Origin of the sequence: Cupriavidus campinensis (assembly GCF_905397395.1) — a bacterium.
Classification (GTDB): domain Bacteria; phylum Pseudomonadota; class Gammaproteobacteria; order Burkholderiales; family Burkholderiaceae; genus Cupriavidus; species Cupriavidus campinensis.
This window is the reverse complement of the sequence record NZ_CAJPVH010000038.1, coordinates 1-55,460: the sequence shown is the minus strand read 5'-3', so window position 1 is coordinate 55,460 and position 55,460 is coordinate 1. Positions and strand designations below refer to the sequence as shown.

The 55,460-nt window shown below is 68.7% G+C and carries 54 protein-coding genes (1 of these 54 running past the window's edge); 27 read left to right on the top strand and 27 right to left on the bottom strand.

Annotation, left to right across the window (positions count from 1 at the left end; genetic code table 11):
- From KHO18_RS19455 to KHO18_RS19420, 8 genes are all read left to right on the top strand, one after another.
- A protein-coding gene (locus KHO18_RS19455) for an NAD(P)/FAD-dependent oxidoreductase (RefSeq protein ID WP_211943711.1) crosses the window boundary here: on the top strand, positions 1–950 show its 3' portion. The gene continues 280 nt to the left of window position 1, outside the view; only the last 950 of its 1,230 coding nucleotides appear in the window; its start codon lies beyond the left edge, outside the window; its stop codon occupies positions 948–950.
- The gene (locus KHO18_RS19450; RefSeq protein WP_244844913.1) at positions 938–1,549 is read left to right on the top strand and encodes a DUF3261 domain-containing protein; all 612 of its coding nucleotides are present in this window, start codon (positions 938–940) and stop codon (positions 1,547–1,549) included. Before KHO18_RS19455 ends, KHO18_RS19450 begins: the two co-directional genes overlap by 13 nt.
- Positions 1,546–2,736 (top strand): beta-ketoacyl-ACP synthase, encoded by a 1,191-nt coding sequence (locus KHO18_RS19445; RefSeq protein WP_144197105.1) that lies wholly within the window; start codon positions 1,546–1,548, stop codon positions 2,734–2,736. The genes KHO18_RS19450 and KHO18_RS19445 overlap by 4 nt, the downstream gene beginning before the upstream one ends.
- A 1-nt stretch (position 2,737) precedes the next feature.
- Positions 2,738–3,235, top strand: coding sequence for an ApeP family dehydratase (locus KHO18_RS19440; RefSeq protein WP_211943710.1), 498 nt, complete (start codon positions 2,738–2,740; stop codon positions 3,233–3,235).
- Positions 3,232–3,963: a 3-oxoacyl-ACP reductase FabG gene (fabG, locus tag KHO18_RS19435; RefSeq protein ID WP_144197106.1), complete on the top strand. Its 732-nt coding sequence runs from the start codon at positions 3,232–3,234 to the stop codon at positions 3,961–3,963. The genes KHO18_RS19440 and fabG overlap by 4 nt, the downstream gene beginning before the upstream one ends.
- The gene (locus KHO18_RS19430; protein ID WP_211943709.1) at positions 3,960–5,189 is read left to right on the top strand and encodes a beta-ketoacyl-ACP synthase; all 1,230 of its coding nucleotides are present in this window, start codon (positions 3,960–3,962) and stop codon (positions 5,187–5,189) included. The genes fabG and KHO18_RS19430 overlap by 4 nt, the downstream gene beginning before the upstream one ends.
- 82 nt (positions 5,190–5,271) lie before the next feature.
- Positions 5,272–5,727, top strand: a complete 456-nt coding sequence (locus KHO18_RS19425) for an excinuclease ATPase subunit (protein ID WP_144197108.1) — start codon at positions 5,272–5,274, stop codon at positions 5,725–5,727.
- A 78-nt stretch (positions 5,728–5,805) separates the two neighbouring features.
- A complete protein-coding gene (locus KHO18_RS19420) occupies positions 5,806–6,468 on the top strand; it encodes a 4'-phosphopantetheinyl transferase family protein (protein WP_244844912.1) in 663 nt (220 codons plus the stop codon).
- A 23-nt stretch (positions 6,469–6,491) separates the two neighbouring features.
- Here KHO18_RS19420 and KHO18_RS19415 read toward each other — a convergent pair whose 3' ends face one another.
- On the bottom strand, positions 6,492–7,226 hold the full coding sequence (locus KHO18_RS19415) for an IclR family transcriptional regulator (RefSeq protein ID WP_211943708.1): 735 nt from the start codon (positions 7,224–7,226) through the stop codon (positions 6,492–6,494).
- A 226-nt stretch (positions 7,227–7,452) separates the two neighbouring features.
- Here KHO18_RS19415 and KHO18_RS19410 point away from each other — a divergent pair, with 226 nt between their 5' ends.
- The 5 genes from KHO18_RS19410 to KHO18_RS19390 all read left to right on the top strand — a co-directional run bounded on the left by KHO18_RS19410 (position 7,453) and on the right by KHO18_RS19390 (position 10,196).
- Positions 7,453–7,728: a helix-turn-helix domain-containing protein gene (locus KHO18_RS19410; protein WP_211943707.1), complete on the top strand. Its 276-nt coding sequence runs from the start codon at positions 7,453–7,455 to the stop codon at positions 7,726–7,728.
- Entirely contained in the window at positions 7,728–9,053 is a 1,326-nt protein-coding gene (locus KHO18_RS19405) for a type II toxin-antitoxin system HipA family toxin (RefSeq protein ID WP_186296808.1), read from the top strand. The genes KHO18_RS19410 and KHO18_RS19405 overlap by 1 nt, the downstream gene beginning before the upstream one ends.
- A 345-nt stretch (positions 9,054–9,398) precedes the next feature.
- Complete coding sequence (locus tag KHO18_RS19400) at positions 9,399–9,680, top strand: isochorismatase (RefSeq protein ID WP_377731516.1); 282 nt, start codon at positions 9,399–9,401, stop codon at positions 9,678–9,680.
- Complete coding sequence (gene infA, locus KHO18_RS19395) at positions 9,673–9,894, top strand: translation initiation factor IF-1 (RefSeq protein ID WP_092299836.1); 222 nt, start codon at positions 9,673–9,675, stop codon at positions 9,892–9,894. Before KHO18_RS19400 ends, infA begins: the two co-directional genes overlap by 8 nt.
- 8 nt (positions 9,895–9,902) lie before the next feature.
- The gene (locus tag KHO18_RS19390) at positions 9,903–10,196 is read left to right on the top strand and encodes a translation initiation factor 1 (protein WP_244844911.1); all 294 of its coding nucleotides are present in this window, start codon (positions 9,903–9,905) and stop codon (positions 10,194–10,196) included.
- 12 nt (positions 10,197–10,208) lie between these two features.
- Here KHO18_RS19390 and panE read toward each other — a convergent pair whose 3' ends face one another.
- The 6 genes from panE to atzF all read right to left on the bottom strand — a co-directional run bounded on the left by panE (position 10,209) and on the right by atzF (position 16,511).
- Positions 10,209–11,129 carry a 2-dehydropantoate 2-reductase gene (gene panE / locus KHO18_RS19385; RefSeq protein WP_211943706.1) on the bottom strand — a complete coding sequence of 307 codons (921 nt, stop codon included), beginning with the start codon at positions 11,127–11,129 and terminating at the stop codon, positions 10,209–10,211.
- A 90-nt stretch (positions 11,130–11,219) separates the two neighbouring features.
- The gene (locus KHO18_RS19380) at positions 11,220–11,924 is read right to left on the bottom strand and encodes a GntR family transcriptional regulator (protein ID WP_244844910.1); all 705 of its coding nucleotides are present in this window, start codon (positions 11,922–11,924) and stop codon (positions 11,220–11,222) included.
- A 111-nt stretch (positions 11,925–12,035) separates the two neighbouring features.
- On the bottom strand, positions 12,036–12,857 hold the full coding sequence (locus KHO18_RS19375; protein WP_144197115.1) for an ABC transporter ATP-binding protein: 822 nt from the start codon (positions 12,855–12,857) through the stop codon (positions 12,036–12,038).
- A 2-nt stretch (positions 12,858–12,859) separates the two neighbouring features.
- Complete coding sequence (locus KHO18_RS19370) at positions 12,860–13,711, bottom strand: ABC transporter permease (protein ID WP_144197116.1); 852 nt, start codon at positions 13,709–13,711, stop codon at positions 12,860–12,862.
- A 5-nt stretch (positions 13,712–13,716) separates the two neighbouring features.
- Positions 13,717–14,739 carry an ABC transporter substrate-binding protein gene (locus KHO18_RS19365; RefSeq protein WP_144197117.1) on the bottom strand — a complete coding sequence of 341 codons (1,023 nt, stop codon included), beginning with the start codon at positions 14,737–14,739 and terminating at the stop codon, positions 13,717–13,719.
- Positions 14,740–14,780: 41 nt separating this feature from the next.
- Positions 14,781–16,511: an allophanate hydrolase gene (gene atzF, locus KHO18_RS19360; protein ID WP_211943705.1), complete on the bottom strand. Its 1,731-nt coding sequence runs from the start codon at positions 16,509–16,511 to the stop codon at positions 14,781–14,783.
- Between the two features lie 338 nt (positions 16,512–16,849).
- Here atzF and KHO18_RS19355 point away from each other — a divergent pair, with 338 nt between their 5' ends.
- The gene (locus KHO18_RS19355; RefSeq protein WP_244844909.1) at positions 16,850–18,151 is read left to right on the top strand and encodes a cation:proton antiporter; all 1,302 of its coding nucleotides are present in this window, start codon (positions 16,850–16,852) and stop codon (positions 18,149–18,151) included.
- 28 nt (positions 18,152–18,179) lie between these two features.
- Here the strand turns inward: KHO18_RS19355 and KHO18_RS19350 are convergent, their stop codons facing one another.
- The 4 genes from KHO18_RS19350 to pdxR form a co-directional block, all read right to left on the bottom strand.
- Positions 18,180–19,082 (bottom strand): DMT family transporter, encoded by a 903-nt coding sequence (locus KHO18_RS19350; RefSeq protein ID WP_211943704.1) that lies wholly within the window; start codon positions 19,080–19,082, stop codon positions 18,180–18,182.
- A 67-nt stretch (positions 19,083–19,149) separates the two neighbouring features.
- A complete protein-coding gene (locus KHO18_RS19345; protein ID WP_211943703.1) occupies positions 19,150–19,893 on the bottom strand; it encodes a restriction endonuclease in 744 nt (247 codons plus the stop codon).
- A 142-nt stretch (positions 19,894–20,035) separates the two neighbouring features.
- Complete coding sequence (locus KHO18_RS19340) at positions 20,036–21,460, bottom strand: PQQ-dependent sugar dehydrogenase (RefSeq protein ID WP_244844908.1); 1,425 nt, start codon at positions 21,458–21,460, stop codon at positions 20,036–20,038.
- 61 nt (positions 21,461–21,521) lie between these two features.
- Positions 21,522–23,009 carry a MocR-like pyridoxine biosynthesis transcription factor PdxR gene (pdxR, locus tag KHO18_RS19335; protein ID WP_211943702.1) on the bottom strand — a complete coding sequence of 496 codons (1,488 nt, stop codon included), beginning with the start codon at positions 23,007–23,009 and terminating at the stop codon, positions 21,522–21,524.
- A 102-nt stretch (positions 23,010–23,111) separates the two neighbouring features.
- On the opposite strand from pdxR, the gene KHO18_RS19330 reads away from it, so the two are divergent.
- Together KHO18_RS19330 and KHO18_RS19325 are read left to right on the top strand one after the other, a co-directional pair.
- Positions 23,112–24,377 carry a 4-aminobutyrate--2-oxoglutarate transaminase gene (locus tag KHO18_RS19330; protein WP_144197123.1) on the top strand — a complete coding sequence of 422 codons (1,266 nt, stop codon included), beginning with the start codon at positions 23,112–23,114 and terminating at the stop codon, positions 24,375–24,377.
- A 231-nt stretch (positions 24,378–24,608) separates the two neighbouring features.
- Entirely contained in the window at positions 24,609–25,580 is a 972-nt protein-coding gene (locus tag KHO18_RS19325) for a Bug family tripartite tricarboxylate transporter substrate binding protein (protein WP_211943701.1), read from the top strand.
- Between the two features lie 9 nt (positions 25,581–25,589).
- Here KHO18_RS19325 and KHO18_RS19320 read toward each other — a convergent pair whose 3' ends face one another.
- The 3 genes from KHO18_RS19320 to KHO18_RS19310 form a co-directional block, all read right to left on the bottom strand.
- Positions 25,590–26,759, bottom strand: a complete 1,170-nt coding sequence (locus tag KHO18_RS19320; RefSeq protein ID WP_211943700.1) for an acyl-CoA dehydrogenase family protein — start codon at positions 26,757–26,759, stop codon at positions 25,590–25,592.
- A gap of 24 nt (positions 26,760–26,783) precedes the next feature.
- Positions 26,784–27,824, bottom strand: coding sequence for a tripartite tricarboxylate transporter substrate binding protein (locus KHO18_RS19315; RefSeq protein WP_144197126.1), 1,041 nt, complete (start codon positions 27,822–27,824; stop codon positions 26,784–26,786).
- Between the two features lie 94 nt (positions 27,825–27,918).
- Positions 27,919–28,749: an IclR family transcriptional regulator gene (locus KHO18_RS19310; RefSeq protein WP_244844907.1), complete on the bottom strand. Its 831-nt coding sequence runs from the start codon at positions 28,747–28,749 to the stop codon at positions 27,919–27,921.
- Positions 28,750–28,881: 132 nt separating this feature from the next.
- On the opposite strand from KHO18_RS19310, the gene KHO18_RS19305 reads away from it, so the two are divergent.
- Complete coding sequence (locus KHO18_RS19305; protein WP_211943699.1) at positions 28,882–30,126, top strand: CaiB/BaiF CoA transferase family protein; 1,245 nt, start codon at positions 28,882–28,884, stop codon at positions 30,124–30,126.
- A gap of 18 nt (positions 30,127–30,144) precedes the next feature.
- A complete protein-coding gene (locus KHO18_RS19300) occupies positions 30,145–31,245 on the top strand; it encodes a CaiB/BaiF CoA transferase family protein (RefSeq protein ID WP_211943698.1) in 1,101 nt (366 codons plus the stop codon).
- A gap of 16 nt (positions 31,246–31,261) precedes the next feature.
- On the opposite strand, the gene leuD is transcribed toward KHO18_RS19300, so the two are convergent.
- The 3 genes from leuD to KHO18_RS19285 are packed head-to-tail and all read right to left on the bottom strand — an operon-like array spanning position 31,262 to position 34,312.
- Positions 31,262–31,900 (bottom strand): 3-isopropylmalate dehydratase small subunit, encoded by a 639-nt coding sequence (gene leuD / locus KHO18_RS19295; protein ID WP_211943697.1) that lies wholly within the window; start codon positions 31,898–31,900, stop codon positions 31,262–31,264.
- Positions 31,893–33,311: a 3-isopropylmalate dehydratase large subunit gene (gene leuC, locus KHO18_RS19290; protein WP_144197130.1), complete on the bottom strand. Its 1,419-nt coding sequence runs from the start codon at positions 33,309–33,311 to the stop codon at positions 31,893–31,895. The genes leuD and leuC overlap by 8 nt, the downstream gene beginning before the upstream one ends.
- Before the next feature lie 32 nt (positions 33,312–33,343).
- Positions 33,344–34,312 (bottom strand): tripartite tricarboxylate transporter substrate binding protein, encoded by a 969-nt coding sequence (locus KHO18_RS19285; RefSeq protein ID WP_144197131.1) that lies wholly within the window; start codon positions 34,310–34,312, stop codon positions 33,344–33,346.
- A gap of 255 nt (positions 34,313–34,567) precedes the next feature.
- Between KHO18_RS19285 and KHO18_RS19280 the strand changes: the two genes are divergently transcribed.
- From KHO18_RS19280 to KHO18_RS19270, 3 genes are read left to right on the top strand one after another with little or no spacing between them, the layout of a single operon-like run.
- Entirely contained in the window at positions 34,568–34,981 is a 414-nt protein-coding gene (locus tag KHO18_RS19280) for a cupin domain-containing protein (RefSeq protein ID WP_092299899.1), read from the top strand.
- Positions 34,982–35,022: 41 nt separating this feature from the next.
- On the top strand, positions 35,023–36,015 hold the full coding sequence (locus KHO18_RS19275; protein ID WP_211943696.1) for a Bug family tripartite tricarboxylate transporter substrate binding protein: 993 nt from the start codon (positions 35,023–35,025) through the stop codon (positions 36,013–36,015).
- A 12-nt stretch (positions 36,016–36,027) separates the two neighbouring features.
- A complete protein-coding gene (locus KHO18_RS19270; protein WP_144197134.1) occupies positions 36,028–37,200 on the top strand; it encodes an acyl-CoA dehydrogenase family protein in 1,173 nt (390 codons plus the stop codon).
- A 303-nt stretch (positions 37,201–37,503) separates the two neighbouring features.
- Here KHO18_RS19270 and KHO18_RS19265 read toward each other — a convergent pair whose 3' ends face one another.
- The gene (locus KHO18_RS19265; RefSeq protein ID WP_144197135.1) at positions 37,504–37,686 is read right to left on the bottom strand and encodes a glycine zipper 2TM domain-containing protein; all 183 of its coding nucleotides are present in this window, start codon (positions 37,684–37,686) and stop codon (positions 37,504–37,506) included.
- A gap of 361 nt (positions 37,687–38,047) precedes the next feature.
- On the opposite strand from KHO18_RS19265, the gene KHO18_RS19260 reads away from it, so the two are divergent.
- Positions 38,048–40,111, top strand: coding sequence for a putative bifunctional diguanylate cyclase/phosphodiesterase (locus KHO18_RS19260; RefSeq protein ID WP_144197136.1), 2,064 nt, complete (start codon positions 38,048–38,050; stop codon positions 40,109–40,111).
- Between the two features lie 30 nt (positions 40,112–40,141).
- Here KHO18_RS19260 and KHO18_RS19255 read toward each other — a convergent pair whose 3' ends face one another.
- Entirely contained in the window at positions 40,142–40,390 is a 249-nt protein-coding gene (locus KHO18_RS19255) for a copper resistance protein CopQ (RefSeq protein WP_144197137.1), read from the bottom strand.
- A 321-nt stretch (positions 40,391–40,711) separates the two neighbouring features.
- Between KHO18_RS19255 and KHO18_RS19250 the strand changes: the two genes are divergently transcribed.
- Positions 40,712–41,017: an H-NS family nucleoid-associated regulatory protein gene (locus tag KHO18_RS19250; RefSeq protein WP_144197138.1), complete on the top strand. Its 306-nt coding sequence runs from the start codon at positions 40,712–40,714 to the stop codon at positions 41,015–41,017.
- Between the two features lie 28 nt (positions 41,018–41,045).
- On the opposite strand, the gene KHO18_RS19245 is transcribed toward KHO18_RS19250, so the two are convergent.
- Positions 41,046–41,417, bottom strand: coding sequence for a hypothetical protein (locus KHO18_RS19245; protein WP_144197139.1), 372 nt, complete (start codon positions 41,415–41,417; stop codon positions 41,046–41,048).
- Positions 41,418–41,613: 196 nt separating this feature from the next.
- Between KHO18_RS19245 and KHO18_RS19240 the strand changes: the two genes are divergently transcribed.
- The 3 genes from KHO18_RS19240 to KHO18_RS19230 are packed head-to-tail and all read left to right on the top strand — an operon-like array spanning position 41,614 to position 44,226.
- A complete protein-coding gene (locus tag KHO18_RS19240; RefSeq protein WP_092299922.1) occupies positions 41,614–42,291 on the top strand; it encodes a heavy metal response regulator transcription factor in 678 nt (225 codons plus the stop codon).
- Between the two features lie 27 nt (positions 42,292–42,318).
- Positions 42,319–43,770, top strand: a complete 1,452-nt coding sequence (locus tag KHO18_RS19235) for a heavy metal sensor histidine kinase (RefSeq protein ID WP_244844914.1) — start codon at positions 42,319–42,321, stop codon at positions 43,768–43,770.
- 48 nt (positions 43,771–43,818) lie between these two features.
- Positions 43,819–44,226 carry a VOC family protein gene (locus KHO18_RS19230; RefSeq protein ID WP_211943695.1) on the top strand — a complete coding sequence of 136 codons (408 nt, stop codon included), beginning with the start codon at positions 43,819–43,821 and terminating at the stop codon, positions 44,224–44,226.
- On the opposite strand, the gene KHO18_RS19225 is transcribed toward KHO18_RS19230, so the two are convergent.
- From KHO18_RS19225 to czcI, 4 genes are all read right to left on the bottom strand, one after another.
- Positions 44,210–47,371, bottom strand: coding sequence for an efflux RND transporter permease subunit (locus tag KHO18_RS19225; protein ID WP_211943694.1), 3,162 nt, complete (start codon positions 47,369–47,371; stop codon positions 44,210–44,212). The two genes, KHO18_RS19230 and KHO18_RS19225, sit on opposite strands and share 17 nt — an antisense overlap.
- A 15-nt stretch (positions 47,372–47,386) precedes the next feature.
- Entirely contained in the window at positions 47,387–48,610 is a 1,224-nt protein-coding gene (locus tag KHO18_RS19220) for an efflux RND transporter periplasmic adaptor subunit (protein WP_211943693.1), read from the bottom strand.
- A 19-nt stretch (positions 48,611–48,629) separates the two neighbouring features.
- Positions 48,630–49,892, bottom strand: coding sequence for a TolC family protein (locus tag KHO18_RS19215; protein ID WP_211943692.1), 1,263 nt, complete (start codon positions 49,890–49,892; stop codon positions 48,630–48,632).
- A 79-nt stretch (positions 49,893–49,971) separates the two neighbouring features.
- Complete coding sequence (gene czcI / locus KHO18_RS19210) at positions 49,972–50,337, bottom strand: cation efflux protein, CzcI family (RefSeq protein WP_144197145.1); 366 nt, start codon at positions 50,335–50,337, stop codon at positions 49,972–49,974.
- 136 nt (positions 50,338–50,473) lie between these two features.
- On the opposite strand from czcI, the gene KHO18_RS19205 reads away from it, so the two are divergent.
- A complete protein-coding gene (locus KHO18_RS19205; RefSeq protein WP_144197146.1) occupies positions 50,474–52,816 on the top strand; it encodes a heavy metal translocating P-type ATPase in 2,343 nt (780 codons plus the stop codon).
- On the opposite strand, the gene KHO18_RS19200 is transcribed toward KHO18_RS19205, so the two are convergent.
- From KHO18_RS19200 to KHO18_RS19190, 3 genes are all read right to left on the bottom strand, one after another.
- Positions 52,779–53,933: a Fic family protein gene (locus KHO18_RS19200; protein WP_211943691.1), complete on the bottom strand. Its 1,155-nt coding sequence runs from the start codon at positions 53,931–53,933 to the stop codon at positions 52,779–52,781. The two genes, KHO18_RS19205 and KHO18_RS19200, sit on opposite strands and share 38 nt — an antisense overlap.
- Positions 53,934–54,018: 85 nt before the next feature.
- Positions 54,019–54,909: a polysaccharide deacetylase family protein gene (locus KHO18_RS19195; RefSeq protein WP_144197148.1), complete on the bottom strand. Its 891-nt coding sequence runs from the start codon at positions 54,907–54,909 to the stop codon at positions 54,019–54,021.
- A gap of 7 nt (positions 54,910–54,916) precedes the next feature.
- Positions 54,917–55,460, bottom strand: a 544-nt coding sequence (locus KHO18_RS19190) for a bifunctional UDP-4-keto-pentose/UDP-xylose synthase (protein ID WP_211943690.1), incomplete at its 5' end; no start/stop codon positions are given.

Below are 55,460 nucleotides of genomic sequence, written 5' to 3'. Positions count from 1 at the left end.
CCAAGGGCTGGGGCACCACCTATCAGGTGCAGCGTGCGCATTTCGACGACGTGCTGATCCGGGAAGCCGAGAAGCAGGGCGCCGAGGTGCGCTTCCGCCACGTGGTGGAAGCGGTGGATGTCACCGGCGCGCAGCCGGTGGTGACCGTGCGCGACCCGGACGGGCAGGCGTACACGGTGCAGGCGAAGTTCCTGCTCGATGCCTCCGGCTTCGGCCGCATCCTGCCGCGCCTGCTGAAGCTGGAGTCCCCGTCGAACTTCCCGGTGCGCGCGGCTATCTTCACGCACGTGGAAGACCGCGTGGCGCCCGGCACCTTCGACCGCAACAAGATCCGCATCGGCGTGCATCCCGAGCATGTCGATGTCTGGTACTGGACCATTCCGTTCTCGAATGGCCGCTGCTCGCAGGGCGTGGTGGCGGAGAAGTCGTTCCTGGACCGCTATCCGGGCGACGAGATGGTCAAGCTGAAGCAGTTGGTCAGCGAGGAACCGGGGCTGGCGCACCTGCTGCGCGACGCCAACTGGGATACGCCGGCGCGGCAGATCGTCGGCTACTCGGCCAATGTCAGCTCGCTGTGGGGCAAGGGCTACGCGCTGCTCGGCAATGCCGGCGAGTTCCTGGACCCGGTGTTCTCGTCGGGCGTGACGATTGCGTTCAAGTCGGCCAGCCTGGCCACGGCCTGCCTCGCCCGCCAGCTGGCCGGCGAAACCGTGGACTGGGAGGCCGACTACGCCAGACCGCTGAAGGCTGGCGTGGACTGCTTCCGCACCTTCGTCGAAGCCTGGTACGAGGGCCGCTTCCAGACCCTGATCTTCCATCCGAACGCCACGCCCGAGATTCGCCGGATGATCTCGTCGATCCTGGCCGGCTACGCCTGGGACCGAGACAACCCCTTCGTGGCCGAGTCCCGGCGGCGCCTCAACGTGCTGGAGCAGCTTTGCGCGGCCTGAGGCTCTTCTGCTCGATAACGGCCGGCGCGGCGCTTGCCGTACTGGCCATATTGGCTGGCTGCGCCGCGGCGCCGCCCGCCGGCCCCACGCCAGCCGTGGCCGAAGCGGACCGCCCGGCGGTGCCGCTGCTGCGCCTGCCGCCGGCGTCGCTGGGCCGCACGCTGCAATTGCAGCAGCAGATCACGGTGCGTTATCCGTCGCCGCAGGGCGAGCAGACGCGCGACATCCTCGCGCTGCTGGAGGCCGATGCCGGCCACACCCGGCTGGCCGCGCTGGCTGGTGGGCAAGTGCTGGCCCGGCTGGACTGGGACGGCAGTGACCTGCGCGTGACACGTGCGCCGTGGGCGCCCGCGGAACTCGTGCCGGAGCGTATCCTCAGTGATCTGCAGCTGTCGCTCTGGCCGGTGGCAGCCATTCGCGCGGCGCTGCCGCCGGGCTGGCGCCTGGACGCCACGCCGGCCATGCGCCGCCTGCTGGCCGGTGACGAACTCGTGGCCGAGATCCGCTATCCCGACGCAGCCACCACGGAGTTTGTGCAGCGCCGCGACGGCTACCGGCTGACCATCCGCACGCTGCAGGGTGAAGGAGCACGGCCATGACGATTTTCCTGAACGCGATGAATGTCATCTGCGCACTGGGCAGCGGCAACGACGCCGTGCGCGCTGCGCTGTGGCGCACGGATGGCCCGGCGGGCGGCGAAGTTACAGACCGCTACACACCCGGCACGCCGCTGCACCTCGGTACCGTGCGCGAGCCGGTGGCGGCCACCGACCTGCCGGCCGGCCTCGCGCCCGCATTGTGCAGCCGCAACAACGCGCTGCTGGACCGCACGCTGGTTGCGCTGCGCCCCGCTGTGGAAGCCGCCATCGCCCGCGTGGGCCCGACCCGCGTGGCCATCGTGCTCGGCACCAGCACCTCGGGCATCAGTGACGGCGAACTGGCCGTGCGCGCGCGGCACGCCGCCGGCACCTGGCCGGATGCCTTCCATTACGGCCAGCAGGAGCTGGGCTCGCCCGCGCAGTACCTCGCACTGGCGCTGGGCACGGCCGGACCGGCCTATACGATCTCCACGGCATGTTCGTCGAGCGCGAAGGCGCTGGCCGCCGCCGCGCGGCTGCTGGAGCAGGGCATGGCCGACGTGGCCATCGCCGGTGGGGTGGACACGCTGTGCGCGTTCACGATCGCCGGCTTCCGCTCGCTCGACTCGGTCAGCGCGGAGCGGTGCAATCCGCTGTCCGCCCATCGCCACGGCATCAACCTGGGCGAGGGTGCGGCGCTGTTCCTGATGTCGCGCGAGGCCGGCCCGGTACGGCTGGCCGGCTGGGGCGAGACGTCCGATGCGCACCATATGTCCGCGCCGGACCCGGCTGGCGCCGGCGCCCGCGCCGCCATGCAGGAGGCCATGACGCGCGCCGGCGTGCAGCCGGCCGACATCGACTATCTGAACCTGCACGGCACGGCCACCGAGCAGAACGACGCAATGGAGTCGCGCGCCGTGGCAGACCTGCTCGGGCTCGACGTGCCGGTCAGCTCGACCAAGCCGCAGACCGGGCACACGCTGGGCGCCGCCGGCGCCGTGGAAGCCGCGCTGATGGTGCTGACCCTGACCGACAACCCGCGTGGGCGCCTGCCGGCCCATTGGTGGGACGGCGCGGCCGATCCGACGCTGCCGCCGCTGCACGTGGTGGGCGCGGACGAGTCGCTGGGCCGGGCACCGCGCTACGTGATGAGCAATTCGTTCGCGTTCGGCGGCAGCAACAGCGTGCTGGTGCTGGGAGAGGGCTGACATGACAACGCCTGATGTGACACCTGACTCGACACCTGACGCCATGCCGCCCCTGCCGCCGGTGTCCGAAGTGGTGCCCCACGCGGGCGCCATGCGGCTGATCGACGAACTTGTCCAGGCCGATGGCGAGCACTGCGTGGCCCGCGCCACGGTGCGCGCCACCCAGCTGTTCGTGGACGATGCCGGCATGCCCGGCTGGGTCGGTATCGAATACATGGCCCAGACGATTGCCGCCTGGGCTGGCGTGCGCGAGCGCGCGGCGGGCCGCCCGCCGGGGTTGGGCTTCCTGCTCGGCTCGCGCCGCTATGCCTGCGACGTGCCCGCGTTTCCGGTGGGCAGCGTGCTGACTATCCGCACCCAGGTGGAGCTGATCGGGGACAACGGCCTCGGCCTGTTCGCCTGCACGGTCGAGATGGATGGCCGCGACGTGGCGCGCGCCAATGTTTCCGTTTTCCAGCCTGCGGATGCGCAGGCGTTTCTCCAGGGGCAGCAAGCATGACGAACAAGACCGTGCTGGTCACGGGCTCCTCGCGCGGTATTGGCCGCGCCATTGCGCTGCGGCTCGCCCGCGACGGCTACGACGTGGTGGTGCACTGCCGCGCCCGCCGGGACGACGCCGACTCCGTGGCGGACGCCGTGCGCGCCTTCGGCCGCAACGCGCGCGTGCTGGCCTTCGATATCAGCGACCGCCAGGCCACCGCCAGCGTGCTGCATGCCGACATCGAGGAACACGGCACCTATTACGGCGTGGTCTGCAACGCGGGCATCGCGCGGGACGCGGCGTTTCCGGCCATGAGCGGCGAGGAATGGGACGAGGTGGTCCATACCAACCTCGACGCCTTCTACAACGTGCTCAACCCGCTGGTGATGCCGATGGTGCAGCGCCGCCAGCCGGGCCGCATCGTTACGCTGTCGTCGGTGTCCGGGCTGGTGGGCAACCGGGGCCAGACCAACTACAGCGCGGCCAAGGCCGGCATCATCGGCGCCACCAAGGCGCTCGCCATCGAACTGGCCAAGCGCCACATCACGGTCAACTGCGTGGCGCCGGGGCTGATCGACACGGAAATGGTGGACGAGCATGTGCGCGAGGAAGCGCTGAAGATGATTCCCGCGCGGCGCATGGGCACGCCGGACGAGGTGGCGGCCACGGTGGCCTTCCTGCTCTCGCCGGATGCCGGTTACATTACACGGCAGGTGATTTCGGTGAACGGGGGGATGTTCGGATGAAGCGGGTTGTCGTAACCGGCGCGGGCGCGATCAGCGCATTGGGCAACGACTGGACCACGGTGCGCGAGCGCCTGGCCAGCGGCCGCAATGCCGTGGTGCGGATGCCGGAGTGGGCCGACATCAAGGGCCTGAACACGCAGCTCGGGGCGCCGGTGCCGCCATTCGCGCTGCCGGCTCACTACACGCGCAAGGCCACGCGGTCCATGGGCCGCGTCTCGCTGATGGCGGTGCTGGCCAGCGAGGCCGCGCTGGCGGATGCCGGCCTGACCGGCCATCCGATCATCACGGGCGGGCAGATGGGCATCGCCTACGGCTCGTCCACGGGCACGCCATCCGCGATCCAGGACTTCGGCCGGATGATGACCGAGCGCACCACCGAGGACATCAGCGCCACCACCTACATCCGCATGATGCCGCACACCACGGCGGTCAATATCGGGGTGTTCTTTGGCATCACGGGGCGCATTCTGACCACCTCCAGCGCGTGCACGTCCGGCAGCCAGGGCATCGGCTACGCCTACGAGACGATCCGCGCGGGCCGCCAGGTGGCGATGCTGGCCGGCGGCGGCGAGGAGTTGGATGCGACCGAGGCGGCCGTTTTCGACACGCTGTTCGCCACCAGCACGCGCAACGACGCCCCCGAGGCCACGCCGCGTCCGTTCGACGCGGACCGCGACGGCCTGGTGCTGGGCGAGGGCGCCGGCACGCTGGTGCTCGAGGAACTGGAGCACGCCCAGGCACGTGGCGCGCGCATCCTGGCCGAGATCGTCGGCTACGGCACCAACAGCGACGGCGCCCACGTGACCCAGCCGCAGGCCGCAACCATGGCCGTGGCCATGCGGCAGGCGCTGGAGGACGCCGGGCTGGCGCCGGAGCGCATCGGCTACGTCAATGCGCACGGCACGGCCACCGACCATGGCGACATCGCCGAATCCCATGCCACGCACGCGGTGCTGGGCGGCGCCGTGCCGGTCAGCTCGCTGAAGAGCTACCTCGGCCACACGCTGGGCGCATGCGGGGCGCTGGAGGCGTGGATGAGCATCGAGATGATGCGCGATGGCTGGTTTGCGCCGACGGTGAACCTCGTCAATCCGGACCCGCGCTGCGCGCCGCTGGACTACATCATGGGCGAAGGCCGCCGACTCGACACCGAGTACGTGATGAGCAACAATTTCGCGTTCGGCGGCATCAACACCTCGCTGGTGTTCCGCCGCTGGGACGCCTGAGCAGATAGCCGTACCCGAGCCGTACCCGAGCCGTACCACCGTCTGGTTTCATCGCTCAACAATCAAGAACAAAGGAAGGTCAATGAAATTCGCTCTCCCGCTGGTCGCCCTCGCCATCGCCAGTACCGGCACGCTGCTGTCCGCGCCTGCGGCCGCGCGCGACACCAAGTACATGCTGCCGTTCCAGGAAGTCCTGGACATGCCGGAAGCCAAGGAAAAGCTCGACGGCTCGGTCATGTTCTATCTGGCCGGGCAGAAGACGCCGAAGGTGCTTGAGAAGAAGGACAGCGACGTCTCGAACAAGAAGACCAACGGCGTGGGCAAGGCTGACGAGGAAGCGTGCCGCTGGGCTGCGCTCTCGGCGCTGATCTCGTTCCAGGACAAGGCCAAGTCGCTGGGCGCGAATGCAGTGGTGGACATGGTGAGCTATTACAAGAAGGACACCAACGCCAGCACCACCGAGTACGAGTGCCACGCCGGCGCCGTGGTGGTGGGCGTGACGCTGAAGGGCACCTACGCCAAGGTCGCCGCCAAGTAAGGCGGCATCGATCGACGGGACCTGTTTGACGTTTTCAGGACGATTGCCATGCCGCTCGCGCTGCGCACAGGATCGGTCATGGCATTCGCGGCCATGGCGCCACCCGTCAGCCGCTGGATGTCGCCAGAGGAGCTGGCGCGGCTGGCCGCCATGCGCGCCCGGGCCCGCGCCGAGCAGTTCGCGGCGGGCCGCTGGCTTGCCCGCCGGCTGCTGGCGGTGACGTTCGGCGGGGATGCAGCGGAATGGTCGCTGTCGGCGGCCGAGGACGCGCCGCCGCTGGCGACCCATACCGGCGGGGCCGTCGGCACGCCGGTATTCCTGTCGATTGCCCATTCGGGTGATCACCTGGCTTGCGCCGTGTCCGACCTGCCGGTTGGCATCGACATCGAGGAAATGCAGCCGCGCAAACACCTGGACACGCTGATCGAGGCCACCACCACGGAGGCCGAGCGCGGCGCGGTGCCGGCCCTGCTGGACGTGGGCGACGAGTTGGCGAAGCTGGAGGCCTTCTATGACCTCTGGACGCTCAAGGAAGCCTGGATCAAGTGCCACGGCGGCAATCTGTTCCGCACCATGATGGGCCACGTGGTGGAAGCCGTGCCGGTGGCGATGGCGCACGCCAATGGCGTCACGTGGCGGCGCGATGACGCGGTGCTGGCGCTGACGGCGTCGGCGCCGCTGGCGTCGGTGTCGGTGCCCAATCCGGCTGGATGGCGCCTCCGCGCGCAACAGATCGACTAGATCCGCCCGGCAGAGCCGTAGCGTCAGATCTTCTCCAGCGCCGCGCATGCCGCGCGCAGGATGGCCGCGTAGCGCTCCAGATGCGGCTCGATCCGGTAGACCGGGCCGGCGATCGAGATCGCGTAACTCTCGCCCGACAACCGTACCGGCCAGGCCAGTGCGCCGACATCGGGCATCGACTCACTGAGGTTCACGTACGCGCCGCGCTCGCGCGCTTGCCGGAGGTCGGCCTCCAGCGCCGCCGGCGTGGCCAGCGTGCGCGCGGTGAATGGCTGGAAGGGCAGTTGTGCGAGCAGGGCGGCGCGCTCGGCGTCGTCCATGGCGGCCAGCAGCGCCTTGCCGATCGAGTTCGCATGGAGTTCGCGCCGCTCGCCGGCCGTGGCGATATAGCGGATTGCGTGTGGCGATTCAAGCACATCGAGATAGACCACCGCATGGCCTTCGTGCAGCTTGCCGATGACGATGGTCTCCCCGGTGGATTCGCGCAATTCGCTCATGGTGCCGTGCACGCGATCGAGCACGGGGTCGTGGCGGGCAATCTGCTGGGCCATGGCCAGCAGCCGGCCGGTGGGGTAGTAGCCCTGGCGGCGGGCCGTCTCATAAAGATAGCCGAGCGAAGTCAGCGTGCGGATCAGCGCCAGGCAGCTCGAGGCCGGCACGGACAGCAGCCGGGACAGTTCCGAGAGGGACAGCGCGCGCCGTTCGCGCGCAAAGGTCTCGATGATCTCGATCACGCGCAGGGCGGTCTTGACATTCATCGAGGGCGGCTTGGCAGCGGACGGATCGGGACGCGCGGGCATCGGGGCGTGGGCATGCAATCAGGAGGGATATGGGGCCGGAATGTACCACGGCGTGCCCGATGGGCCGCGTCGCTACAGCTTATCGGATGTATTCTAATTTTACGCCCGATAAGCTGTATCTTGAAAATACAGCCGAAATAGCGTAAAACGGCTTTACAACTTTCTAGCTGTATTCTCGCCCACCATGTATCCCATCCGCATCATCAGCCAGCTACGGCCGATCCTCCAGGGCTTCCGCAAGTCCCGCGGGCTGACCCAGGCGCAACTCGCGGCGCGCCTGGGGGTGAGCCAGCAGACCTATGCCCGGCTGGAAGCCAACCCGGCGCGCGTCAGCGTGGAGCGGCTACATGCGGTGTTGCAGGCGCTGGACGTGGAAATGCTGCTGTCGACCAATGGGGACGAGGACTATCGTGGCGGCGGCGCCATGCTCCGCCAGCCCCCATCGCACGAGCCCTGGTAATGGGACGCCGCCCTTTGCGACGCCAGCTCGGCGTCTGGATGAACGGCCATTTCACGGGCGTGTGGGCTCAGGGCAGCGAGGGCGAGACCTTCCACTACGCGGCACGTTGGATCCACAGCCCGCAAGGCCGGCCGCTGTCGCTCTCGATGCCGTTCCGGTCAGACAATGCACCGTACCGTGGCCGCGTGGTCACGGATTACTTCGACAACCTGCTGCCGGATAGCGACGCCATCCGCCGGCGGCTTGCGCAGCGCCATCGCACGCGTGGCATCGCTCCTTTCGATCTACTCACGGCGCTGGGCCGCGACTGCGTGGGCGCGCTGCAGCTGCTGCCCGAAGGCGAGGTGCCCGAAGAGCTTCGCGTCATCGAGGGCAGTCCGGCCGATGACGCGCACATTGCCCGCTTGCTGCGCGACACCACGAGTGCATCGCCCCTCGGCCAGCATGGCGACGATGCCGACCTGCGCCTGTCGATTGCCGGTGCGCAGGAAAAGACCGCGCTGCTGCGCCGGGGCGGCCAGTGGTTCATTCCGCACGGCAGTACGCCCACGACCCATATTCTCAAGCTGCCGCTCGGGCTGGTGGGCAATATGCGCGCGGACATGCGCACGTCCGTCGAGAACGAATGGCTTTGCGCGCAGCTGGTCGAGGCCTTCGGCCTGCCCATCGCGGCGTGCGAGATGGCGATGTTCGAGGACCAGAAGGCGCTGGTGGTCGAGCGCTTCGACCGGCGCGTGGCGCCCGATGGCGCATGGATCCTGCGCCTGCCCCAGGAGGACTTCTGCCAGGCGATGGGCATGTCCCCGCTGGTCAAGTACCAGGCCGATGGCGGGCCGGGCATCGCGGACATCATGGCGATCCTGTCCGGCTCCGACGCGCGCGAGGCGGATCGTCGCAATTTCTTCAAGACGCAGATCCTGTTCTGGATGCTCGCGGCTACGGACGGGCACGCCAAGAACTTCAGCCTGAGCATTGGCCCGGGTGGCCGCTACTGGGCTACGCCGCTATATGACGTGCTCTCGGCACATCCCATCGTCGGGGGCGGGGCCAATCAGCTGGCCATGCAGAAGGCGCGCATGGCCATGGCGGTGCGGGGCTCGCAGAATTACTACCGGCTGGCCCAGATCCAGCGTCGGCACTGGATAGCCCAGGGGCGGCAGGTGGGGCTGCCCGAGGCGGATGTGGAATCGATAATCGCCGAACTCGTGGCCGCCGTGGACCCGGCGCTTGCCGCCGTCGCGGCCCGCCTGCCCCGGGATTTTCCGCAGGACCTGGCCGGGGCCGTGTTCGATGGCATCAGGGCGCAAGGCAAGAAGCTGCTATAATGCCGGACTTGGTCCTCTCTCCAGACGACAGGACCGGGTGCCGACATCACTACAATGACTCAGTTTTGGCACCCTTCGGGCGTACACCCGAATCGATCCGGGCCACGTGGCCCGTCACCATATTGACCGGCGGCAAGTCCGCTCCGTACCCGGCACGCCCCGTACCAGCGCGCCAGCTTACGCAAGCACGGTCACTCCGCGTCAATCGCGACGACATGCACCTCAGTGCGTGTTGCGCACATTGACCCTCCTTCCCATCGCGTTGGAACCAACTGGCAAGCAGTGGCGCACATCGGTGCCCGGCCTGCGCATGCGCGTTCACGCGAAACGAGACATCACATCACATTGCAGCAAACGCAAATCATTGAATCGCCGTACACGGTTGCCGTGTACCCCATCGAGCAAGAGCCAGGCGTCTGGTTCGCGGCCTATCTGATCCGCGAATACAAAGACGGCATGGAGCGCGTGGTGGCCAACGTGGCCATGCGCCACGACACCCACCGCACCGCCGCCCGGGCCAAGCATGCCGCCCGCTGTGCCGGCGAGGGCGCCATCACGCGCCTGGCTGCGCGACACCTTCAACCGGGCGCCATTGCCCACGCTAATCAAGGAGCCCGTCATGGCTAAGGAAGATCTCGTCGAGTTCGGCGGCCACGTTTCCGAAGTGCTGCCCGATAACCGTTTCCGCGTCGTACTCGAAAACGGCTTCCAGGTGTGGGCGTATTCGTCGGGCCGCATGAAGAAGAACCGCATCCGGATCCTGGCCGGCGACCGCGTAACACTGGAAATGTCGCCCTATGACCTGACCAAGGGCCGCATCAACTACCGGCACAAGAATTGAGCGCAGTCATGAACCATCCCGCCCCCGACGAGGCCATCATGTCCGCAACGTCTGCCAATGACGAATGGGAAATCATGCACCTGACGCCCGCGGGCTGGATGGACGGCAGCTACCGGCACGAGCCGGGCGAGGCCGTGGACATCGCCGCGCCGGCCGATGACGTGCTGACCGTGCGCCGGCACGTCAGCGCCACCTACGGCGGGCCGTGCCGCGTGGTGGAGGACCGCACGCCGCGCACCGAAGACATGGCACTGATCGAACGGTTGCTGACGAAGTTCGGCGCGCCGGGCTTCGGCGTCTGAGAATCCGGGGCGTCAGCCGCGTGCGCGGCGCGCCTCGTAGGCCTTGAGACTCGTCAAGGCCAACTCCAGGGTCGGCGCCGGCGTCTGGCCGCGCCGCGCCAGCAAGTCTCCCACGATCTGGTCCGATTCGATGGCGGCGCCGCGCTCCAGGTCGCGCAGCATCGACGCCATCAGCGGAGAGCCTTCCGCGAACAGCGTCGCCCGGGCCTGCTCGAGCGCCGGCGCCCGCGCCGGATAGCCGTTTGCGGCCGCAATGGCCGCGCACTCATCGAGCAGCGCCGCAATGGTCTCCCGCCCGTGCGGTGCGGCCAGGATGTCGCCAATCGTCGCCCGCATCAGGCAGGTGGACGAGGCCAGCGTCGCCAGAAACAGCCACTTTTCCCACATGTCCTGCATGATCGCTTCACTGCGCTGCACGTCGAAACCGGCGTTCTCGAGCAGGGCGGCCACGGCACGCGCGCGCGCGGTGGTGCCGGCTGGCCGTTCCCCGAACGAGAGAATGTGGAAGGCCGACAGATGCAGGATGGTGCCTTGCTCGTCCAGCGTGCTGGAGATCATGCAGCGGCCACCCATCACGCGCTTGGCGCCGAAGCGGGCATCGAGCTTGTCCAGGTGTTGCATGCCGTTGAGCATGGGGATGACCACCGTGTCGGGGCCCACGGCCGGCGCGAAGCTGTCCATGGCGCCGTCCAGGTCGTAGGCCTTGCAGCTCAGCAGCACTACGTCGTACGGCGCGGTGATCTGGGTGGATAGCACCGTGGGCGGGTCCTCGATGCGCACGTCGCCATGCGGGCTCATGATCCGCAGGCCGCGCTCGGCCAGCAGGGCGGCGCGCCGGGGCCGCACCAGGAACGTGACGTCACGCCCGGCCTGCAGCAGCCGCGCCCCGAAATAGCCACCAATCGCACCCGCTCCGACTACCAGAATCCGCATGTTCGACTCCCCAGGTCAGCCCGGCTCCCAGGCCGGGTGTGCGCCATTGTAGTGGGGCGCCGCAAAAGCTGCTGGCGGGCGCCGTGGCCGTCATTTGCCCTCGCCCCGCGCCTGGCTGCGGGCGAGGTAGACCTCGTGCAGGGTGATCTTGCGCACCTCCGCCTGGCTCGCGCCGATGTGCGAGCGCAGCAGCCGGCAGGCTTCATCTGACCGATGGGCGAGCACGGCGCGCAGGATGCGCCCGTGCTCTTCATACGTGGCGTCCACGCGCGCTGGCTTGGTGAAGTCCAGTCGGCGGATCAGGCGGATGCGTTCGGTCACGTCGCGATGCACGCGCGCCATCTCGGGGTTGCCGGCGGCCTCCACCAGCGTGCAGTGGAAGGCCTCGTCGAGTTCGCCCACGCGCGCCATGTCCGGCAGCCGCGCCTCGGGCGCCACCAGCCAGATCGCGGCCAGGGCGGCCAGGGCCGCCTGGTTGCTGTCCGGCGCCATCGCGCACAGCCGCCGCACCGCTTCGGTCTCCAGCACCATGCGCAGGTCGTACAACTGCTCGAATTTGTCGAAGTCGAACGGCAGCACACGCCAGCCGGCGCGGAAACTGACCTCGACGAACCCTTCCTGCTTCATCCGGAACAGTGCCTGGCGGACCGGCGTGCGTGACACGCCCAGCCGCTCGCAGACTTCGTTCTCGGTGAAGCGGTCGCCGGGCACGAGGCGAAAGTCGGCGATATCGCGCTTCAGCAGTGCGTAGACATCGTCGGCGCGCGAGGTGCGCCCGGCATCGGTAGGGGGCATGGCATTCATCGGGATAGGCGCGGTGCGGGTCTCGGCGGGACGGTTGGGCCGGCGCTGGCGCCCATTATGCGCCGGCGCCGGCCGGGTCGCCACCGGCCCCGGGGGCAGGTTTCAGCGCCGGACTTCACGCTGGAAGATCTCCAGGCTCTGCCGCTTGGCCGCGACGAAGCTCGCCTGTGACAGGGTCTCCACGGTGCGTGGCCGGGCATCGCCGTAGTCCAGGATCTCGGCCACGCGCGTCGGGCGCTTGGTCAGCAGCAGGATCTGGTCCGCCAGGTACACCGCTTCCTCCAGGTCGTGCGAGACCAGCAGCATGGTCGTGCCGGTCTGCATGAACACCTCCTGCAGCTTCTCCCGGATGAACAGCGTCATCTCGAAGTCGAGCGCGGAGAACGGTTCGTCGAGGAACAGCACCTCGGGCCGGGGCGCCAGCGCCCGCATGATCGACGCGGTCTGCTGCTGCCCGCCGGACAGCTCGTACGGGTAGCGGTTCAGGTCGAACTTCACGTCGAAGGACGCCACCAGCTCCGCCATGCGCCGGTCCACCTCGGCCTTGCTGCGGCCCTCCAGCAGGAGCGGATAGGCGATGTTGTCGATGGTCCGCATCCACGGGAACATCGCCTCGCGGTAGTTCTGGAACACGTAGCCAATGCGCGTGTCCTTGAGCGACTTGCCGTCGAACAGGATCTCGCCCCGGTCGATCGGAATCAGCCCCGCGATCATGTTGATCAGCGTGCTCTTGCCGCAGCCGTTGGGGCCGAACACCGAGACGATCTTGCCTTTCGGGATGTCGAGGTCGAAGTTCTCGTACAGCGGCCAGCCGGCGAAATACTTGGTCAGCCCGCGGATGGTGATGTGGGTGCCCGGCGGCCCGGGGCGGAACGGCGGCACCGGCACGTCGGCGTGGCGGGCGGGGGTCAGAACGGTGGTCATGGTTACCTTCCACTCCAATGGACGATGCGGCGCTCCAGCACCAGGAACGCGATGTTGAGCACATAGCCGAGCGCGCCGGCCGCGAGGATGGCCGCGTACATGGTCTTGACGTTGAGCACCTGCTGGGCGTCGATGATGGCGTGGCCGAGGCCGTTCTCGGAGCCGATGAACATCTCGGCCACGATCACGATCACCAGCGCCATCGACACGGCGGAGCGCAGGCCGACAAAGCTCGGCTGCAGGCTCTCCCAGACCAGCACGTCCCGGAAGATGCGCCAGCGGGAGGCGCCCATCACGCGCGCCGCCATCACGCGCTGCTTGCGCGCGTTGATCACGCCGTAGGCGCTGTTGAAGACCACGATCAGCAGGGCGCCGAAGGCGGCGATGGCTATCTTGTTGATGTCGGACACGCCGAAAATCAGCAGGAACAGCGGAATCAGCGCGGAAGACGGCGTGGAGCGGAAGAAGTCGATCAGGAACTCCACACTGCGGTAGGCCCGCTCATTGCTGCCCAGCAGCACGCCCAGCGGCATGCCGACCACCGCCGCGATGGCGAAGGCCTGCAACGTCCGCGCCACGGTGACGGCGAAGTCCGCCAGCAGCTCGCCGCCGGCCAGCCCGGTGGCCAGCGCCACCAGCGTATCGGCCGGGCTCGGCAGCAGGATCGGCTTGATCAGGCCGAAGCGGACCACGAGATCCCAGATGGCGAACAGCACCAGCGGGCCGACCATCGGCAGCAGCCGGTCACCCAGGGGCCGGCGCGGGGCGGCGTCGTTTGACGCCGGGGGCGCCCAGGACTTGCCGGCGGGCGGAGCCGTGGCCGGCACGGCGGCGGTATCAGACAGTTCGGACATGGTCGTCAGGCCTTGTAGAGCAGCGTGTTGACGTCCACCTTGCGCGAGAAAATGCCCTTCTCGGTGAACAGGTCGTAGAACTTCTGGAAGTGGGCCGCGTCGCTGGCCTTGAATTCATCGAAGAACAGGTAGTCGGCCATCGGCACTTCCGCCGTCAGCGCGCCTTCGATGGCGGTATAGCCCTTGAGGAAGGGGCGCGCCTCGGCCGGGTTCTGGCGCACCAGCACCACGCCGCGCCGGTAGGCGGCGAGGTAGGCCTTGGCTACGTCCTTGTTCTTGCCGAGGAACTCCGTGGTCAGGCTGGCCGAGCCGCCGTGCCACGGCGCCATCGGGTCGCCGAGGATGTAGCGCGCCACCACGCCGGCCTCCAGCGTGCGCGTGGTGCCGTTGAGCCGGCCGATGGTGCCGGTCGGCTCGAGCGAGTAGACCCCATCGATCTGGCCGGCGGCGAGCGCCGCCACGTGCTGGCCGATCGGCAGTTCCGTCACGCTGATCTTGCCGGCCCCGGCACGCTCCAGCATGGTCTTGGCAAGCACCACGTTCTGCAGGCCAGGGCCGCACGCCACGCGCTTGCCCTTGAGTTCCGCCACGGTCTTGATCGGGCTGTCCTTGGCCACCAGGAATTCGTCGAGCACGAACTTGGCGTTGGTCGGGTTGGTGCAGAAGATCTTCAGCAGGCCGGGCTGGGCAATGTCACCGATGGCCAGTGCTGCCGAAGCGGTGCCATTGGCGCTGCCGTCGCACCGGCCGGCCAGGATGGCCTCGATCACCTGCTGGGGGCTGGCGAACTTGATCGGCTCGACGTTCAGCCCGGCTTCCTTGAAATAGCCCTTTTCGACGGCGGCAAAGAAGGGCAGGCCCGAGGCGACCGGCCAGTAGCCGATGCGCAGCTTGGGCGTGCCCTGCGCGCGGACGATGGCCGGTGCGGCCAGCATGGACAGCGCGGCGGCGCCGGCCTTCAGCGCGCGGCGGCGCGAGGGAGATACCGTGGCGGGAGCAGCGGCCGGGCGAGTGGTAGAGCGGGTCATGGCGGGTTCCTGTGCGTGAAAGTTGGAGATTCGGAAGACGGTCAAGCGGCGGAGAGCGACGTGATATAGGCGCGCCAGCCGCCATGGGCGCTGACATCGGGCGCGCCTTGCAGCGCATGGCCTTCGCAGACGAAGCCATGGACCCAGCGGCCATCGGCCAGCTCGATGCTGCCCAGCGCCAGCGGGGCCGGCACCAGCGCCAGGAAGCTGCCGACGGCGGCGAGCGGCACCTGCCAGACCTCTACGGCGATGGCGGCGCCGGCTTCCTCTGCGGCGTCCACGCGGCGCAGGCCGGGCTTGGGCGGCGTGGTGCCGGGCAGCGCGTGCAGACGGTAGCGCGGCGCGGTGGTGGTGGCCTCGGCCAGCGTCGCGCCGCGTTCGGTCAGCTGACCGTTCAGCGGCATGCCCGAGAGATGGGCGCCCACCACGGCCAGCGGCAGATGGGTTGCCGGCGACGGGGCGAGCGCGGCGATACCTACCGGCGCGGGCAGCGGGGCGTCCGTCGCACCCAGCGTCAGCCCGCTGGCGTGGTGGAAGCGTTGCCCCAGGTCGGCGAGTTGCCAGTCGCTGCCGGCCTGGCCGATCAGCGTGATGCCGAACGGCAGCCCGTCCGGGCGCAGGCTGGCGGGCACGGACAGCGCGGCGTAGTCAAGCAGGTTGACGAAGTTGGTGTAGTGGCCGAGTTCACGGTTGCGCACCACCGGATCGGCCAGCATGGCGGCGATGGTGCAATGCGTCGGCGCCGTGGGCACGCACAGCACGTCGATGTCCTGCCACATGGCAGTCGCGCGCTGGGCCAGCGCCTGGAGCGTGTGCTGGGCATCGAATACATCGGCGGCGCTGTAGCGGCTGCCTGCGGCCAGGATCGAGCGAACCGGCTCGATGACCGCCCCCGGCGCGCGGTCGAAGAAGGGGCGCACGGCGGCGTAGCGCTCGGCGACCAGCGCGCTGTCATAGAGCAGCGCGGCGGCTTCGGCGAGCGGGGCATAGTCGATGGGCACCGCGCGGCCGCCCAGCGCCTCCAGCGCGGCTACGGCGTCGTCGAAGGCCCGGCGGGCGAGGTCATCGCCAAAAAACTCAGGCTCGGCCGGCACGCCAAAACGGAACGCGGCGGGCAGCGGCGTGCGCGCCAGTGGCAACGCACGCGAATACGGGTCCTGCGGGTCATGGCCGGCGGCGGCTTCGAGCACGCGGACTGCCATGGCCACCGTGCGCGCCAGGATCGACACGCAATCCACGCTCTGCGCGGCGGGGAACACGCCGTGGGCGGAGATCAGGCCCTTGCTCGGCTTCAACCCGACGATGTTGTTGAGCCCGGCGGGCACACGGCCCGAGCCGGCGGTGTCCGTGCCCAGCGCGAAGTCCACCGCCCCGGTGGCCACCGCGTATGCCGAACCGGAACTCGACCCGCCGCTGACATAGGCCGGGTCGAACGCGTTAGGCACGGCGCCGTAGGGCGAGCGCGTGCCATTCAGGCCGCAGGCGAATTGGTCCAGGTTGGTCTTGCCGGCCAGCGCCGCGCCGGCGCCCAGCAGGCGTGCAATCACCGTGGCGTGGGCGTCCGGCACGTAGGCGAACTCGGGGCAGGCGGCGGTCGTCGGCACGCCGGCCACGTCGATATTGTCCTTGGCGGCAAAGCGCAACCCGGCCAGCGGGGCGTGATCCGGGTGCGGGGCGGAGACCGGGGTGTCGAACCGCTCGATCCACGCCGCATCGGCCTTGCCGGAGGCGGCTGGGTTGGCCGCAGGGGTAGCGGCGATAGAGGTGCGCATGAGTGTCCTATCTGAAATCCAATCTTGGATACAAGATAGCAATCGCCATGCCAAAGGCACTTCTGGGCGGATAAATTGCCGCCCCGTGGGATGGAAATTTCAATGAAATCAGTGGATTAGTGGCGAGGTCGATTCCGCGTCGTCGGAGCGCCGGGGGCGTCTGGCCGCCCGCCAGCCCCCCCGTCCGGCCATCCACAAGCCCCTGCACGGTGCGCCCGCGCACCAGTGTCGGGAGGTCTTCACTGACACGGCGCTACGGGGTCCGCCCGACAGCGCCCGCCCGCCGCGCCGACTACTGTGAAAGTCTCGACCGGGATGTATCGAATAGGGGAGCCAGCTTGTTCGCGACCTGGGCATTGGTCATTGGCGCGCTGCTGATCACGATGGGGTTGATCGACTCCATGGTGAAGCGCCTGCCCATGTCCCCGTCCGGCCTGTATCTATTAGTGGGGATGGCGCTGGGGCCGGGCGGGGCCGGGCTGATCGTGCTTGACCTGACCGACCCGGGCCACGTGAAGGTGCTGGAATGGATCACCGAGCTGGCCGTGCTCGTCGCCCTGTTCGGCGTGGGCTTGCGGATGCGGGTGCAGATGACGTACCGCGTCTGGCGCCTGCCGGTGCGGCTGGCCAGCGTGGCCATGCTGCTGACCATCGGCGGCGTGTGCGCCGTGGCGGCCGGGTGGCTGCAGGTGCCGCTGGGCGTGGCGGTGCTGCTCGGGGCGATCCTGGCGCCCACGGACCCCGTGCTGGCCTCGGACGTGCAGATGGCCGATACCGAGGATCGCGACGTGGTGCGCTACAGCCTGACCGGCGAGGGCGGCCTGAACGATGGCACAGCATTCCCGTTCGTCATGCTCGGCCTTGGCCTGCTGGGCTATCACGAGCTTGGTCCGTGGGGCGGGCGCTGGATGGCGGTCGATCTGGTCTGGAGCACGCTTGGCGGGCTGGCCGTCGGCGGGCTGCTGGGCTGGCTGGCCAGCAAGACCATCCTGGTCCTGCGCCTGCGCTTCCACGAGGCGGTGGGGCTGGAGAGCTTCCTCACGCTCGGCCTGATCGGCGTCTCCTACGGCGCCGCGCTGTTGCTTCACACCTACGGCTTCCTGGCCGTGTTCGCGGCGGGGCTGGCAATGCGGCAGGTGGAGCGCCGCGAGAATCCCGCCACCTCGCCGGCGGAGGTCATGGGGCCGCTGCATACGGCCGATGTCGAGACCACCTCCACGCACGCGCGCAAGGCTGCGGCCTACCTGACCCATACCGCCTCGGAGTTCTCGTTCAATATCGAGCGGCTGGCCGAACTGTGCGTCACCCTGCTGATCGGTGCGATGCTGACCCGGGAGGTCTTCCACGCCCAGTACGTGGCGCTGGCCCTGCTGCTGATCTGCCTGATCCGGCCGCTAGCGGTCTATGCGTCCACCTTCGACCTGCCCCTGGCGCGCGGCCAGCGGCGCCTGACCGCCTGGTTCGGCATTCGCGGCATCGGCTCGCTCTACTACCTGGCCTATGCCCTGACGCACGCCGCCGGGGAGGAATGGCGTTCCTTCCTGATCCACGCCACGCTGTGCACCGTGGTGTTTTCCATCGTCCTGCACGGCCTGACGGCCACGCCGCTGATGGCTTTTTATCAACGGCTGCGGCGCTAGGTGACCACTCAGCGCCACGCAACGCCTCTCAGCGCCGCTGCGCCAGCCCGATCCCCGCGGCGATGGTGACCAGCCCCACGCCGTGATACCAGTGGGGGGACTCGCCGAGCAGCAGCGTGGAGAGCAGGGCGGCGAACACCGGCGTCAGCGTGATGAAAAACACCGGCAACTGCGCGCCGGCCCGGGCGATGGCGCGGTCCCAGGCGAAGTAGGCCAGCAGCGAGGGAATCGTCGCCACATAGAGCAGGATGCCCAGCACCTTGCCGTTCCAGGGGATGGGGGCCGGCAGGGTCATCAGCTCCCACGCCGTGACAGGCGCGCTGGCCACCACCCCAGTCACGATCTGCGCGAACAGCAGCACCGGCAGGGGCAGGTCCGGGCGATGCTTGCGCAGCAGCCAGGTGTAAGCGCTCCAGGCGATGGTCGCCGCGAGCATGAACAGGTCGCCGGGCACGAAGTCCAGCTGCGCCAGCCGCCCCAGATCCCCGCGCACCAGCACGAAGGACACCCCTACCAGGCACAGCAGCGCGCCGGCCACATGCCACGGCCGCATGCGCTCCCTGAAGAAGAGCGCGCCGATAATCAGCAGGAACAGCGGCGTGGAGGCGCCAATCAGCGTCACGTTGATCGGCGTCGAGGTGGTCAGCGCGAGATACTGGAACGCGTTGTAGCTGGCAATCGACAGCACGCCCATCGCCGTGAGCAGCCCGGCATGCCGGCGCAGCGTGGCGCGATGCTCCACCACCCCGCGCCAGGCGTAGAGCCCCAGCAGGGTCCCGGCCAGCACCCAGCGCACGAAGTTCAGGGTGATCGGCGGAAACGTACCGGCGGCCAGCCGCCCGACGATGGCGTTGCCCGCCCAGGCCAGTGGCGGGAAGGTGAGCAGGAACAGGGTGGCCCCGTCGAGGCGTCGGGTGGCGCTGGCATGCATGGGGGTGGGGAGGGCGTCGTGGGGATGCGGGATTATCCGCCAGGAACGCCTTGAGCGCTGCGGAACGCTATCCTTGGCCGCTCGACAGAGCAATCGTTGACCGGCATTTCTTGCGGGCGAAGTTTGCACATCCCCAGAATGGCCGTTCGGCATTTTTCACCGGGTTCATGGCCACGCCGCAGCGCGCGCAAATCGGCCGCCAGAACTCTCCCTCCGTGGCCTTTCGTAGCAAGGGGGCTTTTCTCTCTGCATCCAGCATGCTGAGGCGTTCGACAAATGTCTCGCCGTCAAGCAGCAGTACCTTGCCGGCGGCCGCTTCAACCTGGGCAGGGCGAGTGAAGGTCGACATCGTGACGAATACCCCTTCCTTGACATTCTCGCGCGCCATGACGCCCATCAATGCGCGAATTTGATCGACATCAACACGCTTCCGTCGCCAGCCTTTGCATTGAATCAGCTTTACGGGCTCGGGCATGTCCCTGAAGTAGAGGCGGATATCAATGCCGCCGTCGGCGCCGTGGCTCTTTTTGTCGGTCCGGAAGCCATGTGCAGCAAAGTATGCGCTGCACAGTTCCTCGAACCGGTTCCACGACAAGCTCCGAAGCAGGTCGAGCGTGAATTCGTCAGTGGGGATTCGGGGTCGATCAAACTGCAGAAGCAGCTTCTCCCGATCCTTTTGGTCATCTTCCTGCTTGCCTTGCAGGGCTTTGCCAGCCTCCACAAATTGGGCGGCCGCATCCATGGCCTTCTGCAGCCAGCCTGCATCGCTGCCCATTTTGTCCCCAGTCCGTGATTCCGTTTTTTTTTGCATGCTAGTCAGAGCCGTTTGCGCCTGCACACCGGCCTTCTGGTTTTTACCCGGGGGACAGTAGCATCTGTTCCGCCACGGCCGCTGCTCGCCACAAGGGGGGTGTTGCGACAGGCCAACGGCATAGTCGGCCCCGATATTCCCCCTAAGGCGCCCGCTGCACCCGATACACCTTGCCGCTCGTGGATGAAGTCCCCGGGTCGGCCAACACATAGAGTTCCTGCGCGGCGTCGGTGCCGAAGGAGTAGACGCTGCCGCTAGCGGTGACCGGCCAGTCCACCAGCTCGGAGACGGCGCCGTCGCGGTACAGGAAGCTGGCCAGCTTGCCGGTGCACAGGTCGGTATAGAAATAGCGGCCCTGGAGTTCGGGCAGGGCTGCGCCGCGATAGACGTAGCCGCCGACGATGGCGCAGCCGCCGGCGTCGTGGCTGTATTCGAAGACGGGCGGGGTCAGGCCGGCGGGGTCGCAGGGGGTGGCCCCGACGCAGGCGGTGCCTTCCAGGCGGTCCCAGCCGTAGTTAAGGCCGGCGCTGGCCGTTGGCACGGCGTTGACCTCCTCGCGCTGGCCCTGGCCGACATCGGCGATATAGAGCAGGCCATTCGCATCGAACGAGAACCGCCATGGGTTGCGCAGCCCCATGGCCCAGATCTCGGCCCGGCCACCCCCGCCGCCCGTGAAGGGATTGCCGGCCGGCACGGCGTAGCTGGCGCCGCTCACGTCGATGCGCAGGATCTTGCCCAGCAGCGTGTTGCTGTTCTGGGCGTTGTTGGACGGGTCGTTGCTGCCGCCGCCGTCGCCGGTGCCGATGTAGAGCATGCCGTCCGTGCCGAACGCGAGCTGGCCGCCATTGTGATTACTGGCGCCCGGGTGCGGAATCGACAGCAGCACCGTGCCGGTGGGGTTCGCCGCGTCCGGGTTGCTGGCCGAGACGGTGTAGCGCGCCACGGTGATCGCCCCGTTCTGGTCGGTGTAGCAGACGTAGAAGCGCCCGCTGGTGGCGTAGGCGGGGTCGAACGCCATCGAGAACAGGCCGCGCTCGCCGTCGGTGGTGGTGAGGCTGGAAATGTCGAGGAAGGCCGTGCCAGGCACGCTGCCGTCCCGCACGATGCGCACCCGGCCGGCGCGCTCCACCACGAACAGCCGGGGGTCGTTGGCGGGTGCGGTGAGGAAGATTGGCGCCGCGAAACCGTCCGCCACCTGCGCCAGCGACAGCCGCATGTCCGAGGGCGCGCCGTAGCTCACGCCGATGGTTGGCGCGGTGTTGGCGGCCACCATCGCAGTCTGCACGGCCTGCGAGGGCTGGTAGGACGTGGAGCCGGTCAGCACCGGGGCCGCCGTCACGGTGTAGGTGCCGGCCACGAGGTTGCCCAGCGTGATGGTCTGGGCGGCGGTCTGCCGATACCCACCCGGCCCGTTCACTGTGATGTTGGCGGGCGTGCCGGCGGGCAGGCCGGAGACCACAACCGTGAGCGTGGCGGGCGTGCCGCCGCTGGTGATCTGGATGTCGCCGCTGCTACCACCGCAGCCGGCCAGCCACAGCGTGACGAGGCCGAGCAGACGACACAGCATCCATCGATGTGAACGAATCATCACTGCCACCCCCTCGCCGCGTTGCCAAAGCCTTTGTATCCTAGGTCGGTCTGAGCCGGGGCAGCAGGCAATCGAGCAGCACGTCGAAGGCGGGGCCGATGTCTTCCTCGGGCACGCAGGCATAGCCCAGCAGCAGCCCGCGCCGGAGCGCCGGCCCCATGAAATAGCGCGACAGCGGCCGCACCAGGATGCCGCGCGCGCGGATGTCAGCCGTCAGCGCCACATCGTCCACGTGATCGGGCAGGCGCAGCACGAGGTGCAGCCCGGCGTTGCTCGCGTGTTCGTGCAGCGCCTCCGTCCCGAGGTAGCGTTCGATCAGCCCGGCCAGCACCGCGCGCCGCCGGGCATAGAGCGGCCGCATGCGGCGGATGTGCGCGGCATAGTCGCCGGCCTGCATGAACTCGGCCACGGTGGCCTGCGTCATCAGGTGGCCGGCGCGGTACAGGTCGGAATGGGCGGTCTGGAAGGCCTCCGTCAGCCCCTTCGGCAGCACCAGATAGCCCATGCGCAGGCCGGGGTAGAGCGTCTTGCTGAAGGTGCCGATGTACAGCACCGGCGCGTCCGGCTCCATACCCTGCAGCGACGGAATCGGCTGGCCGGAGAAGCGGAATTCGCTGTCGTAGTCATCCTCCACGATCCAGCTGCCGTGCCGCCGCGCGAACTCCAGCAGCGCGCGCCGCCGCCGCAGGCTCATCACGGCGCCCAGCGGATATTGGTGCGAGGGCGTGACGAAGATAAAACGCGGCGCGGGGGCGTCGGCCTCCGCCTCGGGCAGGCACAGCCCTTCGGCGTCCACGGGCAGCGGCACCATGCCGATGTCGCTGACCTGCAGCACGCCGCGTATGCCCCAGTAGCCCGGCTCCTCCACCCACGCCTGATCGCCCGGCGAGCCCAGCATGCGCGCCACGAGGTCGATCGCCTGATGGATGCCTTCGGTAATCAGCACCTGATCCGCGTCGCAGCGCACGGAGCGCGCCACGCGCAGGTGGGCCGCCACGGCCTCGCGCAGGGCCGGCAGGCCGCCGCCGTGGCTGTAGCTGAGCCATTCGGGCTGCGGCCGGCGCCACAGCCGCGCGGCGAGCTGCGCATAGCGCCGATGCGGAAAGCGCGTCAGGTCCGGCACGCCGGGCATGAAGGCGCCCCATTGCGTGGGCGATGCGGCGGCACTGGAGACCAGCCGCTGCCCGCGCGGCGAGAGGCCCGGCATGGCCGGTGCCGTGGCCGGCGCGCTGTCCGCGGCGGTGGCGTTCAGGTAGCGCTCGGGCGCTGTGTCGGCCACGAAGGTGCCGCTACCCGTGCGGGCGCGCAGGTAGCCCTCGGCCAGCAGTTGCTCGTAGGCAAACATCACCGTGTTGCGGGACAGGCCGAGTTCCGCCGCCAGGTCGCGCTGGGGCGGCAGGCGCGTGGCGGGCGCCAGGCTGCCGTCCAGGATCGCCCCCCGGATGCAGGCGTAGAGCGCCCGATTGAGCGGTTGGTCGGTCGGCTGGCCGAGCCGCTGGAGCAGCAGGTCGCCGCAGATCGATTTCACATTGGCACCATCGAATTTGTCAAAGTGGCGCTGGATTGTAGGGCCAAAGGAGATTGGAATGCACGTCACACCTGTCACTCCCTGCCCCAAGACCTCGGACCCATGAAAAACAGCGAACTGAACCAATCCCGTGCCCAGGCCACGCCGCGAGGCGTTGGCGTGATGTGCGATTTCTATGCCGACCGGGCCGAGAACGCCACCCTGTGGGACGTGGAGGGCCGCCAGTACACCGACTTCGCCGCCGGCATCGCCGTGCTGAACACCGGGCATCGGCATCCGCGTGTGATGCAGGCCATCGTCGCCCAGCTCGACCGCTTCACCCACACCGCCTACCAGGTGGTGCCGTACCCGAGCTACGTCACGCTGGCCCAGCGCATCAACGAGCTGGCGCCGGTGCCCGGGCCGAACAAGACCGCGCTGTTCACCACGGGCGCGGAAGCCGTGGAGAACGCGGTCAAGATCGCGCGCGCCCACACCGGCCGCCCGGGCGTGATCGCCTTTTCGGGCGCCTTCCACGGCCGCACGCTGCTGGGCATGGCGCTGACCGGCAAGGTGGCGCCGTACAAGGTCGGCTTCGGCCCGTTCCCGTCGGACATCTTCCACGCGCCGTTCCCCAACGCCCTGCACGGCGTCAGCACGGCGCAGGCGCTGCAGGCGCTGGAGGGGCTGTTCAAGACCGACATCGATCCCAACCGCGTGGCCGCCATCATCGTGGAGCCGGTGCAGGGCGAGGGCGGCTTCCAGCCGGCCCCGGCCGACTTCATGCGCGGCCTGCGCGCCGTGTGCGACCGCCACGGCATCGTGATGATTGCCGACGAGGTGCAGACCGGCTTCGGCCGCACCGGCAAGCTGTTCGCGATGGAGCACTACGACGTGCGGCCCGATCTCGTGACGATGGCCAAGAGCCTCGCCGGCGGCATGCCGCTGTCGGCGGTGTGTGGCCGCGCGGCCATCATGGATGCCCCGCTGCCGGGCGGGCTCGGCGGCACCTACGCGGGCAACCCGCTGGCCGTGGCCGCTGCGCACGCGGTGATCGACACCATTGCCGAGGAACAGCTGTGCGAGCGTGCCAACGCACTGGGCCGGCAGCTTAGCGAGCACCTGACCGCGCTGCGCGCGAGCTGCCCGGCGCTGGCCGAGGTGCGCGGGCTGGGCTCGATGATCGCTGCCGAGTTCCGCGACCCCGCCACGGGGGCGCCCAGTGCCGAGCACGCGCAGCGCGTGCAACGCCGTGCGCTGGACGCCGGCCTGCTGCTGCTGACGTGCGGCACCTACGGCAATGTGATCCGCTTCCTCTACCCGCTGACGATTCCGCAGGCGCAGTTCGACGCCGCGCTGGGCGTGCTGGCGCAGGCCATGGTCGAGTAAGTCAGACGCCATGGCGGGGCACGCCCAGCGTGCCCCCGCGCCAAGCCGGTGCATCGCCCCGGCCAACTTCCGCACGAGGAAGGGGGCGGGAAACACTCACCTCAACACCTACCTGACACGTGCCCATTCGGTGTGGCACGCATGTTGCGGATAAGAGCCAGCGCGAACCTGCGCAGAATCCACGAGAGACCAACCATGCGTTTTAGTAGATCGACGAATTTCCGGGCACTCATGACGGCTTCCGTGCTGGCCGCGCTGGCCGTGTCGGCCATGTCCTCCACGGCGGCCATGGCGCAGGCCACGCGCGACTGGCCGACCCAGCCGGTGCGCATCGTCGTGCCGTTCCAGGCGGGTTCCGCCACGGACCTCATCACGCGCCAGCTTGGCGTGGGGCTGGGCAAGGAGTACGGGCAGAGTTTCGTGGTGGAGAACCGGCCCGGCGCCGCCGCGATGATCGGCAGCGAGGCCGCCGCCCGCGCGCCCGGCGACGGCTACACGCTGCTGATGTCCGGCCCGGCGTCGATGGTGACCAACCGCTTCCTATATAAGAAGCTCAGCTACGACCCGGATGCCTTCGAGAAGGTGGCGGTGGTGGCCATCACGCCGAATATCCTGCTGTCGAACCCGTCGCTGCCGTTCAAGACGCTGCCGGAGATGGTCGCCTACGCCAAGGCGAACCCCGGCAAGCTGACCTATGCCTCGTTCGGCTCGGGCACTACCTCGCATATCGCCGGGGAGATGCTCAAGGCCGTGGCCGGCATCGACATCGTCCACGTGCCCTACAAGGGCGCCGGCGAGGCGATTCCCGCGCTGCTCTCGGGCCAGGTGTCGATGTACTTCGACACCATCATGACCGGCCTGCCGTTTGTGAAGTCCGGCAAGCTGCGCGCGCTGGGCATGTCCACCGCGAAACGGTCCCCGCAGGCGCCGGAGATCCCGACCATCGCCGAGCAGGGCTACGCCGGCTTCGACATCGCGCCGTGGTACGGCATCGTCGCGCCCAAGGGCACGCCGGCGGACGTGGTGACCCGCCTCAACGTGTCGATCAACAAGCTGCTGAACACGCCGGACTTCCGCGAGAAGCTGGCCGCCACCGGCGCCGAGCCGCGCGGCGGCAGCGTCAGCGACTTCGCGGCGATGGTCGATGCGGAAATTCCCCGCACCGGCAAGCTGGTGAAGCAGGCCGGCGTGACCCTGCAGTAAGGTCCGGGCTCAGCCCAGCTCCAGCGCCCGGCCGCGCGCTTCCATGGTGCGCCGGGCGATATTGAGCTGGTGGATCTGGGTGGTGCCTTCGTAGAGGCGGAACACGCGCACATCGCGGTAGAAGCGTTCCGCCACGGTGCGCGCCATATAGCCGCTGCCGCCGAAGACCTGCACCGCGCGGTCCGCCACGCGGCCGCACATCTCGGAGGCGAACATCTTGCACATGGACGCCTCCATGGTCACGTCGCCGCCGCTGTCGCGCTTGCGGGCCGTCTCCAGCACCAGCGCGCGCGCCGCGTGCACCTCGGTGTTGCTGTCGGCAATCATCTGCTGCACCAGCTGGTAGTCGGCGATGGGGCGGCCGAACTGCTCGCGCGTGGCGGCGTAGCGCACCATCTCGTCCACCAGCCGGATGGCCGGGCCGATGCACAGCCCGGCCAGGTTGATGCGCTGCTTGTTGAGCGCCTTCATGGCGGTCTTGAAGCCCCGGCCCGGCACCTCGCCGACGATGGCCGAGGCCGGCACGCGGCAATCTTTCAGGTACACATCGCCCACCGGGGAGCCGTGCTGGCCCATCTTGCGCTCCGCTGGCCCGGTGCTCAGGCCCGGCGTGCCGCGCTCGATCAAAAAGGCGCTGATGCCGTGCGCGCCCGGCGTGTCGGGGTCCGTGCGGGCGAAGACCGTGAACAGGTCCGCCAGCGGGGCGTTGGTGATAAAGCACTTGCTGCCGTTGAGCACGTAGTGGTCGCCATCGCGCACGGCCACGGTGCGCAGCGAGGTGGCGTCCGAGCCGGCCTCGGGCTCGGTCAGCGCGAAGCAGCCGGTGATCTCGCCGGAGGCCAGCCGGGGCAGGTAGCGCGTGCGCTGGGCCTCGGTGCCGTCTGCCACCAGCGATTCGGAGGCGATGCCGGTATTGCCGCCAAAGCGGGCGCGGAACACCGTGGCTGCTTGCGACACCTCGATATTGACCAGCGTCAACTCCTCGGCGGTCAGCCCGGCGCCGCCGTACTCGCGCGGAATGCTGTGGCCGAACAGGCCCAGCGCGCGCATCTGCGCCACCACGGGCTCGGGAATGACATCGGTGCGATCGATCTCGGCTTCCAGCGGGATGCAGGTTTCCAGCACAAAGCGGCGGATGTCGGCCAGCAGCGTGTTCAGGGCGGAGGGATTGCTAATCATGGGAGGTCGCCTCTCAGGAAAGAATTATTGGGCGGTGATGCCGGACGCCTTGAGCACGCGGGCCCACTTGCGCGATTCGGCATCGACGTATTTGTCGAAGGCGGGCGCGCTCTGCGGGGTCACGTCCATGCCAAGGTCCTGGAGCCGGCTGGCGACATCCGGCGCGGCCACGGCCTGGGCCACCGCGTCGGCCAGCTTGCGCACCACGGCGTCCGGCGTCTTGCGCGGCGCCACCAGCCCGAACCACGCGCCGGCCTCGTAGCCGGGCAGGCCGGCGGCCTCGGCCACCGTGGGCACGTCCGGCATGCCGGGGTAGCGCTTGGCGGAGGTCACGGCCAGCGCGCGCAGCTTGCCGGACTTCACGTGCGACTGGGCGATGGCCACCGTGAGCGGCATCATCGACACCCGCCCGCCGAGCAGGTCCGTCAGCGCCTCCGGCTGGCCCTTGTATGGCACGTGGGTGATCTGCACCCCGGCGCTCTGCGCCAGCAGCGCGCCCGCCAGGTGGTTGGAGGTGCCGACGCCGGCGCTGGCATAGGTGAGCTTGTCGGGATGGGCGCGGGCCTCGTCGAGCAGCGCCTTGAGCGTCTGCGCGCTGGAGTTGGCCGGCACGGCGATCACGTTGGGAATCATGCCGAAGCCGCCGATGGCGCGGAAATCGCGCTCGGCGTTCCAGGTGATGCTGGCGTTGAGCAGCGGCCCCACCGCGTGGCTGGGGCTGACGGCGAGCAGCGTGTAGCCGTCCGGCGCCGAGCGGGCCACGCCGTCCGTGCCGATGGCGCCGCCCGCGCCGGCCTTGTTCTCGACGATGACCGGCTGGCCCAGCGTCTTCGACATCCGCTCCGCTACCACCCGCGTCACGGAATCCACCACGCCGCCGGCGGAGAAGGGCACGATGATCCGGATCGGATGGTCCGGGAAGCGCGCCGCGCTCTCGTTGGCCTTATCCGCTGCCTTATCCGCAGCCTGAGCGGCCGCTGACCAGAGGGCCGATGAGGCTGCCATCAGCAGCGCGCAAGTGAGCCACCCGCGACGCGAGCGGGCCAGAATCTTCATGCCAGACATGGTTGTCTCCGTATAGCGTATAGGACGATGGTCGTCGATGGGTCCGGCGGCCTCTGCGGGCCGTCCGGGTGGCCTGGGCGCGATGGCCGGCTGGCTATCGCATCAGGCCGAATTCGATTTGTCGCACGGCTTCCAGCAGCTTCGGGGCGACTTCCCGTTCCAGATAACCGTCCTTGTCACGCAAGGCCGAGATCGAACAGTTCAAGGCAAACGGCTCCTGTTTCTGCATGCGGATCGGCGCGGCAATCGCGTGGATCTCGGAGCGCCACTCGCCCGGGCTCAGGCAGTAGCCGCGTGCGGGAAAGTGCTGCTGCTCCGCCGTCCACATCGGTTTCTCCACGCGAAACCGCTCCGGGTCTTCCACGCGCAGCCGGTTCAGCACCGCCGTGCGCTCCTCCGCGCTGCACCCGAGCAGCAGCGCGCGGCCAATCGACGTGGACAGCACGGGCCGGGTGCTGCCGATGTCCGGCTGGTACACGTTGGTCGGGTCCAGCCGGCAGCTATCCACGTACACCACGGTCAGCCGGTCCCGCATGCCGAGGTTCACCGTGCAGCCGGTTTCCCGCGCGATGGCCTCCATGTAGGGGCGGGCCACCTGGCGGATCGGCAGCGCGGCGAGCATCGGGTACGCCAGCGCCAGCACGCCCGAACCGAGCCGGTATTTCTGCGTGCCGGGCACCCGGCTCAGGAAGCCCAGCAGGCACAAGGTGTAGGTCAGCCGCGACACCGTGGCCTTCGGCAGCCCGGTGCTGACTACGAGGTCCTGGTTGCCCAGGATTGGCCGGGCCGGCGTGAAGGCCCGCAGTACTTCCACGCCGCGCGCCAGGTTGGTGGCGAACTGTCTGTCGTGGGCCAGCTCGTCGGCGCTGGCCAGGCCGGAAATCGTGTTTGGGTCCATGGCGGGGGTGCGCTGGGGTGGATTCATCTTGGTTTCCGCAGGTCGGGGAGTCAATGATGAACCGGAACGGTTTCGCTGTGCGAAACCCTGCTTGCAAGGCGGGTCCGCCGAGCCCACCCTCGTCTCACCGTGCTTTTTCCCTTTCTTCCTGGCGACGACATGCACCCCTCCGAACGCAATTCCGCACAGCGGACCCCCTCCGACTCGCCCCAAGGCGGCCCGCTGCGCGGCGTGCGCATCCTCGACATGGCCACCGTGGTGGCCGCGCCGTTCTCCGCCACGCTGTGCGGCGACATGGGTGCGGAGGTGGTCAAGCTGGAACTCCCGGACGGCAGCGACCCGCTGCGCGGCCTGGCGCCGGTGAAGGACGACCTGTCGCTGTACTGGAAGGTCACCAATCGCGGCAAGCAGGGCATTTCGCTCGATGTGCGGACGCCCGAGGGCCGGGCGCTGTTCCTGCGCCTGCTGCCCGAGTTCGATGTGCTGGTGGAGAACTTCCGCACCGGCACGCTGGATCGATGGGGTCTGGATATCGCCACCCTGCATCGCGCCAACCCGCGCCTGACCGTGCTGCGCCTGACCGGCTTCGGCCAGACCGGGCCGTATGCCGCCAACCCGGGCTTCGCGCGGATCTTCGAGGCGATGAGCGGCTTCACCAACCTGTGCGGCGAGGCCGCCGGCGGGCCGATGCATATGAACTACCCGATCGGGGACATGGTGGCGGGGCTGTTCGGCGCGTTCTCGATTGCCACGGCGATTGCCGAGGCGCGCGGCGCGCCGGAGGGGCCGGGGCGCGAGATCGACCTGTCGGCCACGGAGGCGCTGCTGCGCCTGCTGGAGCCGCTGGCGGTGGAGTACGAGCAGCTCGGGCAGGTGCGCGGGCGCTCCGGCAACCGGGCGACCTACACCGCGCCGTCGAACATGTATCGCACGGCGGACAACCAGTGGGTCTCGCTGGTGGCCTCGTCGGACGTCACCTTCCGGCGGCTGGCCAAGGCCATGGACCGGCCCGATCTGGCGGAGTCCGCCGACTATCGCCGCAACCCGGACCGCATCCGCAATATCGGCCCGCTGGACGACCTGATCGTGGCCTGGTTCGCCGCGCAGCCGTATGACGCCATCGCCGCCGCGCTGAAGGTGCACGAGGTGCCGTTCAGCAAGGTGTTCACCATCTTAGATGTGATCGATGATCCGCATTTAAAGGCACGCGAGGCCATCGTCCGGCTTGAAGATGCCGACCTCGGCACGATTCCGGCGCCGTGCGTGGTGCCGCGCTTCTCTGGCTACCAGCCGCAGCCGCCGCGCAGCGGCCCGGCCACGGGCGAGCACAACGCGGCAGTCTATGGCGCGATCGGGGTCACCGCTGCGGATCTCGCGGCGCTCAAGTCGGCCGGCGTGGTTTGATCGATGTCAGGAGCAGCCATGCTGGAAGGCGTGCGGATCGTGGAGATCAGCGGGCTCGGCCCCGGGCCGTTCTGTGCGATGCATCTGGCCGACCTCGGCGCCGATGTGATTGCCGTGGAGCGGCCGGGCGATGGCGCGCCGGGGCAGCCGCGCAAGCTGGTCAACCGGGGCAAGCGCTCGGTCGTGGCCGATCTGAAGACGGCGGCGGGGCGTGATTTCGTGCTCGACCTGATTGCGGACGCCGACGCGCTGATCGAAGGCATGCGGCCCGGCGTGATGGAACGGCTGGGGCTGGGGCCGGAGGTCTGCATGGCGCGCAATCCCCGGCTGGTCTATGGCCGGATGACCGGCTGGGGCCAGACCGGGCCGATGGCGCAAGTGGCCGGCCATGACAACAACTACACCGCGCTGTCCGGCGCGCTCTATTACAACGGGGCGCCCGACGCGCCGCCCTCGACCGCTTTCGCCGTGACCGGGGACGTGGGCGGCGGGGCCCTGTACCTCGCCGTGGGCCTGCTGTCCGGCATCCTGCGCGCGCGGGGCACGGGCGTCGGCACGGTGGTCGATGCCGCCATCGTCGATGGCTCGGCGCACATGCTGCAACTGCTGCTGGGGGCCAAGGCCAAGGGCTATATCCACGGCGAGCGTGGGCGCAACCTCCACGACAGCTCGCACTTCTACGCCACCTATCGCTGCGCGGATGGCCAGTTCATCACCGTGGGCGCCATCGAGCCGCAGTTCTACGCCTTGCTGGTACAGGCGCTGGGGCTGGCCGGCGACGCCCGGTTTGCCCGGCAATGGCAGCGCGAGGCGTGGCCGGAACTCCACCAGCATCTGGCCGAGGTCTTCGCCACCGACACCCGCGAAGGCTGGTGCCGCCGGCTGGAAGGCACGGACGTGTGCTTTGCGCCGGTACTGAGCCCGGCGGAGGCCGCCGCGCATCCCCATAACGTGGCGCGCGGGGTCTATGTGGAGGCGGATGGCTTCCTGCAGACCGCCCCGGCACCGCGCTTCGACGGCGCGGTGCGGCCGGTCGGGCGCATTCCCGCGCCGGGCGCGCATGGCGACGAGGTCCGGGCCGGGCTCCAGACCGGCAGCCCGTGGCGCGAATCAGCGTGAAGGTGGCGGGTGACGCTCAGGCCACCCGGTCGCGCGTACGCCGGGCTACGTCCCGGGTCCAGGGGAATGCCGACCAGTAGCGCTCGGCAAACTGCTCGATCTCGCCGCGCTGCTTCAGGGATAGGCCGATCATGTCCAGCCCCTCCAGGAACATGCGGCGGTGCCGCGCGGACAGCTCGAACGGGTATTCGCCGGCCGGGGTGCGCACCCGCATGGCCGCGACGTCGATAGTGATGACGTTGTCGCTGTCGGCATCGACGTCGTTCATCAACTGCTCGATCACCTCCCGGGGCAGCATCACCAGCAGCAGGCGGTTGTTCATGGCGTTCGAGTAGAAGATCTCCCCGAAGCTCGGCGCGATGACCGCCTGCACGCCGAACTGCTGGAGCCCCCACACCGCGTGCTCGCGGCTGGAGCCGCAGCCGAAGTTGGCGCCGCCCACCAGGATGCGGGTGCCGGCGTAGGCGGGCCGGTTCAGCACGAAATCGGGGCGCGGCTGGCCGGCGGCGTCGAAGCGGTGGTCGTAGAGCACGCCCTGGGCCAGCCCGGCCTTGTCGATCCCGCGCAGGAACTGCTTGGGGATGATCTGGTCGGTGTCGAGGTTCTCGAAGCGGATGGCCGCGCCCTTGCCGGTAATGGTTGCTTGATCAGACATGGGAGACCTCCAGCTTGCGGACATCGGTAATCGTGCCGGTGATGGCGGCGGCGGCGGCCATGGCCGGGCTCATCAGGTGGGTGATGGCGCCGCGCCCCTGGCGGCCTTCGAAGTTGCGGTTGGTGGTGGAGGCGCAGCGCACGCCATCGGCCAGCACATCGTCATTCATCGCCAGGCACATCGAGCAGCCCGGCTGGCGCCATTCGAAGCCGGCGGCGGTCAGGATGTCGGCCAGCCCTTCGCGCTCGGCCTGCGCCTTCACTGTGCCGGAGCCGGGCACGACCATCGCCCGCACGCCTTTCGCCACGGTTTTGCCGCGCACCACGCTGGCTACCGCGCGCAGGTCCTCGATGCGGCCATTGGTGCAGGAGCCGATGAACACGTGCTGGATCGGCGTGCCTTCCAGCGCCGCGCCAGAGGTCAGGTGCGTGTAGGCGAGGGCGCGCGCCACCGAGCGCTGCTCGGCATCGTCCATCTGGTCTTCGGGGAAGGGGATGTGGCCGGACACCGGCAGCGCCTGGTCCGGGCTGGTGCCCCAGGTAACGTAGGGCTCGATGTCGCTGGCATCGAACATGTATTCCATGTCGAAGGTGGCGTCGGCGTCGCTTTTCAGCGTATCCCAGTACTGGCGTGCGGCGGCGCGCTGCGCCTCGTCCATATCCGCTGCACGGCGCAGCACGTAGTCGACGGCGGCGTCGTCCGGGGCGATCAGCGCACCGCGCGCGGCAGCTTCCACCGTCATGTTGCAGAGCGTGAAACGCGCTTCGATGCTCAGGTCACGGATGGCCGTGCCGCAGTACTCCACCACGTAGCCGCGCGCGCCCTGCGCGCCGATGCGGGCGATGATCTTGAGGATCAGGTCCTTGGCCGTGGTGCCCACCGGCAGCTTGCCGTCCACGCGGATGCGCATGGTCTTGGCCATCCGGTAGACCAGCGTCTGGGTGGCCAGCACATGCTCCACCTCGGACGTGCCGATGCCAAAGCCCAGCGCGCCCAGCGCCCCGTAGGTGGTGGTGTGGCTGTCGCCGCAGATCACCACCATGCCCGGCCGGATCATGCCGTGCTCGGGCGCCACCACGTGCTCGATGCCCTGCAGCCGGTCGTTGGTGTCGAACAGCGGAATCGCGTGCCGGGTGCAGTTGTCGCGCAGGTTGGTGGCCTGTAGCGCCGAGGCCGGGTCCGCAATCACGCGGATCGCGGTGGGGTGGGTCGGAATGATATGGCTGACGACCGAGACATTCTGCCCCGGCACCAGCACGCCGCGCCCTTGCTCGTGCAGGCCGGCAAAGGCCTGCGGGCTGGTGTACTCGTTCATCAGATGCAGGTCGCAGAACAGGAGGACGTTGTCCTCGTCGATCCGGGCGACGGTGTGTGCGTCCACCAGCTTGTTGTATAGGGTTCGGGAAGTCATCGCTACGGTCTCTGCTACGGTTTCTGCTTAGGTCATTCGGCGGTGATGCCGCGCTGCTTGATCAATTTCGCCCACATCGGCATTTCGCGCTCCAGGCGCTGGCGGGCGGCTTCCGGCGTGGTCGGGGTGGGCTCGAAGCCTTCCTTGACCATGCGCTCCCTGGTGGCCTGCGCGGCCAGCGCGCTGTTCAGCGCGGTGTTGAGCTTGTCGATGACGGGCTTGGGCGTGCCGGCCGGCGCGAAGACCATGAACCACGTCTCGAACAGGTAATCGGGCAGGCCGGCCTCGGCGGCGGTCGGCACGTTCGGCAGCAGGGCGGAGCGCTTGGCGCCGGTCACTGCCAGCGCGGTCAGCTTGCCGCCCTGCACGTGCTGCTGGGCGGCGGAAATCACGGGGAAGCTCATATCCACCTGTCCGGCGATGGTGTCCACCAGGGCCGGGCCGCCGCCGCGATAGGGCACGTGGACGATCGACACATTGGCCACGGACTTGAACAGTTCGGCCGACATATGGAAGGTGCTGCCATTGCCGGCGGAGCCGTAGGTCAGCTTGTCCGGCGACGCCTTGGCCAGGGTAATCAGTTCCTGCAGATTCCTGGCCGGCACCTTGTTGTTGATCACCAGCACGTGCTGCGAGCTGGCCACCATGCCGATCGGCGCCAGATCCTTCAGCGTGTCATACGGCATGCGCGGGAACAGGCCCGGGTTGATGGCCAGCGACACGGTTTGCAGGCCGATGGTGTAGCCATCCGCCGGCGACTTGGCGACGGCATCCACACCGATATTGCCGCCCGCGCCGGCGCGGTTCTCCACCACGAGGGTGCCGCCGAGGCTCTTCGCCCAGGCATCCGAAATCAGGCGCGCGGCGATGTCTGCGCTGCCACCGGGGGCGTAGGGCACGATCAGGCGGACCGGGCGCTGCGGATAGGACTGGGCCGAGGCCGTGCCCACGACGGCGGTGCAGGCGAGCAGGGCGGTACAGGCGAGGTGGCTGAGCTTCATGGGGTTGTCTCCTTTTGGATAGGTGTCGTTATGGCTGGCATCCTAGCATTTGCCTGCGGCGACATAATTTCGGTCGATGCACTTCATTCGTGCCTCAGATTCATCAATGAGGGATGCACCCGCGCCACACCCAAGGGCCATCCCCTAGTTGACTTCGTTTTTCATGGGCATAAAATCGGTTTCACAAACATGAAAAAAGACGCCCGTGATGCCACGCGGCGGCCGTTGTAGTTCCCTGTTGGAGACAAGCCCCTTATGACCCAAGCTTCACCCGCATCACCCGCATCGGGGCCGGTGTACTTCGTCCGCACCGAGGACGTTGCCGGCTACCACCCCGCCAATCACGTCGGCACGCTGAACCGCCGCATCATCGGGCGCGAGAACGTCGGCGCCACCCAGCTCGAAGTCATCCACGGCACCATCGAACGCGGCAAGGGCGCGCTGCCGCACGCGCATCCGGGCATCGAGCAGGTCTGCTATGTGCTGGAAGGCCGCGCGCGGGCCGAAGTCAACGGGCAGTCCCAGGAACTGGGCCCCGGTGACTGCTGCTTCTTTCCGGCTGAAGCGATGCACGTCTTCACGGTGATCAGCGACGAGCCCGTCAAGCTGCTCGTGGTCTACGCCCCGCCTTACGAGGAATCGCCGGACCGCGTCATCCGTCCCGCCTGAATCCGCGCCGCCTGCCTATATAAGAATCCGAGGAGACCTCCATGCCGACTTTCCGTGCGCGGCGCATGCTTGCCGCCGCCATCGTGGCGTTGCCCGCGCTGGCAACGCTGTCGTTTGCCCCCGCTGTCCACGCTGCTGATAGCTGGCCCAGCCGTCCGATCCGCCTTGTCGTGCCGTTTGCCGCCGGCAGCGGCACCGATGCCGTCGCGCGCATCACGGCCAAGGAACTGGGCGATGCGCTCGGCCAGAACGTGGTGGTCGACAATCGCCCCGGCGCCAACGGCGCCATCGCGGCGGAGCTGGTTGCGCAGGCGGCCCCGGACGGCTATACGCTGTTCATGACCACCAACACCACGCATTCGGCCAATCCGTCGCTGATGAAGAAGCTGCCCTATGACCCGATCAAGGACTTCACGCCGGTCGGCCGCATGGGCAACCTGCCATTCATGCTGGTGATCAATCCCAAGCTGCCGGTCAAGACGGTGCCCGAGCTGATTGCCTATGCCAAGGCGCATCCGGGCATGTCCTACGCCAGCGGCAACAGCACGGGCATCGTCTCTGGCGCCACGTTCTCGCGGCTGGCCAAGCTGGACCTGCTGCACGTGCCCTATAAGAGCACGCCGCCGGCCATGACCGACGTGATTGCCGGGCAGGTGCCGATGATGTTCGTCGACGTGGCCGCGGGCATCGCCAACGTGAAGGCCGGCAAGATGCGCGCGCTGGCGGTGACCACCGCGCAGCGCAGCCGCCTGCTGCCGGACCTGCCGCCGATTGCCGATACCCCGGAGATGAAGGGCTTCGACATCACTTCCTGGAACGGCGTGTTCGCGCCGGCCAAGACGCCGCAGCCGATCGTCGAACGGCTCAATCGCGAGCTGTCGCGCATTGCGTCGAGCAAGGAGGTGGCGCCGCGCTTCGAGGCGCTGGGCTTCGAGGCCTTCGGCCAGAATCCGCAGCAGTTCGCCGGCTTTGTGGCGGGCGAGCTGGTCAAGTGGACCAAGCTGGTGAAGGACGCTGGCATCCAGCCGGAATAACGCGAGACGCCGATGAACTTCGAAAGGACACCTGAACAGAACGCCATCGTTGAAGCCGTAAGCCAGCTATGCAGCGACTTCGGCCCCGACTACTGGGCCGGGCTGGACCAGCGCCATGAGTTTCCCGAGGCGTTTCACAAGGCGATGGCCGGCGCGGGCTGGCTCGGCATTGCCATGCCGGAGCAGTACGGTGGCGCGGGGCTCGGCATTACCGAGGCGGCGCTGATCATGCAGACCGTGTCGGCGTCCGGGGCGGGATTCTCCGGCGCGTCCGCCATCCACATGAACGTGTTCGGCCTGAACCCGGTGGTGGTGTTCGGCTCCGAGGCCCAGCAGGCGGCCGCGCTGCCGCCGCTGATCGCCGGGCAGGAAAAGGCCTGCTTCGCCGTGACCGAGCCGGACGCGGGGCTCGATACCACCCACCTGAAGACGCAGGCGGTGCGCACGGACGATGGCAGCGCCTATCGCGTGGATGGCCGCAAGATCTGGATCTCCACGGCGCAGGTGGCCACGCGCATGCTGCTGCTGGCGCGCACCACGCCGCTGGAAGCCGTGGCCAAGCCCACGCAGGGCCTGAGCCTGTTCTACACGGCGCTGGACCGCAAGCACATCGAGGTGCGCGAGATCGACAAGATGGGCCGCGGCGCCGTGGACTCGAACATGTTGTTCATCGACGGCCTGATGGTGCCGGCGGCGGACCGCATTGGCGAGGAGGGCAGAGGCTTCGAGTACATCCTGCATGGCCTGAACCCGGAGCGCATCCTGATCGCCGCCGAAGCCGTGGGGCTGGGCCGCGCCGCACTGGAAGCCGCCACCCGCTATGCCCGCGAGCGCACCGTGTTCGGGCGGCCCATCGGCCAGAACCAGGGCATCCAGCACCCGCTGGCGCAGGCGTGGATGGCGCTGGAAGCCGCCGACATGATGGTGTGGAAGGCCGCCTGGCTCTACGACAACGGCAAGCCGTGCGGCGCCGAGGCCAACGCCGCCAAGTACCTGGCCGCCGAGGCCGCGCACCAGGCCTGCCAGACCGCCGTGCTGACGCTGGGCGGCATGGGCTATGCGCGGGAATACCATGTGGAGCGCTACCTGCGCGAGTCGTACATCCCGCGCATCGCGCCGGTCAGCGCCCAGCTGATCATGTGCCATATCGCCGAGCGCGTGCTGGGGCTGCCGAAATCGTACTAGTTCGATCAAGCGGCATAGCAGGATAGGCTGGATAGGAAAAAGCCCCGGTGCACGCGCGCCGGGGCTTTCTCATTGCAGGGTTTCCCACGGCCGCGCCATGACGATCGGGAGATCTGACATCGTTGTGTGCCGCGATGCCTTTCAGCGATGAAAACGTCCGCTCATCGTTGAAAAACACAACAGCCGATGCTCATGGCGCGGCGCGCGGCGGCATATCCTTCCCATCTTCAAGCATATGCCGCGCTAGCCTGGACGACCCTGCCCGCCATCCAGACCGCGGAAAACGTGACTTACCTCTAATCTTTACTTGCCAAGCTCGTGGCCAATCACGCCACCGACCACGGCACCGCCCACCGTACCCAGGGCGCTACCGTCGCTCACTTCGTGTCCGACAACGCCGCCCGCGACGGCGCCGGTTGCCGTGCAGCCCGAGAGGGCCCAACAGCATGCGCCCACCGCGAGCGCGCCAGCCAGTCGTTTCCACATGGTTGCTCTCCTGCATTCCGGGGCCGCGCCGCATTGCGTAGGTCTCGCTGATCTGCGATGCGGCGCTCCCGCCACGACTCAAGAATAGGTGGGGCGCCGGGCGCAGCCATTCCGGCGCGCGCCGATTGGGATGTAGGAATTGTCGGACGGCGGGCGGGCCCGCTCGGGCTTGTGTCAAGCCCTCGGCAAACCGGAGGAACCGGCGCGGGCCGGGGGAAAAGGGTAGGCAGGCATAGCGCAATCCCGCTAAAGTCTGGCCTCCATTCGCCGATAACCCCACTGATACCGGGAATTGCACGCTCGCGCGGCGCCACCCCTCAGAATTCCGGCTCTCCGAGCCACTGCTTCGTCACGCGCCACCATGATTTCCCCGAGCTACGACGCGCTTCTCGTCCTGTTTTCCCTGCTGGTGGCCATCCTCGCGTCCTATACCGCGCTGGACCTGGCCGGCCGTATCGCCACCGCACGCGGGCGCTATGCCCATATGTGGCTGGCTGGCGGCGCGGTCGCCATGGGGCTGGGCATCTGGTCGATGCATTTCGTCGGCATGCTGGCGTTCCAGCTGCCCATTCCGCTGGGCTACGATCCGGCCATCACGGTGGGCTCGCTGGGGATCGCCATCGTCGCCTCGGCCTTCGCGCTTAGGCTGGTCTGCCAGGAACACCTGCCCCGGCGCCGGCTGGTGATGGGCGCGCTGGTGCTGGGCGCCGCCGTGGCCAGCATGCACTACACCGGCATGGCCGCGCTGCGCATGCAGCCGGGCATCCACTACGTGCCGTGGCTGTTCGCGCTGTCGATTGGGATTGCGGTGGCGGCGTCGGGCGTGGCGCTCTGGATTGCCTTCCGGCTGCGCCGGAACATGCCGCGCATCCACCAGCTGCGCCTCGGCGCGGCCGTGGTGATGGGCGTGGCCATCGCCGCCATGCACTACACGGGCATGGCGGCGGCCCAGTTTCCGCTCGGCAGCGTGTGCGGCGCGGCGCGTGATGGCGTCCACAGCGGCACGCTGGCGCTGCCCATCCTCGTCATCACGGTCTGCGTGCTGGCGGTGGCGCTGATTACCTCGGTACTCGACATGCGGCTGGAGATGCGCACCGCTGTGCTGGCGCAGGCGCTAGGCGTGGCGAATGAGGAACTCGAATTCCTGGCCCTGCACGACAAGCTCACCCATCTGCCGAACCGCGCGCTGCTGGACGACCGCTTCGCGCAGGCCATCCAGGCCAGCGCCAGCCAGCATGCGCGCTTTGCCGTGCTGTTTGTCGATCTCGACGGCTTCAAGGGCGTGAACGATACCTACGGCCATCACGTGGGCGACGGCCTGCTGGTGGAAATCGCCCGGCGGCTGCGCACGGTGGTGCGGGCCGATGACACCATCTCCCGCGTGGGCGGCGACGAATTCGTGCTGCTGGTGCGCATCGACGAACCCGAGGATGCCGGCGTGATCGCCGAAGGGCTGCTGGAGGCGCTGCGCGAGACCGTGCAGGTGGGCGGCCACGCGCTCCACGTCTCGGGCAGCATCGGCATTGCCCTGCATCCGGCGGATGGGCAGGACCAGGACGCGCTGATGTCCAACGCGGATGCGGCGATGTATCACGCCAAGGCGGCCGGCCGCAACGCGTACTGCTTCTTCGAGCGCTCGATGAATCACCAGGCGCGCACGCAGCAGGCGCTGATCCAGGACCTGCGCGGCGCGCTCAAGCACGGCCAGCTAGAACTGCACTATCAGCCCAAGTTCGCCGCCGTGGGCGGCGAGCTGGTCGGCGCGGAGGCGCTGCTGCGCTGGAACCATCCCACACACGGCCAGCTGATGCCGGACCAGTTCATCACGCTGGCGGAGAAGACCGGCGCCATCGTGCCGATCGGGGACTGGGTGCTCGACGAGGCGTGCCGCCAGCTGGCCGAGTGGCATGCGCTGGGCCATATGGGCTGGTCGATGGCGGTCAACCTGTCGGCGTTGCAGTTCTGCCATGCCGGCATGGTCGAGTCGGTGGGGCGGGCGCTGACGCGCCACGGCGTGCCACCGGGCAGCCTGACGCTGGAAATCACGGAGTCCACGGCGATGCGCGACGTGGAGGCCAGCCTGGCCATCCTCACGCAACTGGACGACATGGGCGTGCGCATCGCCATCGATGACTTCGGCACCGGGTATTCGAGCCTGCTGCACCTGAAGCGGATTCCGGCCAGCGAGCTGAAGATCGATCGCGGCTTCGTGCGGGATCTTGCGGAAGATACGGAGGACGCGGCCATCGTGTCCGCCATCGTGGCGCTGGGCCGCACGCTGAAGCTGCAGGTGGTGGCGGAAGGTGTGGAAACGGCCGCGCAGCGGACCTTCCTTGCCGATCTGGGCTGCGACGCGCTGCAAGGCTACCTGCTGGGCCGCCCGATGCCCGCGTCGCAGTTTCCCGGCGTGGAGCAGGCGGGCTGAAGCCGCCTGCGCGGGAGGGCGGGGCGTCGATCAGGCGCCGCTGTCGAACGCGTCACGCGGGCCGGTGGCGCTGAACGCACCGTCCACGAAGGGGCTGCGGGTGTCGTGCACGGCGCGGGCGCCGTCGGTATAGACATCGCGCGCACCCACGCGGGCGCCGTCGGTGAACGGGTCGGCCGAACGCGGTGCGGCGTGGGCGAGGCCGGCGGTGCCCGCCAGTGTGGCGGCCAGGGCGGCGTAGGCGATGGTTTGTCGGATGGTTTGTCGGATAGAAGGCATAGTGAGACTCCGTTGCGTGTCCCAGGGAGGCGGGAACTGCGTTGGGTCGCGCTGTGTGGCGTCGTGCATGACGGCGCGCACCGGACTGATGGCGACCATGGCAGGCAGTCTAGAAGCGAGCCCCCGACGCCAAGATGACCTATCCATGACAATGCTGTCATGCAGCAAATCTCGCGGAATTACGATGTGCCGCCGCACGAAATGCGGCGGGGGCGGAGCAAAGACCCTGTAGAATCCGTACTGGTCCAGCCATTCAGGGCCATTCCCCCAAAAGGTCTTTCACCAGCCCGCCCACCTGGCGGCGGGCGCCGCACGATAGTCATGTCCGAGTCTGATGCCACTAAACAAGCCGCGGTAGCGTGGATCCGCGAGCAAATGGATCGCCATGGCCTGACGTTCGACGATCTGGTCGAGGCAGGTTGCTTTGCCGATAGCGAAGACGGCGACGTCGTCGCCGTGGAAACCGACGCCCCCCCCGTCGCCGCCACCCAAGCGGAAATGGCGCAAGTACGAGTTCTCTACCGCAATGCGATGGGGCAGACGTGGGACGGTACCGGCGAATATCCCGACTGGCTCCAGCGCGCGGTCAACGCGGGGCAATCGATCGATTTTTATCGCGTGGACTGAAGGGTGGCGTGAGCGCCACGCGGCGGGTTCAGCAGTGAGGGGCCGGACGCTCGACCGGTAGCGGAATGTAGGCGGCTGAGGTGGCGAACGCCGCTGGCGTGGCCATCGGCACCGCGTGCCGATGATGCTCAAGCGCCACACGCGGCAGTTCCGCGAGCACTGGCAGGGGAGAAGGCAGGGGCGAAGGCAGGTTGGCCGCGCTGGTCGCCTCGGTGCACTGGGCCGCATCCGTGTTGATGATGGCGGCTTCGGCCTCGGCCTTGATGGCCACATGCCGCTCCGACATCGACAAACCGGCCACTTCCGCTACGCTGGAGTCCATGACCGCCGCGCTGGCGCCGGAAACGGGCAGGGTGGACAGGGCAAGGCACAACAGGGAGAGGGCAGGCAGGCGTTTCATTGCGGATATCAGGGGCGCGCCAGACGGGACGCACAGGCGGCGTCCTTTCATCATGGCAGCGCGCATTGTACTGGCATTCCACCCGTCAGAACGCTGGCGCCAAGATGACATTCCTGCAATCTTCGCCCATTGCTTGCCTACCTCGGCTAGTGTCGTGGATTCCCCCGCAACCCGAAGCTGTTGTCAGTGACATTCCATGCGCATCCTGATTGTTGAAGACGAACCAAAGGCCGGCGATTACCTGCTCAAGGGCCTCACGGAATCAGGTTTCGTGGCCGATCTCGCCCGTGACGGCGTGGACGGCCTGGGCCATGCGCGCGAGCAGCACTACGACCTCATCGTGCTCGACGTGATGCTGCCCGGCATGGACGGCTGGCAGGTGCTGCGCGAACTGCGCCGCGACAAGGACACCCCGGTGCTCTGCCTGACCGCCCGCGACGAGCTGTCCGACCGCCTCAAGGGCCTGGAACTTGGCGCCGACGACTACATGGTCAAGCCGTTCGCCTTCGCCGAACTGGTGGCGCGCATCCGCACCATCCTGCGGCGCGGTCCGCTGCGCGAGAGCGAGTTCATGGAAGTGGCCGATCTCCAGATCGACGCGATCCGGCGCCGTGTCTCGCGTGCCGGGCAGAAGATCGATCTCACCTCGAAGGAATTCGCGCTGCTGCAACTGCTGGCGCGGCGCCGGGGCGAGGTGCTTTCGCGCTCGCTGATCGCCTCCCAGGTCTGGGACATGAATTTCGACAGCAATACCAATGTGGTGGATGTGTCCATTCGCCGGCTGCGCGCCAAGGTGGATGACCCGTTCCCGCGCAAGCTGATCCACACGCGTCGCGGCATGGGCTACGTGCTCGACGAATCGGACGAGGGCTGAGCGGCCATGGCGCGTCGCTTGCGACGAATGCTGGGCCGCCTCTCCGGCGCGCTGCCGGTGTCCCTCACGGCGTCCCTGACCACGCGGCTGGCGCTGGCCTATGGCCTGACCACGGCGGCGATTCTGGTCGGCGTGGCGGCCTACCTCTCCAGCGCGCTCGACAGCCAGCTCCAGGCGCGCGACGAAAGCGAACTGGTCGGCGAGATCCTGCTCGTGCGCCACCTGCTGCGCGAGGTGGGCGATGAAGCCGAGATCCGTGCCGACACCCACCGCTTTGCCGATATCGCCATGGGCCATGAGGGCCTGATCCTTGTGGTGCGTACGCGCCAGGGCGAGCCGCTGATCACGCTGAACCCGCGCAACGAGTCGGTGCCGCCGCTGCGCGTGCTGCCGGCTACCGCCGCGCCGGACAAGGGCATGCTCCAGACCTGGTATCCGCGCAACGGCGTGCCGTCGCGCGGCGTGGCGGCGCTGGGCGTGGTGGGCAACACCGACCGCGCCGTGGAGATCGTCGTGCTCAGCGACGCCGGCTACCGGGTGGCGCTGATGCGCGAATACCGCAGCCAGCTATTGGGTGCGGTGCTGTGCGGCGCGCTGGTGGCGGCGGCGCTGGGCTACCTGCTGGCGCGGCGCGGCTTGAGGCCGCTGCGCCGCATGGCCAGCGACGCGGCGGCGGTGACCACCAGCCGGCTGGCCACACGGCTGGACGTGGGCGGCGCACCCGAGGAACTGCGTGAGCTGGCCGGCGCGCTCAACGGCATGCTGGCGCGATTGCAGGACAGCTTCACGCGCCTCTCGGCATTCTCGGCCGATCTGGCGCACGACTTCCGCACCCCGATCAGCAACCTGGTGGGGCAGACGCAGGTCACGCTGGCCCAGCGCCGCAGCCCGGCCGAGTACGAATCGCTGCTCGAATCGAACCTCGAGGAATACGAGCGGCTGGCGCGGATGATCGAGAACATGCTGTTCCTGGCCCGCGCGGACAACGCGCAGGTGGCGTTGGGGGCATGCGAACTGGATGCCCGCGCGGAGCTGGACAAGGTGGCCGAGTACTTCGAGGCCGTGGCGGCCGACCGCGACGTCACGGTGGCCGTGTCGGGCGCCGCCACGGTCACCGCCGACCGCACGTTGCTGCGGCGCGCCATCATCAACCTGCTCGACAACGCCCTGCGCCACGCGCCGGCCGGCAGCACCGTGCGCGTGGCGGTGGGGCGCGGCCGGCCCGGGTTTACCGACATCCGCGTGGCCAACGCCGGCCCGGCCATTGCGCCGGAGTCGTTGCCGCACCTGTTCGGGCGCTTCTACCGCGCGGACCCCTCGCGCCGCAATTCGGCCACCTCCACTGGGCTGGGGCTGGCCATCGTCGATACCATCATGCGGCTCCATGGCGGCAGCGTCACCGTGCGCAGCGATGCGGTGCAGACCGAGTTCGAGATCGATTTTCCGGACGCGTTGACCGGCGGCAGGGCCGGCGCATAATGGTCGGCGCCCGCATCCGGGCACCCACGTGACGTGAAGGAGACCGATATGCAGGTACAACCGTATCTCGATTTTGGTGGCCGTTTCGACGAGGCGATGGCGTTCTACGGCAAGGTGCTCGACGCCAAGGTGACGTTCCTGATGCGCTACAAGGAAGCGCCGCCGGGCGAGGCACCCGCCTCGCCGGCCTGGGGGGACAAGGTGATGCACGCCAACATCCAGATCGGCGACAGCCAGATCATGGCCTCGGACGGACGGGAAGGGGCGCCATACCCCTTTTCGGGGTTCATGCTGTCCGTGGGCTACGTGCCCAACGCGGAGGGCCAGCGCATCTTCGAGGCGCTGGCCGAAGGCGGGCGGGTGCTCATGCCATACCAGAAGACGTTCTGGGCCGAAGGATTCGGCATGCTCGTCGACAAGTTCGGCATGAGCTGGATGGTCAACTGCGAGCACTAGCAGCAGGCCCGGCCGCGGCCAATCCCCCGCGCCGATGCGCCCACCGGTACAGCACCGGCAGGACCAGCAGCGTCAGCGCCGTCGATGACAGGATGCCGCCGATCACCACCGTGGCCACCGGGCGCTGTACCTCGGCGCCCGTGCCGGTGGCGATGGCCATCGGCACGAAGCCCAGCGACGCCACCAGCGCCGTCATCAGCACCGGCCGCAGGCGGGTCAGGGCGCCGGTGGTGACGGCAGCGTCCAGCGGCTGGCCCGCGTCCCGCAGGGTGCGGATGAACGACAGCATCACCAGCCCGTTCAGCACCGCCACGCCAGACAGCGCGATAAACCCCACCGCCGCCGAGATCGACAGCGGCATGCCACGCAGCCAGAGCGCCAGCACGCCACCCGTCAGCGCGAACGGAATGCCGGTGAAGACCAGCAGGCCGTCGCGCAGGTTGCCGAACATGACGAACAGCAGCGCGAAGACCAGCAGCAGCGCCAGCGGCACCACGATGCCGAGCCGCTGCGTGGCCGATTGCAGCTGCTCGAACGTCCCGCCCCAGGCAATCCAGTAGCCGGCGGGCACCGCCACCCCGCGTTCGACGGCGCCCATCGCCTCCGGCACGAAGCTGCCGACGTCGCGCCCGCGCACGTTGGCGCTGACCACAATGCGCCGCTTGCCGTTCTCGCGCGACACCTGGTTCGGCCCCGGCGCAATCTCCAGCGTGGCAATCTCGCCCAGCGGGATGTAGCTCGTGCGGGCGTCCGACCCTTTGGGGAGGGGAATCGGGAGGCGCCGCAGCGCCTCCACATCGGCACGAATCCCCTCCGGCAGCCGCACGCCGATATTGAAGCGGCGGTCGCCCTGGTAGAACAGGCCGGCGTCGCGGCCGCCCACGGCAATTGCCACGGTTTCCTGCACATCGGCCATGTTGAGGCCGTAGCGCGCGGCGCGCGCGCGGTCGATGTCCACGGTCAGCACCGGGAGGCCCGAGGTCTGTTCCACCTTGACCTCGGCGGCGCCGGGCACGCGTTGCAGCACCTCGGCGATGCGCTGGGCGGTGGCGGCGAGCACGGCGTTGTCGTCGCCGTAGAGCTTCACCGCCACGTCGCTGCGCACGCCGGAGATCAACTCGTTGAAGCGGAGCTGGATCGGCTGCGAGAACTCGTAGCGGTTGCCGGGCAGTTGTTCCAGTTCGGCCGACATGGCCGTGCGCAGGGCATCGTACGAGCGGGACGGATCGGGCCACTGGTCGCGCGGCTTGAGCATGATGTAGCCGTCCGAGATGTTGGGCGGCATCGGGTCCGCCGCGATCTCCGCCGTGCCCGTGCGCGCGAACACGCGCTCCACCTCGGGGAACTTCGCCTTCAGCCGGGTTTCGATCTGCTGCTGCATCGCCACCGACTGCGTCAGGCTGGTGCCCGGAATGCGCAGCGCCTGCACGGCGAAGTCCCCCTCGTTCAGGTTGGGGATGAACTCGCTGCCGAGCCGCGTGGCCATGATCCCGCTCAGCAGCACAGCCACCACGGCGCCGGTCAGCACGACCGGCGTATTGGCCAGCGCGCGCGACAGCGCCGGCGCGTACCAGCGGCGCGCCCAGCCCATCACGCGGTTCTCCTTCTCCGCCACGCGGTCGCCGATGCACAGCGCCACGGCGGCGGGCACGAAGGTCACCGACAGGATCAGCGCGCCCAGCAGCGCCAGCACCACGGTGTTCGCCATCGGGTGGAACATCTTGCCCTCTACGCCCGTCAGCGCCAGGATCGGCACGTAGACGATCATGATGATCAGCTGGCCGAAGACCAGCGGCCGCCGCGCCTCCCGCGCCGCCGCGAACACCTCCTCGAAGCGCTCGGCGCGCGTCAGTGGCCGTCCGGCGGTCTGCCGCGCATGGGCCAGCCGGCGCACGCAGTTCTCCACGATGACCACTGCGCCATCGACGATGATGCCGAAGTCCAGCGCGCCCAGGCTCATCAGGTTGGCGCTGATGCCGGCGGCCACCATGCCGGTGAACGTGAACAGCATCGACAACGGGATCACCATTGCCGTGATCAGCGCCGCGCGCAGGTTGCCGAGGAACAGGAACAGCACCGCCACCACCAGCGCGGCGCCTTCCAGCAGGTTCTTCTTGACCGTGGCGATGGCCTTGTCGACCAGCACGGTGCGGTCGTAGACCGTCACGGCCTGCACACCGGCCGGCAGCGACTTGTTGATCGCCACCATGCGCGCATCCACCGCGCGCGAGACGGCGCGGCTGTTCTCGCCAATCAGCATGAAGACCGTGCCGAGCACCACCTCGCGGCCATTGTCGGTGGCGCCGCCGGTGCGCAACTCCCGGCCCAGGCCCACATCGGCCAGATCCCGGATGCGGATCGGCTGGCCCTGGGCGGTGCCGACGATCACATCGCGGATGTCGTCGATCGACTTCACCTGCCCCGGCGCCCGCACCAGATACTGCTCGCCCCGCCGCTCGATATAGCCGGCGCCGACGTTGCCGTTGTTACGCTCCAGCGCCTGCACCACGTGCTGGAGCGACATGCCGTACGCCGCCAGCTTCTCCGGGTTCGGCGCCACGAGGTACTCCCTGGCGAAGCCGCCGATCGTGTTGATCTCGGTCACGCCCGGCACGGTGCGCAGCTGCGGCTTGATCAGCCAGTCCTGGATCTCGCGCAGATCCGTGGCGGTGTAGGGCGTGCCGTCCGGCTTGCGCGCGTCGGGCCCGGCCTCCACGGTCCACAGGTAGATCTCTCCGAGGCCGGTCGAGATCGGCCCCATCTGCGGCGCCACGCCGGCCGGCAGCTGCGCGCGGGCGTCCTGGATGCGCTGGCTGACCAGTTGCCGCGCGAAATGGATGTCGGTGCCGTCATGGAAGATCACCGTGACCTGCGACAGCCCGTAGCGTGACAGCGAGCGCGTCTGCACCAGCCCCGGCAGGCCGGCCATGGCGGTTTCGATCGGGTAGGTGATGCGCTGCTCGGACTCGAGCGGCGAGTAGCCCGGCGCCGCCGTGTTGATCTGCACCTGGACGTTGGTGATGTCCGGCACGGCGTCGATGGGCAGCCGGCCGTAGTTGTAGAAGCCCAGCGCGGCCATGGCCAGCACGGCCAGCATGACCAGCCAGCGCTGCGCGATGGCGAAGCGGAGGATGCGTTCGAACATGTGTGGTCGCTCCGCTCAGTGGGCGTGCTCGGCGCCGGCCTTGCCCTGTTCGGCCTTCAGCACGAAGCTGTTGGCCGCCACGTAGCGCGTGCCGGCGGGCAGGCCGTCCGTGACCTCGATGCGCTGGCCGTCCGTGCGGCCGGTCTTGACCGTGCGCGCCGCGAAGCCGCCCGGCACCGCCACGAAGACCTGCGTGTGGCCGTCGTCGGTCTGCAGGGCTTCGGTCTCGATGACCACGGGGGCGTCCACTTCGCCCGTGTTCACGCTGACCGTGACGAACAGGCCGGGGCGCCAGGCCATCTCGGGGTTGGCCAGCGTCACGCGGGCGGTGGCCGTGCGGGTCTGCTGGCCGAGCAGGGCGCCCACGTAGGAGACCTTGCCGTCGGCGGTGCCGTCGAACGCGGTGGAGGTGACGCGCACCGCCTCCCCGAGCCGCACATGGCCGAGATCCTTCGGCGCGATCACGAATTCGGCCCAGACCGTGGTCAGATCGGAGAGGGTGAAGACGGCGGTGTCGGCGCCCACGGCTTCGCCCAGCGACAGGTGTTTCTCGACGACGATGCCGTCGAACGGCGCGCGCAGCTCGAAGCGGTTGATGCCGTCCGCCGAAGGCTTCGCGCCGATGGCGGTCAGCTTCTGCGCGGCGTTGCGCACCGCGATTTCGGCCTCCTGCAAGGCGGTGCGGGCGGCCAGGTAGTCCTGCTCGGCGGACACCTTGTCTTCCCAGAGCCGCTTCTCGCGGGCAAAGGTGCTGCGGGCCAGCTCCAGCCGCCGCTGGCCGGCCAGCCATTCGCTGCGCAACTCGGACAACTGCGTGCTGGCGAAGACCGCCAGCAGGTCGCCCTTTTTCACCCGCTGGCCGAGATTGGCCGCGACCGCCTCGGCCACGCCCGCCACGCGCGGCACCACGTGGGCGGTGCGGTCCTCGTTGAAGCGGATTTCGCCCGGGAACTGCACCGTGCTGCGGATGCGGCCCGGGCCGGCGGTGCGCAGCAAGAGGTTGGCGTTGGCGATCTGCTCGGGGGTCATGGCGATCAGGCCGGGGGTGGCGGCTGGGGCCTGAGGCGCCGAGGCGGCGGGTGCATTTTCGCTGTGCCCGCCATGGTCGCCGTGGCCGCCGTGGCCGTGATCGTCGTGCGATCCGCTCTCGCGGCCCACCAGCAGCAGCGCCAGCGCGGCGATCAGGCCGCCGATGACGATGGCCGCGATGGCCATGCCTTGTTTTCGTGTGAGGGTCATGGAAAATCCTTGCGGCGCGTCAGCGGCCGAGAATGCGGTCGATCGTGGTGGCGGCCTGCCAGGCATTGGCCACCACGCCGAGATAGCGGATGCGCGCCTGGAACAGCGTGCGCTGGGCGTCCAGCACTTCGAGATAGCTGAACTTGCCGGCCTCGAAGCCCTGCGTGGCGGCCTGATAGGCGCGCTGGGCGGCCGGGAGCACGGTGTCGCGCAGCGTCTGCGCCGAGCCGCGCGAGACGGCAAGCTGGCTGGTGGCCTGTTGCAGGTCGTGGTCCAGCCGGAGCCGCGTGGCGCGATAGGCGTCCGCGGCCTTGTCGGCCTGCCGGATCGCGGTGTAGAGGTTGCCCTGGTTGCGGTCGAACAGCGGCAGCGGAATCGCCACGCCGAGCACCGGGTAGTAGCCCCGGTCGGAGGCATTTTCCCGCTTGGCGCCAAGGCTCAGCGTCACATCGGGATACTGGCGGCTGCGCTCCACGTTGATCTCGGCCTGCCGGCGCGCCAGTTCGCGCTGGCTCGCCACGGTGGCGGGCGCGGCGTCTAGCGCTTCGCGCAGGACGAGGGCGTCCGGGCGCGCGGGCAGGGTATCGAGGCTGCCATCCGCTTCGGCGAACTGGGGCGACGGGTTGCCCCACAGCGTGGCCAGCGCCTGCCGCGCGGCGACGAGCGCCGCATCGGCCTCGGCGCGCTCGAGTTCGGCATTCGCCAGTTCCACGCCGGCCTTGGTTTCCTCCACCGGCGAGACCTTGCCGGCCGCCACGCGGCGCGCGGCCACGTTGGCGCCGCGCCGGGCGATGTCGACGGCACCCGCCGCCAGCCTGACGCGCTCTTGCGCCACCAGCACGTTGAAAAAGGCGCCGATGACGCTGGCGCGCAGGTCCGCCTGCGTGGCGTCCAGCTGCGCCTGCGCTAGTTCGCGCGTGCGCTGGGCCGCGCCGATCCGCGCGGCGCGCTTGCCGCCCAACTCCACCGGCAGGTTCATCTGCGCCGTGGTGGTTCGGGTGGATTGGCGCGTGTCTTCCATCAGCACGGCCACTTCGGGGTTCGGTATCACGCGCGCCTGCGTGATGCCGCCTTCGGTGGCGTCAAGCTCGTGGCGCGCGGCGGAGAGCGTGGGGTTCTGCGCGATGGCCAGCGCCAGCGCGGTCTCCAGCTTCAGCGGGCCGGGCGGCTCCTGGCTGGCGGGCGGCGAGGCGGGCGCCGCCGGCTGTGCGGCGGCAAGGGGCAGGAGGCCGCACCACGCCAATGCGGCGGCCATTGCCCAAGGCAATACAAGGTTTCTCATCGAATTTCACCGTTGCAGACAGGGAAAATCGGCGAGACGTCAGGCAGTCAGGGAAGGGGGATTGTCCGCGTCTCGCCGCTCAGGCGGGACGCGACCACTGGGGCCGGTCTGGGGCGCGCGCGGGGATGGAGCCGAAGCCCGCAACACGCGGCAGGTAGCGCACGGTGACGAAATGGTAGCTGCCGGGCAGGATGGCCTGCGCAATCACCCCGTGCGAGCCGGGGAAGTGGCAGGCGGCGCAGTCGGCGTCGGGCAGTTTCGGGGAAGGCTTGGCGGCGTCCTGATGGGCATCGGCGCCAGCATGCACGTGGCTATGGTGGCCGATGTGCCAGCCGGCGCCATTCGCCGGCGCACGCTCCTCATGTGCGCAGTACGCCGCAGCGCCGGCCCAGGCGAACTGGATCGGCAGCAGAATGGCGAGAAAGACGAGGAGCAGGCGACGCATGGCGGCCGATTATACGGGGCAGCGGCGCCGGCGCACGTGACAACCGTGTCATCTGTGCGGATTCGTCCCCAAGGGTTGACCTTGTAGCCACTACAGGGTCTTCAATGGCATCAGACCAGAACCAACTTTATCCGCCATGGCCCGCCATACCGCCGATCACGTGATGCCGCATACACATTCGCATGACCATGATCTTGAGCACGATCACGCACATGATCATGGCCACGCGCATGTCCATGCCGCCGAACCCGCCGCCGAACCTGCCGCCGAACACGCCTGCTGTGGCGCAGCCTGTGGCGCGGCGGCGGCGCCCCTCCGCCAGCCGATGGCCGCCCCGGCCGGCACACGCTCAGCCGCCTACCGCATCGAGGCCATGGACTGCCCGACCGAGGAAACGCTGATCCGCAACAAGCTCGGCGGCATGGCCGGCGTGGCCGCGCTCGACTTCAACCTGATGCAGCGCGTGCTGACCGTCCACCACACGCTGGATTCGACCGACGTCGTGGTCAAGGCGATTGCCACGCTCGGCATGCACGCCCAGCCGCTGAATGCCGACACCCCGGCCGACGCCCCCGCTGCCGCCGAAGCGCCCAAGCCCTGGTGGCCACTGGCACTGGCCGGCGTGACCGCACTGGGCGCCGAGGCGGCACACTGGTTCGAATGGGGCCTGCCGTACGCACCCGCCGTGCTGGCGCTGGCCGCTGTGCTGGTGTCCGGTCTGGGCGTCTATCGCAAGGGCTGGATCGCCATCCGCCACGGCAATCTCAATATCAACGCCCTGATGAGCATCGCCGTCACCGGCGCCATGCTGATCGGCCAATGGCCCGAGGCGGCGATGGTGATGGTGCTGTTCGCCCTGGCGGAGCGCATCGAGGCCGCCTCGCTGGACCGCGCGCGCAACGCCGTGCGGGGGCTGATGGCGATGGCGCCCGAGCAGGCCACCGTGCAGCAGCCGGACGGCACCTGGCTGGCCGTGACGGCGCGCGACGTGCCCGTGGGCGCCGTGGTGCGCCTGCGTCCCGGCGAGCGCGTGGCGATCGATGGCCGCGTGCTGCGCGGCCAATCCGCGCTGGATCAGGCGCCGATCACGGGCGAGAGCGTGCCGGTCGACAAGACCGTGGGAGATCCGCTGTACGCCGGCTCGATCAACCAGTCCGGCGAACTCGAATACACCGTGACCGCCCCGGCCAGCGATTCCACGCTGGCTCGCATCATCCACGCCGTGGAGGCCGCGCAGGGCAGCCGCGCGCCCACGCAGCGTTTCGTGGACCAGTTCGCGCGTGTCTACACCCCGGTGGTCTTCGCGCTGGCCGTGGCCGTGGCGGTAGTGCCGCCGCTGCTGGGCGGCGCCTGGCTCGACTGGATCTACAAGGCGCTGGTGCTGCTGGTGATTGCCTGCCCGTGCGCGCTGGTGATCTCCACGCCGGTGACCATCGTCAGCGGGCTGGCCGCCGCCGCGCGGCGCGGCATCCTGATCAAGGGCGGCGTCTATCTGGAGCAGGGCCGGCACCTGGCATGGCTGGCGCTCGACAAGACCGGCACGCTCACGCACGGCAAACCGGTGCAGACCGATTTTGCCCTGCTGGTGGACGACCTGCCGCAGGCCCGTGCGATTGCGGCCAGCCTGGCCGCGCGCTCCGACCACCCGGTCTCGCGGGCCGTGGCCGTGGCGGCCGAGGCGGAAGGCATCGCGCCGCTGGCCGTGGATGATTTCGCCGCATTGCCCGGGCAGGGCGTGCGCGGCGGCGTGGCGGGGGTGACGTATTGCCTCGGCAACCATCGCCTGATCCACGATCTTGGCGCGTGCTCGCCGGCGCTGGAGGCCCGGCTGGAGGCGATCGAGCGGCAGGGCAAGACCCTTGTCCTGCTGGCGTCGGCCGAGGTGGACGGGGCGAATCCGCGTGCGCTGGCGCTGTTCGCCGTGGCGGATACGGTGCGCGACACCAGCCGGCAGGCCATCGAGGCGCTGCACGCGCTGGGCGTGAAGACGCTGATGCTGTCCGGCGACAACCCGCACACGGTGCAGGCGATTGGCGCGGCGGTGGGCATCGACGAGGTGCGTGGCAATCAGCTGCCCCAGGACAAGGCGGACGCCATCGCGGCGCTGGCCGGGCAGGCGCACACGCACGGCGGCGGCGTGGGCATGGTGGGCGATGGCATCAACGACGCCCCGGCGCTGGCGCGCGCGGACATCGGCTTCGCCATGGGCGCGGCGGGCACCGATACCGCCATCGAGACGGCCGATGTGGCGCTGATGGATGACGACCTGCGCAAGATCCCTGTCTTCGTGCAGCTGTCCCGGCGCACGGCGGCCATCCTCAAGCAGAACATCGCGCTGGCGCTGGGCATCAAGGCGGTCTTCCTCGTGCTGACCGTGATGGGCATGGGCACGATGTGGATGGCCGTGTTCGCCGATATGGGCGCCAGCCTGCTGGTGGTGTTCAACGGGCTGCGGCTGGCGCGGGGTGTGCGTTCGTGAACCTGTCGTCCAGTTCGTAACCGGTACTGCGCCCGCCGCCGTCCGTTTTTCTCAGCACGCCGCGCGCCAGCAGGTCATTGATGTCCCGCAGCGCCGTGTCCGGTGAACATTTGGCGATGGCCGCCCACTTGCTGCTGGTGAGCTTGCCGTCGAAACCATCGAGCAGCCGGTTGAGAAGCTTCACCTGCCGCTCGTTCAACGGCAGCATGGCCCAGTGATGCCAGAAGCGCGCTTTTGCCAGTACCGCGTCAAGGTTCAGGTGGGCGTGGTCGACCGCACGGTGGAGGGCGTTCAGGAACCACGCCAGCCACTCGGTCACCTCCTTCGATCCCCGCTGCGTGCGCTCCAGGATGTCGTAGTAGGCCGCGCGCTCGCGCTGGATCTGCGCCGACAGGCTGTAGAAGCGCTGCGAGGTGCCGTCGGCGCGCGCCAGCAGCAGGTCGCCGATGGCACGCGCGATGCGCCCGTTGCCGTCATCGAACGGGTGCATGGTGACGAACCACAGGTGACCCAGCCCTGCCCGGATGAGGGGAGGGTCCTTGGGCGCGGCATTGAACCATTTGAGGAACAGGCTGGCCTCATCTTCGAGTTGATCGGCCGGCGGCGCCTCGAAATGCACACGCTGGCGGCCAACAGGGCCGGAGACGACCTGCATCGGACCTTTGGCGTCGTCCCGCCAACGGCCCGTGTTGATCGACGACAGCCCGGAGTATCCGGTGGGAAACAGCGCGGCGTGCCAGCCGAACAGGCGTTCCCGGGTCATGGGCGCCATGCTGTTGGACGTGGCGTCCAGCACCATTTCCACCACGCCCTCGACATGGCGATCCACGGGCGCCAGCGCGCCAATGTCCACCCCGAGGCGCCGGGCGATGGAGGAGCGCACCGACTCCACCTTCAGGTGCTCCCCCTCGATTTCACTGGTTTTGACCACATCGTCGGTGAGCGCGGCGAGGCTGGCCTGATCGCGGAGCGCCAGGCCGAGATCCGTCAGCCGCCCCAGCAACATGCCTTGGGCACGGCTGACCTCGGCGATGGGCTGTGCGAGCACCTCGAGGTCGTAGCGCCAGTGGGTCCAGCCGGAGGCCTGCCAGATATAGGTGTAATCGCCGCGTTTCATGCGGAGATTATGGTTGCTAATCTCCGCATGCGCAACTTAATCTCCGCATAATTTGCGGAGATTAAGGGGGCTAATCACCGCAAGCTCACGGCTGGATGATCAGTTCCCCGCTGCGGCCGGCAATCTCGCCCCAGGTGACGGGCAGTTGCGGCAGGTCGGTGCGATCGAGGTGGCGGTAGTAGGTGGCCATCGACACCAGGTCGTGGCCTTGCGCGCGCCAGCCGGCCAGCAGCCGCTCGAACACGGGCGCCAGCTTGCCGCCTTCCAGCTCGGTGTGGAGCGTGAAAATGTGATCGCCGGGCCCCTCGGTCAGGCGCAGCAGCGCGTGGTGGACGTTGTCCTCGGTGAGATCGTCCACGCCGATCAGCTCGTCGAGCGTGGGTAGCGTGGTCGGCATCTGCACGTGGCGGCAGGGCTTGCCCGCCACGGTGGGGATGTACGGCGCCGTGCCGCGTCCGTCAGAGGCGTAGGCCATGCCCCAGTCGTCGATCTGCAGGAACGCGTCGTCGTTCATCTGCCAGCCTGCCGCGCCGTGCGTGGTGGGCGGCGTGCCGAAGATCTCCACGAAGCGGCGGTGGGCGTGCTGCATCTGGCGGCGCGTCCAGGCGGCGTCGCGCGTGCGCACGTTGTCCTGCCAGTAGACGTGGTCCCAGGTGTGGATGCCGCACTCGTGCCCGGCTGCGGCGGCCGCGCGCATCTCTGCGGCGCCCTTGCGGCCGATGTCGGGGCCCGGCAGCAGCACGCCGTACATCAGCGTGCGCAGCCCGTAGTTGGACACCACCGACGTACGCGAGACCTTCTTCAGGAAGCCGGGCCGGAACACGCGCCGCAGCGCCCAGCCCGTGTGGTCCGGGCCGAGGCTGAACAGGAACGTGGCCTCCGCCTGCACGGCGGCCAGCATCGACAGCAGCTTGGGCACGCCTTCGCGGGTGCCGCGCAGCGTGTCCACATCCACTTTCAGGGCAATGCGTGCCATGCCGTGCTCAGTGCGAGGCGTCGACCAGCGTACGCGCCTCCACCACCTTGTCGCGGTAGGCCTCGAAGATGCGGCGCAGCGCCTGCTCCATGTTCAGCTTCGGCTGCCAGCCCAGTTCCTCGATCGTGTTGTCGATCTTCGGCACGCGGTGCTGCACGTCCTGGTAGCCCTTGCCGTAGAACTCGCCGGAGGACGTCTCCACGATCTTCGTCTTGCGTGCCTCGTCGGCGTACTCGGGGTAGTCGGCGGCCATCTTCAGCATCATCTCGGCCAGCTCGCGCACCGAGTGGATATTGGCCGGGTTGCCGATATTGAAGATCTTGCCGCTGGCCACGCCGTTCTTGTTCTCGATGATCTGCATCAGCGCCGAGATGCCGTCCGAGATATCGGCAAACGCGCGCTTCTGGGCGCCGCCGTCGACCAGCTTGATCGGCTCGCCCCGCACGATATGGCCCAGGAACTGCGTCACCACGCGCGAGGAGCCTTCCTTCGACTCGAAGATCGAATCCAGCCCGGCGCCGATCCAGTTGAACGGGCGGAACAGCGTGTAG

Bases quoted from the DNA above. Each gene is read 5' to 3' on its own strand.
- KHO18_RS19445 (WP_144197105.1), top strand. From the start codon at position 1,546: ATGACGATTTTCCTGAACGCGATGAATGTCATCTGCGCACTGGGCAGC.
- KHO18_RS19440 (WP_211943710.1), top strand. From the start codon at position 2,738: ATGACAACGCCTGATGTGACACCTGACTCGACACCTGACGCCATGCCG.
- fabG (WP_144197106.1), top strand. From the start codon at position 3,232: ATGACGAACAAGACCGTGCTGGTCACGGGCTCCTCGCGCGGTATTGGC.
- KHO18_RS19430 (WP_211943709.1), top strand. From the start codon at position 3,960: ATGAAGCGGGTTGTCGTAACCGGCGCGGGCGCGATCAGCGCATTGGGC.
- KHO18_RS19425 (WP_144197108.1), top strand. From the start codon at position 5,272: ATGAAATTCGCTCTCCCGCTGGTCGCCCTCGCCATCGCCAGTACCGGC.
- KHO18_RS19420 (WP_244844912.1), top strand. From the start codon at position 5,806: ATGGCATTCGCGGCCATGGCGCCACCCGTCAGCCGCTGGATGTCGCCA.
- KHO18_RS19415 (WP_211943708.1), bottom strand. From the start codon at position 7,226: ATGAATGTCAAGACCGCCCTGCGCGTGATCGAGATCATCGAGACCTTT.
- KHO18_RS19410 (WP_211943707.1), top strand. From the start codon at position 7,453: ATGTATCCCATCCGCATCATCAGCCAGCTACGGCCGATCCTCCAGGGC.
- KHO18_RS19405 (WP_186296808.1), top strand. From the start codon at position 7,728: ATGGGACGCCGCCCTTTGCGACGCCAGCTCGGCGTCTGGATGAACGGC.
- infA (WP_092299836.1), top strand. From the start codon at position 9,673: ATGGCTAAGGAAGATCTCGTCGAGTTCGGCGGCCACGTTTCCGAAGTG.
- KHO18_RS19390 (WP_244844911.1), top strand. From the start codon at position 9,903: ATGAACCATCCCGCCCCCGACGAGGCCATCATGTCCGCAACGTCTGCC.
- panE (WP_211943706.1), bottom strand. From the start codon at position 11,129: ATGCGGATTCTGGTAGTCGGAGCGGGTGCGATTGGTGGCTATTTCGGG.
- KHO18_RS19380 (WP_244844910.1), bottom strand. From the start codon at position 11,924: ATGCCCCCTACCGATGCCGGGCGCACCTCGCGCGCCGACGATGTCTAC.
- KHO18_RS19375 (WP_144197115.1), bottom strand. From the start codon at position 12,857: ATGACCACCGTTCTGACCCCCGCCCGCCACGCCGACGTGCCGGTGCCG.
- KHO18_RS19370 (WP_144197116.1), bottom strand. From the start codon at position 13,711: ATGTCCGAACTGTCTGATACCGCCGCCGTGCCGGCCACGGCTCCGCCC.
- KHO18_RS19365 (WP_144197117.1), bottom strand. From the start codon at position 14,739: ATGACCCGCTCTACCACTCGCCCGGCCGCTGCTCCCGCCACGGTATCT.
- atzF (WP_211943705.1), bottom strand. From the start codon at position 16,511: ATGCGCACCTCTATCGCCGCTACCCCTGCGGCCAACCCAGCCGCCTCC.
- KHO18_RS19350 (WP_211943704.1), bottom strand. From the start codon at position 19,082: ATGCATGCCAGCGCCACCCGACGCCTCGACGGGGCCACCCTGTTCCTG.
- KHO18_RS19345 (WP_211943703.1), bottom strand. From the start codon at position 19,893: ATGCAAAAAAAAACGGAATCACGGACTGGGGACAAAATGGGCAGCGAT.
- KHO18_RS19340 (WP_244844908.1), bottom strand. From the start codon at position 21,460: ATGCTGTGTCGTCTGCTCGGCCTCGTCACGCTGTGGCTGGCCGGCTGC.
- KHO18_RS19330 (WP_144197123.1), top strand. From the start codon at position 23,112: ATGAAAAACAGCGAACTGAACCAATCCCGTGCCCAGGCCACGCCGCGA.
- KHO18_RS19325 (WP_211943701.1), top strand. From the start codon at position 24,609: ATGACGGCTTCCGTGCTGGCCGCGCTGGCCGTGTCGGCCATGTCCTCC.
- KHO18_RS19320 (WP_211943700.1), bottom strand. From the start codon at position 26,759: ATGATTAGCAATCCCTCCGCCCTGAACACGCTGCTGGCCGACATCCGC.
- KHO18_RS19315 (WP_144197126.1), bottom strand. From the start codon at position 27,824: ATGTCTGGCATGAAGATTCTGGCCCGCTCGCGTCGCGGGTGGCTCACT.
- KHO18_RS19310 (WP_244844907.1), bottom strand. From the start codon at position 28,749: ATGAATCCACCCCAGCGCACCCCCGCCATGGACCCAAACACGATTTCC.
- KHO18_RS19305 (WP_211943699.1), top strand. From the start codon at position 28,882: ATGCACCCCTCCGAACGCAATTCCGCACAGCGGACCCCCTCCGACTCG.
- KHO18_RS19300 (WP_211943698.1), top strand. From the start codon at position 30,145: ATGCTGGAAGGCGTGCGGATCGTGGAGATCAGCGGGCTCGGCCCCGGG.
- leuD (WP_211943697.1), bottom strand. From the start codon at position 31,900: ATGTCTGATCAAGCAACCATTACCGGCAAGGGCGCGGCCATCCGCTTC.
- leuC (WP_144197130.1), bottom strand. From the start codon at position 33,311: ATGACTTCCCGAACCCTATACAACAAGCTGGTGGACGCACACACCGTC.
- KHO18_RS19285 (WP_144197131.1), bottom strand. From the start codon at position 34,312: ATGAAGCTCAGCCACCTCGCCTGTACCGCCCTGCTCGCCTGCACCGCC.
- KHO18_RS19280 (WP_092299899.1), top strand. From the start codon at position 34,568: ATGACCCAAGCTTCACCCGCATCACCCGCATCGGGGCCGGTGTACTTC.
- KHO18_RS19275 (WP_211943696.1), top strand. From the start codon at position 35,023: ATGCCGACTTTCCGTGCGCGGCGCATGCTTGCCGCCGCCATCGTGGCG.
- KHO18_RS19270 (WP_144197134.1), top strand. From the start codon at position 36,028: ATGAACTTCGAAAGGACACCTGAACAGAACGCCATCGTTGAAGCCGTA.
- KHO18_RS19265 (WP_144197135.1), bottom strand. From the start codon at position 37,686: ATGTGGAAACGACTGGCTGGCGCGCTCGCGGTGGGCGCATGCTGTTGG.
- KHO18_RS19260 (WP_144197136.1), top strand. From the start codon at position 38,048: ATGATTTCCCCGAGCTACGACGCGCTTCTCGTCCTGTTTTCCCTGCTG.
- KHO18_RS19255 (WP_144197137.1), bottom strand. From the start codon at position 40,390: ATGCCTTCTATCCGACAAACCATCCGACAAACCATCGCCTACGCCGCC.
- KHO18_RS19250 (WP_144197138.1), top strand. From the start codon at position 40,712: ATGTCCGAGTCTGATGCCACTAAACAAGCCGCGGTAGCGTGGATCCGC.
- KHO18_RS19245 (WP_144197139.1), bottom strand. From the start codon at position 41,417: ATGAAACGCCTGCCTGCCCTCTCCCTGTTGTGCCTTGCCCTGTCCACC.
- KHO18_RS19240 (WP_092299922.1), top strand. From the start codon at position 41,614: ATGCGCATCCTGATTGTTGAAGACGAACCAAAGGCCGGCGATTACCTG.
- KHO18_RS19235 (WP_244844914.1), top strand. From the start codon at position 42,319: ATGCTGGGCCGCCTCTCCGGCGCGCTGCCGGTGTCCCTCACGGCGTCC.
- KHO18_RS19230 (WP_211943695.1), top strand. From the start codon at position 43,819: ATGCAGGTACAACCGTATCTCGATTTTGGTGGCCGTTTCGACGAGGCG.
- KHO18_RS19225 (WP_211943694.1), bottom strand. From the start codon at position 47,371: ATGTTCGAACGCATCCTCCGCTTCGCCATCGCGCAGCGCTGGCTGGTC.
- KHO18_RS19220 (WP_211943693.1), bottom strand. From the start codon at position 48,610: ATGACCCTCACACGAAAACAAGGCATGGCCATCGCGGCCATCGTCATC.
- KHO18_RS19215 (WP_211943692.1), bottom strand. From the start codon at position 49,892: ATGAGAAACCTTGTATTGCCTTGGGCAATGGCCGCCGCATTGGCGTGG.
- czcI (WP_144197145.1), bottom strand. From the start codon at position 50,337: ATGCGTCGCCTGCTCCTCGTCTTTCTCGCCATTCTGCTGCCGATCCAG.
- KHO18_RS19205 (WP_144197146.1), top strand. From the start codon at position 50,474: ATGGCCCGCCATACCGCCGATCACGTGATGCCGCATACACATTCGCAT.
- KHO18_RS19200 (WP_211943691.1), bottom strand. From the start codon at position 53,933: ATGAAACGCGGCGATTACACCTATATCTGGCAGGCCTCCGGCTGGACC.
- KHO18_RS19195 (WP_144197148.1), bottom strand. From the start codon at position 54,909: ATGGCACGCATTGCCCTGAAAGTGGATGTGGACACGCTGCGCGGCACC.